Annotated in this window: 41 protein-coding genes, 1 pseudogene and 1 riboswitch (1 of these 43 running past the window's edge); of the genes and pseudogenes, 17 read left to right on the plus strand and 25 right to left on the minus strand. The window is 69.9% G+C overall.

The features are described 5' to 3' along the window. The first annotated feature begins 68 nt into the window (after positions 1-68). The gene (locus tag FL344_RS14100) at positions 69-794 is read left to right on the plus strand and encodes a 1-acyl-sn-glycerol-3-phosphate acyltransferase (protein ID WP_141618895.1); all 726 of its coding nucleotides are present in this window, start codon (positions 69-71) and stop codon (positions 792-794) included. A 150-nt stretch (positions 795-944) separates the two neighbouring features. Then, positions 945-3644, plus strand: a complete 2700-nt coding sequence (locus FL344_RS14105; protein WP_141618896.1) for a PQQ-dependent sugar dehydrogenase — start codon at positions 945-947, stop codon at positions 3642-3644. Positions 3645-3879: 235 nt separating this feature from the next. On the opposite strand, the gene FL344_RS14110 is transcribed toward FL344_RS14105, so the two are convergent. Further along, positions 3880-4557, minus strand: coding sequence for a hypothetical protein (locus FL344_RS14110; protein WP_228565038.1), 678 nt, complete (start codon positions 4555-4557; stop codon positions 3880-3882). Positions 4558-4791: 234 nt separating this feature from the next. On the opposite strand from FL344_RS14110, the gene FL344_RS14115 reads away from it, so the two are divergent. Next, positions 4792-6036 (plus strand): exonuclease SbcCD subunit D C-terminal domain-containing protein, encoded by a 1245-nt coding sequence (locus FL344_RS14115; protein WP_141618898.1) that lies wholly within the window; start codon positions 4792-4794, stop codon positions 6034-6036. Then, positions 6033-9941: an AAA family ATPase gene (locus tag FL344_RS14120; protein WP_141618899.1), complete on the plus strand. Its 3909-nt coding sequence runs from the start codon at positions 6033-6035 to the stop codon at positions 9939-9941. The genes FL344_RS14115 and FL344_RS14120 overlap by 4 nt, the downstream gene beginning before the upstream one ends. A gap of 15 nt (positions 9942-9956) precedes the next feature. Here FL344_RS14120 and FL344_RS14125 read toward each other — a convergent pair whose 3' ends face one another. Then, positions 9957-10880, minus strand: coding sequence for a serine/threonine-protein kinase (locus tag FL344_RS14125; protein WP_141588341.1), 924 nt, complete (start codon positions 10878-10880; stop codon positions 9957-9959). Positions 10881-10885: 5 nt separating this feature from the next. After that, positions 10886-11713 (minus strand): TIGR02266 family protein, encoded by an 828-nt coding sequence (locus FL344_RS14130; protein WP_141618900.1) that lies wholly within the window; start codon positions 11711-11713, stop codon positions 10886-10888. A 216-nt stretch (positions 11714-11929) separates the two neighbouring features. Here FL344_RS14130 and cglD point away from each other — a divergent pair, with 216 nt between their 5' ends. Then, complete coding sequence (gene cglD / locus FL344_RS14135; RefSeq protein WP_141618901.1) at positions 11930-15322, plus strand: adventurous gliding motility lipoprotein CglD; 3393 nt, start codon at positions 11930-11932, stop codon at positions 15320-15322. 120 nt (positions 15323-15442) lie between these two features. Here cglD and FL344_RS14140 read toward each other — a convergent pair whose 3' ends face one another. From FL344_RS14140 to thrA, 8 genes are all read right to left on the minus strand, one after another. Next, positions 15443-17218: a M14 family metallopeptidase gene (locus FL344_RS14140; protein ID WP_141618902.1), complete on the minus strand. Its 1776-nt coding sequence runs from the start codon at positions 17216-17218 to the stop codon at positions 15443-15445. Between the two features lie 31 nt (positions 17219-17249). Beyond that, positions 17250-18185 (minus strand): MBL fold metallo-hydrolase, encoded by a 936-nt coding sequence (locus FL344_RS14145; RefSeq protein WP_011551086.1) that lies wholly within the window; start codon positions 18183-18185, stop codon positions 17250-17252. 98 nt (positions 18186-18283) lie between these two features. Then, positions 18284-19117 (minus strand): MetQ/NlpA family ABC transporter substrate-binding protein, encoded by an 834-nt coding sequence (locus FL344_RS14150; protein ID WP_141618903.1) that lies wholly within the window; start codon positions 19115-19117, stop codon positions 18284-18286. 39 nt (positions 19118-19156) lie between these two features. Continuing rightward, positions 19157-19828, minus strand: coding sequence for a methionine ABC transporter permease (locus tag FL344_RS14155; RefSeq protein WP_141588278.1), 672 nt, complete (start codon positions 19826-19828; stop codon positions 19157-19159). Then, positions 19821-20813, minus strand: a complete 993-nt coding sequence (locus tag FL344_RS14160) for a methionine ABC transporter ATP-binding protein (RefSeq protein ID WP_141618904.1) — start codon at positions 20811-20813, stop codon at positions 19821-19823. Before FL344_RS14160 ends, FL344_RS14155 begins: the two co-directional genes overlap by 8 nt. A gap of 335 nt (positions 20814-21148) precedes the next feature. Next, on the minus strand, positions 21149-22279 hold the full coding sequence (locus FL344_RS14165) for a PLP-dependent aspartate aminotransferase family protein (protein ID WP_141618905.1): 1131 nt from the start codon (positions 22277-22279) through the stop codon (positions 21149-21151). Further along, positions 22218-23318, minus strand: a complete 1101-nt coding sequence (locus FL344_RS14170) for an aminotransferase class I/II-fold pyridoxal phosphate-dependent enzyme (protein ID WP_141588275.1) — start codon at positions 23316-23318, stop codon at positions 22218-22220. Before FL344_RS14170 ends, FL344_RS14165 begins: the two co-directional genes overlap by 62 nt. Positions 23319-23342: 24 nt before the next feature. After that, positions 23343-25838, minus strand: coding sequence for a bifunctional aspartate kinase/homoserine dehydrogenase I (gene thrA / locus FL344_RS14175; RefSeq protein ID WP_141618906.1), 2496 nt, complete (start codon positions 25836-25838; stop codon positions 23343-23345). A gap of 300 nt (positions 25839-26138) precedes the next feature. Next, positions 26139-26261: riboswitch (SAM-I-IV-variant riboswitch) on the minus strand. Between the two features lie 181 nt (positions 26262-26442). Between thrA and FL344_RS14180 the strand changes: the two genes are divergently transcribed. The 4 genes from FL344_RS14180 (at position 26443) to FL344_RS14195 (ending at position 30254) form a co-directional block, all read left to right on the plus strand. Beyond that, complete coding sequence (locus FL344_RS14180; RefSeq protein ID WP_141618907.1) at positions 26443-27039, plus strand: RNA polymerase sigma factor; 597 nt, start codon at positions 26443-26445, stop codon at positions 27037-27039. Positions 27040-27206: 167 nt separating this feature from the next. Further along, positions 27207-28130: a GIY-YIG nuclease family protein gene (locus FL344_RS14185; protein ID WP_194863105.1), complete on the plus strand. Its 924-nt coding sequence runs from the start codon at positions 27207-27209 to the stop codon at positions 28128-28130. Between the two features lie 114 nt (positions 28131-28244). After that, entirely contained in the window at positions 28245-29102 is an 858-nt protein-coding gene (locus FL344_RS14190; protein WP_368667429.1) for an MbnP family copper-binding protein, read from the plus strand. A 12-nt stretch (positions 29103-29114) separates the two neighbouring features. Further along, positions 29115-30254, plus strand: a complete 1140-nt coding sequence (locus tag FL344_RS14195; RefSeq protein ID WP_141618910.1) for an MbnH family di-heme enzyme — start codon at positions 29115-29117, stop codon at positions 30252-30254. 12 nt (positions 30255-30266) lie between these two features. Here FL344_RS14195 and FL344_RS39050 read toward each other — a convergent pair whose 3' ends face one another. The 3 genes and pseudogenes from FL344_RS39050 to FL344_RS14205 all read right to left on the minus strand — a co-directional run bounded on the left by FL344_RS39050 (position 30267) and on the right by FL344_RS14205 (position 32109). Then, positions 30267-30614, minus strand: coding sequence for a cytochrome-c peroxidase (locus FL344_RS39050; protein ID WP_228565042.1), 348 nt, complete (start codon positions 30612-30614; stop codon positions 30267-30269). A gap of 146 nt (positions 30615-30760) precedes the next feature. Then, positions 30761-31084 (minus strand): annotated as a pseudogene (locus FL344_RS39055) (cytochrome c peroxidase); the annotation flags it as partial. Beyond that, the gene (locus tag FL344_RS14205; protein ID WP_228565039.1) at positions 31081-32109 is read right to left on the minus strand and encodes an MbnP family protein; all 1029 of its coding nucleotides are present in this window, start codon (positions 32107-32109) and stop codon (positions 31081-31083) included. The pseudogene FL344_RS39055 and the gene FL344_RS14205, both read right to left, overlap by 4 nt. 536 nt (positions 32110-32645) lie before the next feature. Between FL344_RS14205 and FL344_RS14210 the strand changes: the two genes are divergently transcribed. Continuing rightward, positions 32646-33320 carry a hypothetical protein gene (locus FL344_RS14210; protein ID WP_141618912.1) on the plus strand — a complete coding sequence of 225 codons (675 nt, stop codon included), beginning with the start codon at positions 32646-32648 and terminating at the stop codon, positions 33318-33320. Between the two features lie 50 nt (positions 33321-33370). Here FL344_RS14210 and FL344_RS14215 read toward each other — a convergent pair whose 3' ends face one another. Next, positions 33371-34768 (minus strand): chloride channel protein, encoded by a 1398-nt coding sequence (locus tag FL344_RS14215; protein ID WP_141618913.1) that lies wholly within the window; start codon positions 34766-34768, stop codon positions 33371-33373. Positions 34769-34900: 132 nt separating this feature from the next. On the opposite strand from FL344_RS14215, the gene FL344_RS14220 reads away from it, so the two are divergent. The 4 genes from FL344_RS14220 to FL344_RS14235 all read left to right on the plus strand — a co-directional run bounded on the left by FL344_RS14220 (position 34901) and on the right by FL344_RS14235 (position 40144). Continuing rightward, positions 34901-37378 (plus strand): heavy metal translocating P-type ATPase, encoded by a 2478-nt coding sequence (locus FL344_RS14220; RefSeq protein ID WP_141618914.1) that lies wholly within the window; start codon positions 34901-34903, stop codon positions 37376-37378. Between the two features lie 140 nt (positions 37379-37518). Next, complete coding sequence (locus FL344_RS14225) at positions 37519-37932, plus strand: four-helix bundle copper-binding protein (RefSeq protein ID WP_141588267.1); 414 nt, start codon at positions 37519-37521, stop codon at positions 37930-37932. A gap of 87 nt (positions 37933-38019) precedes the next feature. Beyond that, positions 38020-39111, plus strand: a complete 1092-nt coding sequence (locus FL344_RS14230) for an aromatic ring-hydroxylating dioxygenase subunit alpha (protein ID WP_141618915.1) — start codon at positions 38020-38022, stop codon at positions 39109-39111. A 151-nt stretch (positions 39112-39262) separates the two neighbouring features. Further along, entirely contained in the window at positions 39263-40144 is an 882-nt protein-coding gene (locus FL344_RS14235; RefSeq protein ID WP_194863106.1) for a hypothetical protein, read from the plus strand. A 60-nt stretch (positions 40145-40204) separates the two neighbouring features. Here FL344_RS14235 and FL344_RS14240 read toward each other — a convergent pair whose 3' ends face one another. The 10 genes from FL344_RS14240 to FL344_RS14285 form a co-directional block, all read right to left on the minus strand. Continuing rightward, a complete protein-coding gene (locus FL344_RS14240) occupies positions 40205-43354 on the minus strand; it encodes an efflux RND transporter permease subunit (protein ID WP_194863107.1) in 3150 nt (1049 codons plus the stop codon). Further along, on the minus strand, positions 43344-44543 hold the full coding sequence (locus FL344_RS14245; RefSeq protein ID WP_141618918.1) for an efflux RND transporter periplasmic adaptor subunit: 1200 nt from the start codon (positions 44541-44543) through the stop codon (positions 43344-43346). The genes FL344_RS14240 and FL344_RS14245 overlap by 11 nt, the downstream gene beginning before the upstream one ends. After that, positions 44540-45802, minus strand: a complete 1263-nt coding sequence (locus FL344_RS14250; protein ID WP_141618919.1) for a TolC family protein — start codon at positions 45800-45802, stop codon at positions 44540-44542. The genes FL344_RS14245 and FL344_RS14250 overlap by 4 nt, the downstream gene beginning before the upstream one ends. A gap of 109 nt (positions 45803-45911) precedes the next feature. Further along, positions 45912-46226, minus strand: a complete 315-nt coding sequence (locus FL344_RS14255; RefSeq protein WP_141588261.1) for a hypothetical protein — start codon at positions 46224-46226, stop codon at positions 45912-45914. Between the two features lie 89 nt (positions 46227-46315). Continuing rightward, positions 46316-47161, minus strand: coding sequence for an N-acetylmuramoyl-L-alanine amidase (locus tag FL344_RS14260; protein ID WP_141588260.1), 846 nt, complete (start codon positions 47159-47161; stop codon positions 46316-46318). 120 nt (positions 47162-47281) lie between these two features. Continuing rightward, positions 47282-50482: an efflux RND transporter permease subunit gene (locus FL344_RS14265; protein WP_141618920.1), complete on the minus strand. Its 3201-nt coding sequence runs from the start codon at positions 50480-50482 to the stop codon at positions 47282-47284. Beyond that, positions 50469-52205 carry an efflux RND transporter periplasmic adaptor subunit gene (locus tag FL344_RS14270; RefSeq protein WP_194863108.1) on the minus strand — a complete coding sequence of 579 codons (1737 nt, stop codon included), beginning with the start codon at positions 52203-52205 and terminating at the stop codon, positions 50469-50471. The genes FL344_RS14265 and FL344_RS14270 overlap by 14 nt, the downstream gene beginning before the upstream one ends. After that, positions 52202-53572, minus strand: a complete 1371-nt coding sequence (locus FL344_RS14275) for a TolC family protein (RefSeq protein ID WP_141618921.1) — start codon at positions 53570-53572, stop codon at positions 52202-52204. Before FL344_RS14275 ends, FL344_RS14270 begins: the two co-directional genes overlap by 4 nt. Positions 53573-53699: 127 nt before the next feature. After that, positions 53700-54107: a hypothetical protein gene (locus FL344_RS14280; RefSeq protein ID WP_141588257.1), complete on the minus strand. Its 408-nt coding sequence runs from the start codon at positions 54105-54107 to the stop codon at positions 53700-53702. Between the two features lie 78 nt (positions 54108-54185). After that, positions 54186-55151 carry a PLP-dependent cysteine synthase family protein gene (locus FL344_RS14285; protein ID WP_011551113.1) on the minus strand — a complete coding sequence of 322 codons (966 nt, stop codon included), beginning with the start codon at positions 55149-55151 and terminating at the stop codon, positions 54186-54188. A 171-nt stretch (positions 55152-55322) separates the two neighbouring features. Here FL344_RS14285 and FL344_RS14290 point away from each other — a divergent pair, with 171 nt between their 5' ends. From FL344_RS14290 to FL344_RS14300, 3 genes are all read left to right on the plus strand, one after another. Then, on the plus strand, positions 55323-56783 hold the full coding sequence (locus tag FL344_RS14290) for an ATP-binding protein (RefSeq protein WP_141618922.1): 1461 nt from the start codon (positions 55323-55325) through the stop codon (positions 56781-56783). A gap of 66 nt (positions 56784-56849) precedes the next feature. After that, complete coding sequence (locus FL344_RS14295) at positions 56850-57443, plus strand: DUF2378 family protein (RefSeq protein WP_141618923.1); 594 nt, start codon at positions 56850-56852, stop codon at positions 57441-57443. A 175-nt stretch (positions 57444-57618) separates the two neighbouring features. Continuing rightward, positions 57619-57671: the 5' end (the start) of an ABC transporter ATP-binding protein gene (locus FL344_RS14300; protein ID WP_141618924.1), read on the plus strand. It continues 1003 nt past the right edge of the window; the window shows 53 of its 1056 coding nt (coding positions 1-53); its start codon is at positions 57619-57621; the stop codon falls past the right edge of the window.

The raw sequence follows: 57671 nt of genomic DNA on the forward strand, positions 1-57671 counted from the left end.
GGAATGGGGGGGGCCGTCAGGAGGGGAGCGTGGGATGGGCCCGAAGGTGGTATGCCTGGGGCCTCGCCATGAAGTACGCCGTCACGCTCTGGTTCTGGGTCGTCTTCCTGCTCACCGCCCCGGTGCTGTTCACCCTGGGCGCGCTGCTGCTCGTCGTCACGTACCCGTTCGACCGGGACCGGCGGCTCTTGCACTCACTGGTCTGTCGTTGGTGCTACGGCCTGTGGCTGCACGCATCCCCAGGCTGGCGCACGCGAATCGAAGGCCGTGAGCTCATTCCGCCCGGGCCCTGTGTGATGGTGGTCAACCACCAGTCCGCGGCGGACATCCTCGCCGTCATGGGCCTGTTCCATCCCTACAAGTTCGTGGCGAAGGCGTCGCTGTTCTCGCTGCCTCTGGTGGGGTGGATGATGACGCTGCTGGCCTACGTGCCCATCGTCCGGGGCTCGTCCACTGCCATGAACCAGCTCCTGGACCCGTGCCGGCGCTGGCTTCGTCGTGGCATGCCGGTGCTCATCTTCCCGGAGGGGACGTACTCCAAGGGCGGGCAGTTGCTGCCCTTCAAGCGGGGCGCCTTCCAGCTCGCGCTGGAGGAGCATGTGCCGGTGGTGCCCGTGGTGGTGGAGGGCACGCCAGGGCTGCTGGACGGAGACGGCCCCTGGATGAGTCCCACCGCCTCCATCCGCGTGCGCGTGCTTCCCGCGCTGCCGCCGGAGTCCTTCGGTCCGGACTCACAGGCGTTGGCCACGCAGGTTCGCGCGCTGTTCGAGCAGACGTTGGCGAAGACGGGCTGAGTGGCCCCGCGCACGCGCCTGTCCACGAGCAAGCCCACCCTGGTGCAAACAATGGGGGGCGGAAACACTGACACAATCCAATACAGGATGGGTGCGCCCTCGCGAACGTCTCATGCGTGCTGAGGGGACACTGCGCTATCCTCAACACACATGCGCGCTACTTTGATGTTACTTGGGTTGTTAGGGCTGTCTTCGCCCGCCTGGGCCGCGGTGCCCTCCGGCTTCGTGGAGACGCCCTTCACCTCCAATACCCTCACGCAGGCCACGGGGATGGCATGGGCGCCGGACGGTTCAGGCCGCCTGTTCATCACCCTCAAGACGGGCGAAATCCGGGTGGTGTCGCTGAAGGACGGCCAGCCTGAAACGCAACCAGGGAACAGCACGCTGGTGACGCAGGTGTTCGCGACGGAGGATGCCATCCACACCAGCAGCGAGTGCGGCCTCCTCGGTATCGCGTTCGATCCGAACTACGTGGTCAACCGCTACGTCTATTTCTTCGTCACCGTCTCCGCGTCGGAGCAGCAGATTGTCCGCTACACGGATGCGAACGGGAGGGGCACGGCGCGCACCGTCGTCGTCAGTCGGCTGCCCACGCGGGGCGCGAACAATGACGGCGGCGCCATTGGCTTCGGCCCGGACGGAAAGCTCTACTGGGCCATTGGCGACCTGGGCAACGGCACGGGCGTGAATGCGGACCTGACGTCGATGGCGGCCAAGGTGAGCCGCGCGAACCCGGATGGCACGCCCGCCAGCGACAACCCCTTCAACGACGGCGTGGGGCCCAACAACGAGTACATCTGGGCGCGCGGCCTCCGCAATCCCTTCACCTTCACCTTCCAGCCCACCACGGGCCGGTTGTGGGTGAACAGCGCGGGCACCGACTACGAGCAGGTCTTCGTCGTCACCCGCCGAAGCCATGCCGGCTACAGCGACTACGAGAACGACCAACCCAGCACCAACGACTTCATCACTCCCGTCGTCAAGTACAGGACCAACGGTTCCGACACCCGCGGCCTCGCCGCGGGCGGCGCCGTACGCAGCAGCGGGGTGACCACCTTCACCACCACCGGGAACCATGGCTTCCGCAAGGGTGAGCGGCTCACGCTCAACGGTGTGGAGGATGCGAGCTTCAATGGCCTGTTGCTGGTGGCCAGCGTTCCTTCCCCCACGACCTTCACCGTGTCGCAGCCTTCGCTGCCGGACGCGGCGAGCAGCGGGGGAACGGCCACGACGCAGGAACTCGGTGGCTCCATCACGGGTGGCACCTTCTACGACGCGACCCTGTTCGACGAGGCGTACCAGGACAACTTCTTCTTCGGGGACTTCAACACCGGTCAGCTGACGCGAGTCACCCTGGAAGAGGACAACTCGGTGGCCACGGTGGATGAATGGGCCACCGGCTTCACCTCGCAGGTGGACATGTCGGTGGGGCCGGACGGCGCGGTCTACACCATCGGCGCGTCGGGCGGCGTCCTGCGGCGCATCTCGCCCGAGACGCCGGGACAGAAACTGGTGGTGTCCGGGCTGCAGCCGCGCGTCGAGGAGGGCGGACGCGCTGTCTTCACCGTGCGCCTGGCCGAAGCGCCGGCCTCCGATGTCTCCGTGCAGGTCTCTCGCGCGCTGGGCGGCTCCGAGGACCTGAGCATCGTCAGCGGCGCGGCGCTCACCTTCACCGCGTCCAACTGGAACGTGCCCCGGGTGGTGACGCTCACCGCGGCGGTGGACGAGGACGAGACGCCGGATGTCGCCACCTTCATGGTGGTGGCGGACGGGCTGCGGGAGGTGGCGGTGGTGGCCACCACCATCGACAACGACTCGCCGCGCCTGGTGCTGACCGAGTCGCAGGTGACGGTCGTGGAGGGCGGGACGGCGACCTTCGGCGTGTCGCTCTCACGGCGGCCCACGCGCAACGTCACGGTGACCGTGGCACGCACCCGCGGGGACGAGGACCTCTCCGTCCAGTCCGGGGCGACGCTGACCTTCACCACCTCTGACTGGAACACGCCCAAGGACGTCACCCTGGCCGCCGCGGCGGACGCGGACACCGAGGACGCCACGGCCATCATCACCGTGGCCGCCCCGGGTGTGGACGCGCGTGAGGTGGAGGCCTTCGAGCAGGACACGACCCCCATTCCGCCCTTCATCCTCTCCGAGCCGGTGACCCGAGCGGTGGTGGGTACTCCGTACCGGTATGCGGTGCAGGCGACGGCTCGGCCCGCGCCCACGTATGCGCTGGTGAGCACGGTGCCGGGCATGAGCATCGATGCCGCCACTGGCGTCATCACCTGGGAGCCCACCGAGACGGGCACGGTGGAAGTCTCCGTGCGCGTGAGCAACGGCGCCGCGCCGGACGCCGTGCAGGACTTCACCATCACGGTGAGCCCGGACGCGCCGCCCACCGCCATCCTCACGCGTCCCGAGGACGGTGAGCATGTGTCCGGCGCCACGGCGGAGTTCTACGGCGACTGCCAGGACGACGTGGGCTGCACGCACGCGGAGTTCTACGTGGACGACGTGCTGCGCTACACCGACGAGCGGACCGAAAGCCCCTACTCCTACGGCGGCGAGCCCAGCCGCTGGGACACCACGGGCCTGACGCCGGGCTGGCACCGCGTCCGCTTCGTCGTGGTGGACTCGACGGGGCAGCAGGGCTCCGCTGAGGCGACGGTGTGCGTGGGGGATGTCCCCTGTGAGTCGCCGTCGTCGGATGGGGGGACGGACGCCGGAACCGAGCCTCCGCCTCCCAACGAGCCGGGCGGCTGCAACTGCAACGCGATGCCGCTGGCGCCGTTGGCTTGGGGCTCGCTTGCGTGGCTCGTGCTCCAGCGGCGGCGGTCGCGTCGCAGTTGAGCGCGCCTGGCTGCTCTTGCGCGGGTGGCCCTGCTCGGCCACCTCGTGCAGGGCATCTTTGAGCAGAAGCGCTGGAGTCACCATGGACTCCAGCGCTTCGACGCTGCCGGGCATGCCGAGCTTCACCGCCTGGCGCCGCTCGTCCTCGAGGGTGACGTTCCCGAAGTGGCGGCAAAGCACCCTGCGCGGATGCCGCACGCGCGGGACCCACGGCGTGTCAGCAGGGTCTCCAGCCTCAGGACTGGGTGCCTTCCTGTCCGGTGCCCTCCGACCGCCACTGGGTATGGCCGCGCGTGCCCTGCACGGCGTCGGCCAGCTCACGCACGGGCGTCAGCAAGCCGTACAACTCGACGGAGGTGCATGGGACTTCGTTTATCACCTCCGCCGACAGGACGCCGTTCTCGATGGAGAAGGCCTCGAAGGCGCGGGCCAGGTTCAGCAGGGGGCGCCGCATGCCCGCGCTGAGGAGGATGGCGCGGGCCTGAGGGGTGACGTTCTTCAGGTCCAGCACGGCGTCGAGGCCGGCATCGCCAATTTGCTCGTCCTGTACGCCGAACAGCTTGAGGAACTTGTCGCCCAGCCCCTCGGGCCGGATGACCACCTCGCGCGGAAAGTCGTCGCCGAGCTCGTGCCGGATGATGGTGGCGATGCGGTACGCCTTCTCGTGGTGGCGGTACTCGGTCTCCAGGGTGAGCGGACGCCCGGCGTAGCTGCCCTCCATCTTCAAGGTCCCCGCGGAGTACATGAACCTGCCGGGCGTCGGCATGAAGGACCAGCCACGGGTGGTCGCGAAGTCCTGCCAAACCTGGATTTGATGCTTCCAGCGGCGCCAGCGGAAGTAGCCAACGATGCTCGAGACGCCGACGCCCGCCCCGAGGATGCCGGCGAAGATGCCAATTTGTAGCCCGGTCATTCCCGCGAGCATCTCTGCTCGGAGCGTATTGGCCAACCCCCTCCGTGCGTGAGGGCCTCCGGAGGGGACGTGGCGGGGCGTCTTCTCCAGAACGGCCTGGAATTACAGGAACTTGCGCACATGTCAGGGTGAGGGAGTAAGGGAGCAGGCGCCCGCCGCTTGGAGCGAGCAGCCCTCTGTTGGAGGCTGCCCGCTGGCCAGAGCGCCACGGGAAAGAGGGAGGGTGGACGCCTGATGCGCCTGCTGCACACGTCGGACTGGCACCTGGGACACACGCTGTACGACGTCTCGCGGGATGCGGAGCACGCGGCCTTCCTGGACTGGCTGCTGGAGACCCTGGAAGCGGAGTCCGTGGACGCGCTGCTGGTGGCCGGGGACATCTTCGACACGGCGAACCCCAGCGCGGAGGCGCAGGCGGCCTGGTACCAGTTCGTCGCGAAGGCGCGGCGGCGGATGCCCCGGCTGGACGTGGTGGTGATTGGCGGCAACCACGACTCCGCGGCGCGGCTGGACGCGCCGGACCCGCTGTTCGCGGCGCTGGGCGTGCACGTGGTGGGCGGACTGCCGCGGGCCCGAGGCGCCATGGACCAGGAGCGGCTGCTGGTGCCGCTGCACGACGCGAAGGGACGGGTGGGGGCGTGGGTGGCGGCGGTGCCGTATCTGCGTCCCTCGGACCTGCCGCCCGTGCCCGGGGACATGGGAGACCGGATGGTGGAGGGGGTGCGCGCGGTGTACGCGGAGGTGCTGGCCGCGGCGCGGCGCAGGCGTCAGGCGGGACAGGCGCTGGTGGCCATGGGGCATTGCTACATGACGGGCACGGAGCTGTCCGCGTTGAGCGAGCGGAAGATTCTCGGTGGCAACCAGCACGCGCTGCCCGTGGACCTGTTCCCGGACGACGTGGCCTACGCGGCGCTGGGGCATCTGCACAAGGCCCAGCGGGTGGGCGGACGCGAGGGGGTGCGTTACAGCGGCTCGCCGTTGCCCCTGTCGCTGTCGGAGGCGGGCTACCGGCATCAGGTGCTGCTGGTGGAGCTGGAAGGCGACGCGCTGCGCGAGGTGCAATCCCTGCCCGTGCCCCGGACCACGGACATGGTGCGCGTCCCTTCGCGGGACGCGGCGCCCCTGGACGCGGTGCTGACGCAACTGGAGGGCTTGCCGGCGCACGACGCGGACACGCTGGAGTGGCGGCGGCCCTACCTGGAGGTGTGCGTGTCGTTGCCCCGGCCGGAGCCCGCGCTGCGGCAGAAGGTGGAGAAGGTGCTGGAGGGGAAGGCCGCGCGACTGGTGAAGCTGACGCCCGCCTATACCGGGACGGGAGGCGCGCTGGCGGAGGTGCAGCCGGGCCTCTCCCTGAAGGAACGCACGCCCGAGGATGTCTTCCGCGCGCGTTACGCCCGTGACTTCGAGGAGCCACCCGCACCGGCGCTGCTGGAGGCATTCCATACGTTGCTGACCGACGTGCAGGAGGAGTCGCCGTGAAGGTGCTCGCGATTCGCGGTTCCAACCTGACGAGCTTCGCGGGGGACTTCGCGCTGGAGCTGGACCAGCCGCCGTTGGACCGGCTGGGCCTGTTCGCGATTACCGGCGCCACGGGCGCGGGCAAGAGCACGTTGCTGGACGCCCTGTGTCTGGCGCTGTTCGACCGCACGCCCCGGCTGGGGGGACGAGGCGGCGCGCCGGTGGGCCGCGCGGACGAGGACGAGGACGCGCGGCTGTCCGCCTACGACGTGCGCGGCATGTTGCGCCGGGGCGCGGGCGAGGGCTACGCGGAGGTGGACTTCCTGGGCAAGGACGGGCGGCGCTACCGGGCGCGCTGGTCCGTGTGGCGCGCGCGCAACCGCGCCGAGGGGCGCTTCCGGCCCCAGGAAATGCAGTTGATGGACGTGGTCACCGGGCAGCTCACGGGCCGCACCAAGGGCGAGGTGCTGGCCGCCATCCAGGAGCGGCTGGGGTTGTCGTTCGACCAGTTCCGTCGCTCGGCGCTGCTGGCGCAGGGCGAGTTCGCGGCCTTCCTCAAGGCGGATGCCAGCGAGCGCGCGGAGCTGCTGGAGCGGATGACGGGCACGGAGGTGTACAGCCGCCTGTCCATGGCCGCGCATGAGAAGAACAAGGCGGAGCAGGAGTCGCTGGCGAAGCGGGCGCAGGGATTGGCGGCGATTGCCCTGATGCCAGAGGCGGAGCGCGCGGCGGCGGCGGCGGCGCTCGGTGAGGAGTCCCGGGCGCGTCAGGCGGTGGAGGCGCTGCTCAAGGACGCGGAGGGCGCGGCGGCGTGGCATGTCGCGCGGGCGGGGCTGCGGGAGGCGGAGCTCGCGGCGGAGGCGAAGGCGCAGTCGGCCAGGACGGCCCTGGAGGAGGCGGCGCCGCGCGCGGCACGGCTGGAGGCGGTCCGCGAGGCGGAGGCCTTCCGGGGGCCGGTGGCGGCGGCGGAGGCCGCGGAGCGCCGGTGGGCGGAGGCGGAGGCGGCGCAGGTGGCGCGGGCGTCGGAGGTGGAGGCGGCGCTGTCGGAGGTCTCGGCGCGGCGGGTGGGGCAACTGGAGGCGGAGACCGCGCGCGCCGCGGCGCAGGAGCGGGAGGTGGCGACGCGTCCCGCGCTGGAGGAGGCGGCGCGACTGGATGCGCAGCTGGAAGGTGTTTCCCGGGAGGCGCGTGAGGCGCGGGCGCGGGCGGAGAAGTCCCAGGCGGCACTGTCGGAGGCGAAGGCGGAGCTGGATGCCGTGCTCGTGCGCGAGGCCGAGGCACGGGACAAGGGGGAGGCCGCGAGGCACTGGCTGACGGAGAAGGCGCACTGGGTCGCGCTCACGAGCGAGTGGCCGCGCTGGCATCGCGAGCTGGAGCGCTACGAGGGGGCGCAGGGCGAGCGGCGCAAGGCGGGTGAGGAGTCCGGACGGCTGCTCGGTGAGGTGGAGGGACTGCGCGAGACGGTGGGCCTTCGGCGGGGGGAGCGGGATGCCGCGGTCCGTGCGGAGGAGATGGCCCTGGCCGCGGCGACGCACGCCGAGGCGGCCGTGGGGACGGAGACGGGCGCGCAGCGGCGGGCGCAGCGTGAACGCCTGTTGGCGCGGCAGGAGGCCGTGCGGGGCTTGAAGACTGCTCACGAGGGGCTCGTCGCGGATGAGGCCGAGGCTCGCGAGGCGGGCACGGAGGTGAAGGCGGCGAAGGCGGAGGTCGAGGCCGCGACGGCGGAAGCGCGCGCGGCGGAGACCCGGCGGACGCAGGGGGAAGCCGCGCTCAAGGAGGCGCAGCGCTCGCTGTCGCTGGCGCAGGCGACGCAGGGCTATGCGTCCCACCGTACATTGCTGAAGGACGGTGAGCCGTGCCCGTTGTGTGGCGCGGAAGAGCACCCCTACGCGCGCGAGGTGTCCGCGCTCGATGGGCTGGTCGCGGAAGCAGCTTCGCGCGTGGAGACGCTGGAGAAGGAGCGGACCGCGGCCACCCAGGCGGAGGTGGCGGCGAGCGCTCGGCGCGCGGCGGCGAATGCGCGTGCCGGACAGGCGGAGGCGCGCAGGCAGTCCGCGGAGGCTCGCGCGGAGGCGCACGGCGAGGCCTGGCGGAAGGGGCGTGCCTCGTGGCTGGAGTCCATCCGGGAAGCGGGCGCGGAAGTGTCCTCCCGTACTCCCTCCGTGCCGGCGTCCGATGGCAGCGCTCGAATGTCCAGTGTGGACGGGGGCGCCGAGGCTGCGCGGTCGTCGGCGCGAGCCGGAGGCGCTGACGCGTCGCCACCGGCTGCGGGAGGCTCGCCCGAGGCGGGCGCGTGGCTCGATGCGGCGCGTGCTGAGGTCGCGGAGCAATTGGCGGCGCTGAAGGCCGACGAGCAGGCCGACGAGTCACTGGCCCGCACCGCGCGAGAGGCCCGCGCGGCGCTGGAGACGCAGCGCACGCGGCGCGAGGTGGCGGCGGAGTCGCTGCGCCGGGCGGAGGAGGCGCTGGCGCGCGCGGAGTCGGTGCTCAAGGACGTCCATGCCCGGCTCGAGACCGCGGAGCAGACGTTGCGGCAGGTGCTCGCGGAGGTGTCACCCGTCTTCACCGCGGACGTGGGCTGGGAGCGGAAGTTGGAGGAGGACCCGGCCACCTTCCGCCGCAAGTGTGGAGAGCGGGTGGTGATGTGGAAGGGGAAGGAGGAGGCCCGGCTGAAGGCGGAGGAGCGCGAGGCCGAGGAGCAGCGTCATCGCGCCCGGGCGCAGGGATTGGTGGAGGTGAGCACCCGCCACGCCGAGGAGCATCAGGCCTTCGCCGTGCGCAAGGAGCAGGAGCGCGGCGAGCTGACCCGCGCACGCGCGGCCCTGCTGCACGGCCGTCCCACGGCGGAGGTCCGCGCCGAGCTCCAGGCACGGCTGGAGGCCACGGAGTCAGCCTTCGAGCAGGCACGTGAGCGCGCCGAAGCGGCGCGTCAGGCGGCGCAGGTCGCCACCGCGCGTGCCGAGGATGCCGTGCGCGCCAGGACGGAGGCGCTGGCCCTGCGTGAGTCGGAAGGCGCCGCGCTGACAACGCTGCTCGCCGCGCGTGGGACCACGCTGGAGGCCGTGCGGACGCTGCTGGCATTCGACGCGGCCTGGCGTGAAGCCGAGGCTCGCGCACTGTCGGCCCTGCGTGAGGCGCTCGCCCAGGCGACCGCCGTGCTGGCGGAGCGAAGCGAGCGTCGCGCGCGGCACGAGGACTCCGGTCCTCCGGCGCTCTCCGAACAGTACGCGGGCGCCGAATGTGAGCGGCTGCGCGCGGAGGTCGAGGCCCGTCGTCATGCCGAGGCCGCGCTGCACGCGCGCCTGGAGGCGGACGACACGGCGCGGGCGCGGCACGGCACCGAGGCCGCGGCCTTGGAGGAGGGCCGCCGCGCGGCGGAGGTGTGGAAGGTGCTGGGCGACCTCATCGGCTCGCATGACGGCAAGCGTTTCAAGGTCTTCGCCCAGAGCCTCACGCTGGACGCCTTGCTGCTGCATGCCAACGCGCACTTGCGGGAGCTCGCGCGGCGCTACCGGCTGATGCGCGTGCCCGGACACGACCTGGACCTCCAAATCGTGGACGGGGACATGGGCGACGAGGTCCGCAGCGTGGCCAGCCTGTCCGGCGGTGAGAGCTTCCTGGTGTCCCTGGCGCTCGCGTTGGGGCTGGCGTCCCTTTCGTCGGAGACGACGCAAGTGGAGACGCTCTTCATCGACGAGGGCTTCGGCACGCTGGACCCGGAGACGCTGGAGGTGGCCCTGGCCACGCTGGACGCGCTCCAGGCCACGGGCCGGCAGGTGGGCATCATCTCGCACGTCAGCGGCATGGCGGAGCGCATCGGCGTGCAGGTGCGCGTGGTGAAGCAGGGCGGCGGGCGCAGCCGGCTGGTGGTGGAGGGCGACCCGGGCATGGTGCCTCCTTCCATGGGACAGCAGGAGGTGGCGTAGCGGACCCTGGCGGGCTCAGGTCTCCATCAGCCCGCGCACCACCGCGGCCACGGCCAGGGGCGTGGCCACGCGGTCATCGCTCAGCGGCACCAGGGCCCGGGCGAACTGCTCCGCGGAGCCGAAGCGCTGCGAAGGGACGGGCGCTAGCGCGCGGTCCAGCACCAGCGCCAGCGCGTCGGGGACGCCGGGCACACGCATGCGTACGGGCGTCACCCGGCCGCCGCGGATGGAGGACTCCACCTGCTCCTCCGGGCCGGAAGGGAAGGGCGACTCAAGCGCCAGCAGCTCGTAGAGCAGCACCGCCGTCGCCCACAGGTCCACCGCCACGGACACGTCGCCCGCGAGCAGCTCCGGGGAGCGGTAGTGCTGCTTGCCCAGCCGCCGGATGTCCTGCACCGCGCCCGCGCGGGAGCGCGCCACGCCGAAGTCCGCCAGCTTCACCTCACCGGTGCGGGACAGCAGCACGTTGTGCGGGGACACGTCACAGTGCACCACGCCCAGGGGGCGGCCCGTGGTGCTGACGGCATGGTGCGCGTGCGACAGGGCCTCCAGCACCTGCCGGACGATGAGCACGGAGATGTCGATGGGCAGCTCGATGCGGCGGCGGCGGCACCGCGCCAGCACGCGGCCCAGGTCGGGGCCTTCCACCAACTCCAGCGCCAGGTAGCCACCGTCCGGCAGCTCGCCGTACTCCACGAAGCCGACGATGTACGGGTGACGCAGGCAGCGGGCGAGCTCGGCTTCGTGCAGGAGCTGCTCGTGGGCCTCCGCGTCTCTCATGCGCTCGGGACGCACGCGCTTGAGGGCCACCTGCGCTCCGGCATGTGGGCCCTGCTGCATCCGCGCGAGAAACACCTCCGCCATGCCGCCGCGTCCCAGCCGAGACAGCAGCTGGAAGCGGCCATGGTCGCGAGGCCAGATTTCCCGCACGTTCTCCATCACGTTCAGCCCACGCCACCCGCGAGGCTCGCCAGGTAGTCGTCCAACGTCTGGGAGAAGGTGGCGTCGTCGTTGAGGAACGCCAGGCCCACTCCGCCCGTGTACGGGTCGTCCACCACGTGGACCACCACCGCGTCGCCCTGCAGGCGTTCGCCGTTGGGCAGCTTCACGTCCACGGTGACGACGCTGTCGGGCAGGGGCCGGTGCGCGGTGCGCACGAAGAGGCCGCCGTTGGAGATGTTGAGGGCGTGCTCACGCACGAAGTCCAACTCGGTCCGGAACTCCATCTCCAGCTTCACGGCGAAGCGGCGCCCGCGACGCTGAGGCCCCTCCGGCGGGCGGACGAGCACCTGGTGAGTCTGGTTGCTGGGAGAGGGAGCGGGCGCCTCCACGGGCTTCGGGCTCGTTGGAGGTACGGAGGCCGCGGCGCCACCCACGGTGGGCCCCGCGGGCCGCACGCTGCTGACAGGCAGCGTAGCCAGGTGCTGTTGCAGCACCCGCGCCGCGGCGGAGCATTCGTCTCCCCGGAAGGTGGTGCCGCCTCCGAAGGCCGCCGCGCGAAAGGCATCTCGCTCCGCCTTGGGCAGACGCCACAGCTCCACGAACGTGCCACCGCTGCGCTTCGCGTCCTCCGCGAGCCGCTCCACGGCGGAGCGTGGATAGCCTGGAGCCTCCACCTTCAATTCAATGCCTGCTTCCTCGGGGCGCAGGGCCACCACGAGCTGGAGTGACTGCGCGGAGGTGAGCACCTCGCCAATCCCTTCCACCCAGGCCGCCACGCGCTCCGGGGGAGCCGAGCCATTCCACAATGCCGCAAGACCGAAGACGGGCACGGGTGCGACGATAGCCGAGCCCTCTCAACCCGCGAACCCCGTTTACCAACAGCCTGGGCGCAATCCAGCCACGTCACTGGACTGGGATCATCCAGACCCCGACTCAGAGTTGCCCCAGGGGAACAGGTACTCGGAAACTCCCGCGTTGTTCTCTATTATGGAAGTCTGCTTCGACTCACCCCCCACCTGGAGTCGGAGTCATTGGAGTCAAAGACGATGCGCAACTCCCTGATGAGGTATTTCACCTGCGCGTTGCTGGCAGCGTCGTTGCTGACTGGCTGCGGCGGTGGGAAAGACCCTGACCCCAATCCACAACCGAACACCGATGCTGGCCCCGGCGGCGACGGGGACGGCGGTACGGATGCCGGCCCGCTTGAAGAAGACGCGGGCGTGATTCCGGATCCGGACCCAGACCCGGGTGAGGTGCCCACGGATATCGATGACCCTGACAACTCGACGAAGGACTCCGACTGTGACGGCCTGACGGACGCGGAGGAGTTCGCGACCATCTATCCCGGCGGCGCGAAGACGAACCCCGGCCTGCGTGACACGGATGGCGACGGCATCCGCGACGGCGTGGAGGTGGGCCGCACCTCGAGCCCCGACCCCCGCTGCAACTTCCCCGGTGACCAGGACACGACCACGCGCACCTCGCCGGTGCTGGCGGACACGGACGGTGACGGCATCCCGGACGGCCTGGAGGACCTCAACCGCAACGGCCGGAGGGACCCGGGCGAGACGGACCCGAACGCCATCGACTCGGATGGTGACGGCCTGTCGGACGGTGCGGAGGACGCCAACCGCAACGGCGTGGTGAGCCCCGGTGAGACGGACCCGCGCAAGCGCGACACGGATGGCGACGGCCTGGATGACGGCCTGGAGTCGCGCACCGGCACCAACCCGCTCGCCCCGGATTCGGACGGCGACACCTGCAGCGACGGTGACGAGGACATCAACCGCAACGGCATCGTGGACGGCAACGAGACGGACCCGCGCGTGGCGGACTGCGCCGCGTCGATTCCGGACGCCGACTTCGACGGCATCCCGGACTCGGTGGAGGTTGCGACGGGCACGGACCCGAACAACGCCGACACGGACGGTGACGGCATCCAGGACGGTGTCGAGGACAAGAACCGCAACGGCCGCGTGGACGCCGGTGAGACGGACCCCCGCCTGGCGGACACCGACTGCGACGGTCTCCAGGACGGCCCGGGCCGCAATGGCTTCCGCGGTGAGGACACCAACGGTAACGGCCGCGTGGATCCGGGCGAGACGGACCCGACCAACCCCGACACGGACGGTGACGGCCTGCTGGACGGCCTGGAGCTGGGTGTGACGACGGCGCAGGCGCCGCGTCAGAACTGTGGCTACGTGGGCGACGCGGACCCGACCACCACCACGTCCCCGACGAACCCCGACAGCGACGGTGACGGCATCCAGGACGGCGCGGAGGACGCCAACCAGAACGGGCGCGTGGACGCGGGCGAGCTGAACCCGAACGACTCCTCCGACGGCGCGGCCACCACGCCGGCGGGCCAGGCCTGCCGCACGTCCAACCTGCGCACCGTCACCTTCAAGGAAGAGAACGGCGCGGACCTGCGGCTGGCGCTGCCCTCCACCTTCACGGACGCCAACCTGCGCACCATCCGCGATGGCAACAACGCGGTGGGCATCATCGGCTGGGACGCGACCAAGCAGGTGACGCTGATTGCGTACAAGCGCGGCCGCGTGGGCACGTCGTCCAACCCCACGAACGACGAGGCGGGCATCCGCTCCGCGTCGTTCAACTCCGCCACGCGTGACTTCCAGCAGACCTTCACCACCTGGGACGGCTACGCCGCGCTGTCGGCGCGCTACGGCCTGTCGGGTAGCGCGGACCTGAAGACGTTCACCAACACCCTGACCCGCTCACTGGTGCCCGGAAGCACGGGAGAGCTGACGGGAACGGCCGGCATCACCGGGCCCTTCACCATGCAGGCGCAGTACGTCCACCGCTCCGACCAGAGCGTGGTGGTGGTGATGGCCATCACCCCGACGTCTCGTTACAACGAGGCGGGCAGCCTCTTCACGACGGCGGACACGGCGGGCGGCTCGGCGCTGGCGCAGTTCGGTGACGCGGACGCGGTGCAGTGCGAGAAGTTCACCGTGCGGCAGGCGGTGGTGGACTTCCTCTTCGTGGTGGACGACAGCGGCTCCATGGCCTCGTCGCAGCAGTCGCTGGCCAACGCGGCCTCGGCCGTGGCGGCCAAGCTGGCCAACGCGACGCTGGATTATCGCCTGGCGATGGTGAGCACCACCTATACCTATGGCAGTGGTTCGAACTCGGGGCTGCTGCGTGGCTTCACGCAGAACATCAACCAGTTCCGGGCGTGGCTGACGCAGAACAGCACCTGCGGCAACAACGGCCAGTGCACCACCGTCACCATCCCCACGGGGACCCAGCCCACCACCTGCTCGTCCAACTCGCAGTGCTGGGTGGGGCAGAGCGGAAACGGTACGGAGCGTCCGCTGGATGCGGCTCGCGCCGTCATCAACCTGCTGGGCTCGTCCGGTGGCACGGCGGAGACGCGCTTCCGCACGGGCGCCAAGGTCGTGGTCGTCATCCTGACGGACACGCGGGACCAGTCCACCGACAGCATCGACACCTACGCCCAGTACTTCCTGGGCACGGGCAACACCTCGGGGACGAACCGCAACCCGCTGAACCAGCCCATCGACGTGCACGGCATCCTCTGCCCGCACGAGAATGCCACCAACGACACCAGCACCTGGTGCCAGACCCAGGAAGACCCCCGGAACCCGCGGCACCTGGACATCATCCAGGCCACCGGCGGCGTGTACGGCAGCATCCGGGACTCGAACGCCATCACCACCACCATCAACGCCATCATCGATAGCGTCATCGCGTCGGTGGGTTACCGGACGCAGAAGCCGCCCATCGGCGCCTCGCTGAAGGTGGCCATGGACGCGGTGGCGAACGCGTCGCAGTGCCCCACGCCGGGAGACCTGCCGCGCAGCCGCACGCACGGCTTCGACGTGGACGGCATCAGCCGCGCGGTGTCCTTCTACGGCGGGTGCCGCCCGCAGAACGCGGGGACCACCCAGGCGGCGCTGTCCTACCGCTACTGGACGGACCGCACGACGAACCCGAACGGCATCCCCGCGCCGTGCGCGGCGGACCCGTACCACGACCCGAACGACCCGGACTTCTGCGAAGGCAAGCTGACGTGCAACCGCACCACGGACCAGTGCGAGTGCCCGGCGGACTGCGGCGGCGGCGGTGACCCGGGCCAGGTGTGCAACACGGACCCCGCGGTGTGCGCCTTCACCTGCGCGCCGGACTGCGGCGGCACGTGCGGCACCTACGAGACGTGCAACACGGACACCTGCTCGTGCACGTGTGCCCAGACGGCCACCTGCGCGCCGGGCTTCACGTTCAGCCAGGACGCGTGCGGCTGCGTGTGTGACACGGCCGCGCTGAACTGCGGTGACCGGTACCAGGCGGACCCCAACACGTGCGCCTGTGCCTGTAAGTCGGACTGCGGCGGCTGCGGTCCGAACGCGGTCTGCAACCAGAGCTACTGCGCCTGCGAAGGCATCATCGGCTGATGATGCGGAAGCGCTCCGGCCTTCGTTGAAGAAGGAGGCCGGAGTCAGTCAGCAGGGCTGAATGAAAAACGCCCCGGGGCCTGCTGGCTCCGGGGCGTCTTCATTTCATGGCCAGGCTTCCTACGGCTTCGCGGGCTTCACCGTCGCCAGCCCCTGGGGCGCGGCCTGGATGCGCAGCACGGGGTAGACGCGGAGCTGGACGTCGCGGGCCGGGTGGCGCTCATAGAAGAAGCGCAGGCGGGCGCGCGCGTCCTTGGCGAAGGCCGGGTCCTTCAACTTCGCTTCCCACTCCGCCTTCACCGAAGCGTCCTTCGCGAGCAGCTCCCGCGCGAAGGGCTCCAGCACGTAGTCCTCCACGTACTCCTTCTGCTCGAAGTGGGCGTTGAAGAAGCCCCAGGACAGCAGCGAGTCCGGCCCCGTGGGCTCAAACAGGTGCGCCACCAGCTCCACGCCCTCCTGCGCCACCGGCACGTACAGCGTGCCCGCGGGGAGCGCCTGTGACTGCGGCTCCCACGCGCCCTTCACGTTGAGCGTCTGCCGGTTCTCCACGGACTGGCTGCTCCACTTCGCTTCGGTGGCGCGGAAGCTTTCCACCGCCGCGCTGGCCACGGGCTTGGAGAGGCGCTGCGAGCGCAGGCCATGCGCGGCCAGCTTCGCTTCCACCCAGGCGGCGTGCGCGGGCGGAACCAGGTAGCCACCCGCGGGCAGCGAGGCGGTGAGCGCGGGCTGAATCTCCTCGAAGTAGGGCACCTTCCAGACCTGGGGCTTCGTGTCGTCGTAGCGAATCCACGTCTGGCCGGACACGTCGGAGGCGCCCCGCTCATAGGCGTAGCCCCGGAAGTCGATGGTCCGCTTCTGCTCCGTGTTCTTCCACGCGAGCACCACCTCGCGCGTCTTGCCGGCCGCGTCCGCCGCGTCCGCTGCCTTCACCGCCGCGCGCAGGGCGGCGCCGTCACGAGCCACCAGCCGCAGCAGGCTGGCCACGACATGCCGCGTGGCCCTCACGCGCTCCGCATAGGGCTTCCACGAGTGCGTCTCCACCAGCACACCGAAGCGGCGGTGCGCGGCCCAGTAGGCATGGCTGAAGCGCGGCGGCGGCACGCCGTAGGCGAAGCCGGAGCTGGGGTCATCGTCCTCGATGAAGGACGGGTAGAAGGGCACGGGCAGGTGCCGCTGGGACTCCAGCTCGGTGAAGAGCTCCTCGCGCAGCTTCACGCCCAGCTCGCGCAGCGCGGCCGGTCCGGACTTCTGCGGCTCGATGCTCACGGACACGTCATGTTCGAACTTGGCGCCGTTGGTGGCGTGCAGGTCGGCGTAGACGAGCGGGTCCCACGCGTGGAGGTACTTCAGCAGGGCCACCATCTCCGGGGCCTCCGCCTTGGCGTAGTCGCGGTTGAGGTTGAGGTTCTGCGCGGTGGCGCGCCAGCCCATCTCCTCGGGGCCGTTCTGGTTGGGGCGGTGGTTGGGGCCGAAGCGCTCATGTCCGTCCACATTGAAGACGGGGACGAAGACGGCGGTGACGCGCTTGAGGACGCCGGGCTGCTCCTTCCCGGCGAGCAGGTCGCGCAGCAGCCAGAAGCCAGCGTCCTTGCCGTCAATCTCACCGGAGTGGATGCCGCCCTGGAAGAAGACGACGGGGCGCTGCTTGCGCGCCGCGGCGGCGGGCGTGAGGGTGCCATCCGCGCTGGCGACGAGCGCGAGCAGCGGCCGGCCTTCCGGCGTGGTGCCAATCGTGTCGCAGCGGACCTTGCCGGGGAACGCCTTGGGGAAGGCGCGGCAGAGGGACTCCACTTCCGGGTAGCGGCCCGTGCGCGTCCAGCCGCTCTGTTCGGAGACGGTGGTGAGGGACGACGGTGCCTGATGCAGCGTCATGGCGAGGAGGGTGGGCAGGAGCATGCCCTTCCCACAACATAGCCCCTGGTGGGTTTCAACCGTGGCGCACGGTGAGTGTTCCACCTACCGGCAGCACTTCGACGCGCTCACGCGCCAGTCCTCGCCGGGTCCACTCCGCGTCCAGGCGGCGGGGCGGCTCGTCGAGCGGCTCGTCGGTGAGCTTGAAGGTGCCCCAGTGCATGGCCAGGAAGCGCGCGGCGCCCAGGTCCTCGAAGGCCTGCACGGCTTCCTCGGGGTTCATGTGCTGACGGCGCATGAACCAGGCCGGGTCATACGCGCCAATGGGCAGCATCGCGGCGTCGATGCCCGGGTAGCGCAGGCCAATCTCCTTGAAGCCCTCGAAGTAGGCGGTGTCGCCGGAGTGGAAGACGCGGGCGCTGGAGCCTTCGATGACGAAGCCGCCCCACAGCATCTCGTTGACGTCGTTGAGGCCGCGGCGGCTCCAGTGCTGCGAGGGGACGAAGTGCACCGTGACAGCGCCCACCTGCGTGGAGCGCCACCAGTCCAGCTCCGTGACGCCCAGGCCCGAGCCCCGGAACACCGGCGCATGGCCCAGGCCGGTGACGATGGGCGCGCCCACCTTCTCCAGCGTGGGCAGGTCCAGGTGGTCGTAGTGGTTGTGGGAGACGAGGCTGGCGGTGATGGGCGGCAGCTTCTCCAGGGGGACGCCGGGCGGGACGTTGCGCCGGATGACGCCGCTGATGGCGTCGCGCAGCACCGGGTCGATGAGCAGCGACAGTCCGTCCAACTGCACGAGCCAGCTCGCATGTCCCAGCCACGTCAGCCGCGCGCCTTCTCCCGTCGCGGGCGGCGTGGCGAGCAGCGCGAGGTCGGGCTCCACGCGGGGGACCTCGGCGCGGGCCGGGGCCTTGCGGCGGCGGCCGGCGAGCTTGTCGGCCACGGCCCACTTGAAGATGCTGCTGAACGGCTGCGGTCCGCTGCCATCGAGGTTCTTGAACCGCAAGGCCATGTGCTCGCTCCCTCGTCTGGCGGGGCTGGGAGGGCCCCGCGCGCGTGCCCCTGTCATGCTCGGGCCGGGCACGGCGCGCAAGGAAGACGTGGCATCCGTCAGAAGGCGGGCACCACCGCGCCGCCGTAGGTGGACTCGATGTAGCGGCGCACGTCGTCGGACTGGAGCGCCTTCACCAGCGTGCGCACCTCGGGGCGTTGCTCGTCACCCTGGCGCACGGCGAGCACGTTGGCGTAGGGGTTCTCCCGCGCCGCCTCGCGGGCCAGCACCTTCGCGTCCAGCTTCAGGTGCTTCTGGGCCTCCAGGAAGTAGTTGCCGTTGATGACGGCGGCGGCCACGTCCTCCAGCGTGCGGGGCTGCTGCTCCGCATCAATCTCCCGCAGGTCGAGCTTGCGCGGGTTGCCCACCACGTCCCGCACCGTCGCCGTGGCGCCCGCGTCCTCGCGCAGGCGCAGCAGGCCCTGGGCTTCGAGCAGGCGCAGCGCCCGCGCCAGGTTGCTGGGGTCTGCGGGCAACGTCACTTGCGCGCCCTCCGGCAGCTCCGCGAGCTGACGGAACTTCGTGGAGTAGAGCGCCAGGGGCTCCAGGTGCACCGGGCCGGCGCTCGTCAACGCGAGCTTCCTGTCTCCGGCGAAGCGCTCCAGGTAGGGCACGTGCTGGAAGTAGTTGGCGTCGAGCTGTTTGTCAGACAGCGCGATGTTCGGCTGGACGTAGTCGGTGAACTCCACCACGTCCACGCGCACGCCCTCGCGCAGGGCCACGGCGGCGGCGGCGCGGAGAATCTCTCCGTGGGGCACCGGGTTGACGCCGACCTTCAACGTGCGGATGCCGGAAGACTCGCCCGAGGACGCCTCCTGCTTCTGGCAGGCCGTGAGCAGCAGCGTCACGGAGAGCAGCAGCGGGGTGAGCAGGGAACGAGAGGGGGACTTCATGTCGGAAGACTCCAGTGACAACGGGAAGGAGAGGGCGCGTCAGCGCGACGAGCGCGCGCCGGTGTGGTCGAAGCGGGAGGCCAGCGCGTCACCCAGCCATTGGACGAGCTGCACCAGCACCAGCAACACCACCAGGCAGCCCAACATGACGTCGGTGCGGAAGCGCATGTAGCCGTACTTCACCGCGAGGTCGCCCAGGCCGCCGCCGCCCACCGCGCCCGCCATGGCGCTGTAACCCAGCAGGCTGATGATGACGAGCGCGGTGCCGCGCACGAGCGACGGCAGCGCCTCCGGAATGAGGACGTGGAAGACGATGCGGCGGTGGGTGGAGCCCATGGCGATGGCGGCCTCCACCAGCCCGGCGTCCACTTCGCGGAGGCTCTGCTCGACGACGCGGCCCATGAAGGGAATGGCCGCCACGACCAGGGGAACGATGGCGGCGGTGGTGCCGATGGTGGTGCCCACCAGCAGGCGGGTGAGCGGGACGATGGCCACCATGAGGATGATGAACGGCACGGAGCGGCCCACGTTGACGAGCGTGCCCAGCACCCGGTTCAGCGCCGGACGTTCCCACAGGCCACCCCGGTCCGTGACGACCAGCAGCACGCCCAGGGGCAGTCCCGCGAGGAGGACGAGCGCCGCGGCCACGGACGTCATGTAGAGCGTCTCACCGGTGGCCACGCCCAGCAGGCGCGGAAGCTGGCTATCCATGTGCGGCCTCCTCGAGCGTCAGTCCCTGCTCACGCAGGTAGGCGAGTGCCTGGCTCACGGCATCGGCGGAACCCTGGAGGTCGACGAGGAGCCTCCCCACGCGGGTGTTGCCCACGCGCTCCATGGCGCCTTCCACCAGCAGGGCGTCCACGTCGAACTGGCGCGCCAGGGTGCCCAGGAGGGGCCGCCGGGCGTGCTCGCCCGCGAGCGTCAGCGCCACGCGGCGGCCCGAGGGGGCGTCCGTCGGCGGTGCGAAGGCCGGAAAGCACAGTTGATGCAACCGGGTGCTGGGATGGGCGAGCAGCTCCGTCACCTTGCCCTGCTCCACGAGCCGCCCCCGCTCCAGCACCGACGCCGAGTCGCAGATGGCCTTCACCACGTCCATCTGGTGGGTGATGAGGAGCAGCGTCACGCCGAGCTTCTGGTTGATGTCACGCAGCAGCCCCAGCACCGAGCGCGTCGTCTCCGGGTCCAGCGCGGAGGTGGCCTCGTCGGAAAGCAGGACGCGAGGCCGGGGCGCCAGCGCCCGCGCGATGCCCACCCGCTGCTTCTGTCCGCCGGAGAGCTGCGAAGGGTAGGCCTGCGCCTTGTCGGACAGTCCCACGAGCGACAGCAGCTCCTCCACGCGCTCGCGGATGGCCCCGCGTGGGGCGCCCGCCACTTCCAGCGGGTACGCGACATTCGCCGCCACCGTCTTCGAGCCGAAGAGGTTGAAGTGCTGGAAGATCATCCCGATGCCCTGGCGAGCCTTGCGCAGTGCCTCGGGACTGAGGGCCAGCAAGTCCTGTCCGTCGACGGAGACGGAGCCCTCGGTGGGGCGCTCCAGGAGGTTGGCGCAGCGGATGAGCGTGGATTTGCCGGCGCCGCTCTGTCCCAGCACGCCGTGGATTTCACCGGCCTCCACCCGGAGCGACACGTTCCTCAGCGCCGCGACCTCCCGCCCGCCCGCCGTGTAGACCTTGCTGACTCCGCGAAACGCAATCACGGCGTGGCGCTCCGGCTGGGCGTGGCTCGCGCGGGCCCAGGGGGCCGCTGCTCATTCGTGTCCGGGGTGCCGCGCATGGACTGCTCCTGGGGACTGCGAAGGTGGGACGGGGGCTCGCACGAGGTGCGCGAAGGACGGCCCGTGCCTGAACGCAGCAGGCAACGGGCCGGGAGGAACGTCGGTTCGTTTCGTGAGGGAGGCTCAGCGCGCGCGAACGGACGGACCCGTGGGGGCATGACAACACATGCCTCCGCGACAGAATCCGAACATGGCGCAACCAGCGAGCATCGGCACAGACAGGTAATGGAGCCGACGCGCCATGTCAACCTGACGGCTTATGCCGCCGCGCGGTCTGCCTGCGTGAATGCCCGCACGAAGTCCTCTTGCAGGTCCTCCAGGTCCTCCAGTCCCACCGAGAAGCGGATGAGTCCGTCGGTGATGCCTCGGCGCTCCCGCTCGGCGACGGGGACGGAGGCGTGGGAGTGCCGCGCAGGGACGGTGACGATGCTCTCCACCGCGCCCAGCGACACGCCCAGCAGGGGAAGCTGGAGCGATTCCACGAAGGGCGCCGCCAGGGTGTCCTGGGCCAGCCGGAACGACACCACCGCGCCCGTGCCCGGATAGAAGACCCGCCGCACCTCCGGCCGCTCGGTGAGCCACTTCGCCAGGGCCCCCGCCGTGCGCACCTGTCGCTCCAGGCGGACCTGCAGCGTCTTGATGCCCCGCTGGAGGAGGAAGCAGTCCTGGGGGCCCAGCACCGCGCCCACCGCGTTCTGGAGGAAGCCGAGCTCCTGCGCGAGCGCGGGCGTCTTCACCACCACCGCCCCGGCGACGACGTCACTGTGGCCGCCGAGGTACTTGGTGGCGGAGTGGATGACGATGTCCGCGCCCTCGGTCAGCGGACGCGAGAGGGCCGGGGACAGGAACGTGTTGTCCACGATGAGCAGCGCCCCATGCGCCTGGGCCACCCGCGCCATCGCGGGGATGTCGGTGCGCTTGAGGAAGGGATTGCTCACGCTCTCCACCAGCAGCGCCCGCGTGTTGGGGCGGAGGGCTGCGTGCACGGCGTCCGGGTCGCTGGTGTCCACGAAGGTGGCTTGCAGGCCGAAGCGGCTGAAGACGCGCGTGAGCACCCGGTAGGTGCCGCCGTAACAGTCGTCCGTCACCACGACGTGGTCCCCCGCGCTGAAGAGCATCAGCACGCTGGACACGGCGGCCATGCCAGAGCCGAAGGCAAAGGCCGCGTGGCCTTCATCCAGCGCAGCGAGCACGCCCTCCAGGGCCTTGCGCGTGGGATTGCCGGAGCGCGCGTAGTCGAACTCGCCGGGCGTCTCCAGGCCCGGCTGGTCGAACATGGACACCTGGTAGATGGGGACAGCGGCGGCGCCCGTGACGGGGTCCTGCTCATGCCCCGTGTGCAGCAGACGGGTCGCGAAGCGCGTGGGCCAGGTCGGCGATGATGTCATGGGAGTCCTCGATTCCTACGGAGAGCCGGAGCAGCCGGTCGGAGATGCCCAGCGCCTCCCGGCGCTCGGCGGGGATGTCAGCGTGGGTCTGCGTGGTGGGGTAGGTGATGAGCGTCTCCACGCCGCCGAGCGACTCGGCGAAGAGACACAACTGCACGGACGCGAGCACCTGGGGCACCAGGGCCACATGGGCGACGGTGAAGGACAGCATCCCACCCACGCCGGGATAGAAGACGCGCTCCACGCCCGGGTGGGCGCGCAGCCACGCGGCCACTTCCCGCGCGTTGGCCTGGTGCCGCTCCATGCGCAGGGCCAGCGTCTTCAGGCCGCGAATCACCAGGTACGCGTCCTGCGGACCAAGAATCGCGCCGATGCCGTTCTGGAGGTACGCCAGCCGCTCGCCCAGCGCGGCGTCCTTGACGACCAGCGCGCCCGCGACGACGTCGTTGTGTCCGGCCAGGTACTTCGTCGCGCTGTGCACGACGATGTCCGCGCCCAGCTCCAGCGGGCGCTGGAGCCACGGCGTGAGGAAGGTGTTGTCGACGATGAGCAGCACTCCGGCCTTGCGGGCAATGGCCGCCAGTTCGGAGAGGTCTGCGGTGCGCATCATGGGATTGGTGGGCGTCTCCACGACGATGGCGCGGGTGTTGGGGCGCAGCGCGTCCCGCACGGCGCTGGGCCGGGAGGTGTCCACGAAGGTGCAGGGGACGTGGAGGATGCGGTCCACCAGCCGGTAGGTGCCGCCGTAGAGGTCCTCGGTGAGGAGGACGTGGTCCTCCGGGCCGAAGAGCTGGAGGGCACAGTGCAGCGCCGCCATGCCGGAGCTGAAGGCCAGGCCCCGGCTGCCACCCTCCAGCTGCGCCAGCGCATCTTCCAGCGCGGAGCGGGTGGGGTTTCGCGTGCGCGAGTAGTCGTAGCCGGTGGACTGCCCGAGCGCGGGGTGCTGGAAGGTGGCGGATTGGTAGATGGGGACGGCGACCGCGCCGGTGGAGGGGTCGCGGCGCACGCCTGCGTGGACGAGAGCGGTGGCGAGTTTCATGAGAGGACCCTTTCGGTGGCGCGCTCAGCGACCGCGCAGCGTCTGGGAGATGCGGAGGATGTCCGCCAGCACGCCGGACGCGGTGACGGCGCCGCCCGCGCCCGCGCCCCGGACGGTGAGCGGAAAGTCGCTGTGGCGGGTGGTGGTGAAGGAGACGAAGGACTCGGAGCCGCGGAGGTCCGCTGCGGGGTGGCCCGCTTCGACGCCGACGGGGCCCACGCGGATGACGGGACTGCCCGTGCCCGCCTTCGATGGGTCGATGCGTGCCAGGTAGCGCAGCACGGTGCCGGCGTGGCGGCAGCGGGCCACACGCTCCGCGTAGGCCGCGTCCTGCGTGGCGAGCACCTGGAAGAACGAGTCCACGCTGGCGCACTCGGCCGTGGCGACGAAGGGCTCCAGCGCCACGTCCGACAGGGAGAGCGGCAGGCCCAGCTCCCGAGCGAGGATGAGCGCCTTGCGCGCGACGTCCGTGCCGCTCAAGTCCTCGCGAGGGTCCGGCTCCGTGAAGCCGCGCTCCCGAGCAGTGCGGACGGCCCGGGACAGGGGCACGCCGGCCGTCAGTTCGTTGCAGATGAAGCCCAGGCTGCCGGACAGGGACGCGGTGATGAGGCGAACGGTGTCACCGGTGCGCACCAGGTTCGCCAGCGTGTCGATGACGGGCAGGCTGGACGCCACTGTCGTCTCGTAGTGGTACGCGACGTGGTTGCGGCGCGCCGTGTCCACCAGCGCTTCGCGGGCCTCCCACGGCAGCGCCAGCGGCTTCTTGTTGGCCGCCACCACGTGGATGCCGCGCTGGAAGGCCTCCGTATAGAGCGCCTCCAGCCCGCCCGCGGCGGTGCAGTCGACCAGGATGGGGACGGGCAGCCGCCGGAGCGCGTCCAACAAGGGGACCAGGGTGCGAGTCTGGGGCGCTTCGGGCGTCACGCCTTCGAGCCGCGCCTCCACACCGTCGAGCGTGAGCCCCGCCGCGTCGAAGAGCGCTCGCTTGCTGTCCGCCAGTCCCACGACGCGCAACGCGATGCCGTGCCTGTCCCGGAGCAGCGCCTGCTGGGCGCGAAGCTGGGCCAGCAGTTGTCCGCCCACCGTGCCTCGGCCGAGGACGAAGAGGCTCACCTGCTGATGGGCCAGGTTGAAGGCCGCGTGCGTGGTGCGCGCGGCGACGGCGGTGTCCGCCGCGTCGACGACACACGAAAGGGAGCGGGAGCTGGCACCCTGGGCGCTGGCGCGCACGTTGACGCCCACCGCGCCCAGCGCGCTGAAGAAGCGCCCGGCCACGTTGACGCCGTGACCCATGGTCTCCGCCACCAGCGTCAGCAGCGTCACCGGCTGGCGGACCTCCAGCGGTTCCACTTCGCGGCGTGACAGCTCCTGCGCCAGCTCGGCGGCGAGCACGGACCGCGCGTGCTCCGCGTCGGGGCGAGGCACGACGACGGCCAGTGACTGGCCATTGGCGGACTGTGCGGTCATCCACACCGTGACGCGCGCTTCTCGCAGCGCGGCCAGCACGCGCTCTCCCAGTTGGAACTGGTCGGACAGCTTGCGCACCTCGATGCCGAGCAGCGCCAGGTCCTCGCGCGTCGCGATGCAGGCGGGACGCTGGCCGTCGCGCGAACCGATGGCGTCGATGAGCGTGCCCGGATGCTCCGGCTCCATGGTGTTGCGGATGCGCAGGGAGATTCCGGACTCGATGAGCGGAATCATCGTGCGCGGGTGCAGCATGCGGGCGCCCACCGCCGCCAGCTCCAGGCCCTCGCCATGGGTGAGGTGCGCCACGGGGTAGGCGTCCGTGACCAGCTCCGGGTCGGCGGTGTGCAGGCCGAGCACGTCCGTCCACACCGTGACTTCCGACGCGCCCAGGCCCTGGGCCACCAGCGCCGCGGTGTAGTCGGAGCCGTTGCGGCCCAGCGTGGTGGTGCGTCCATCCGGCGTGGCGGCGATGAAGCCGGGGAGCACGGGCACCTCAGCGCCCCACGTCTCCCGGGCGGCTTGGAGTCGCTCCCGCGTCCGAACCAGGTCCACCCGCGCCGCGCCGAAGCGGTCATCCGTCACCAGGAGCTGCCGCGCGTCACGGAAGGTGGCGGACGTGCGATGGGCCGTGAGCAGCTCCGCCAGCAGCGTGGCGGACACCAGCTCACCGAACGACAGCACCCGGTCTCTCGTGGGGGCGGAGCACTCTCGCGTGAGTGAGACGCCATGGAGCAACTGGCGCAGCGGCGCGACGAGCCCGTCGACACGCTCGGCCAGCGCGGTGGCTTGTCCGGGCGCCAGCGCCGTGGCGTTGGTCTTCGCGAGGTCGGCGATGCGCGTGGCCACCGCGAGCGCGCCTTCCAGGTCACCCTCGGTGGCGAGGCGGGCCGCGTCCAGCAGCCAGTCCGTGGTGTCGCCCATCGCGGAGACGACCACTGCCAGCGGGCCTTGCCGCGCGTGCTTGCCAATCAGCTCCACCACCTGGCGGAGCCGCGTGGGCGAGCCCACGGACGTGCCACCGAACTTCATCACCTGCAGGGACGTGCTGCTCATTGAAGAACCTCGAGGGGGCCGGCGGGCCCTGATTCGAAAGGGAAGGGCAGACGCGGCGCCCTGTGCCGGACACACGCCGGCCAGACGCGGCGCGCGAGCGCCCACGGAGGGAAGAATGAAGGGGTTGGAGTGGGAGCCCTGGCGGACTAGTGCGTGCCGCCGGGCCAGCGCATTCGATGCGTGACGCGCGCGCGGCGAAGCACGGACAACACGGGCGCGGCGGTCAACGGTGCGGGTGCGGAGCAGGTGGATGGAACCACGGAGGTCCTCTCTCACCGAAGCGGGAGGGAGCCCTCCGGCTTCGGACGCTTGGATTGCTCGGGGAGCCCCTGCTCCTCGAACCGCATCGTTTGGACACCTTGGAGGTCCGACTCCAGGTTGTCGGGCCACCGCGCGAGGCGGCGGCCGCTCTTGATGCTGCGCACGAAATAAGCGTGGACCCGGGTGTCTGTCAATGCCTCGTGTGGTTTCGCTTCCGTCACGGCAGCTTCCATTCACGTCAGGGTTTGGCGGGAATGCCCGGTGCCCGGGGCGGGTGCCGGCGCCAAGGCGTTGAAAACATGGGGCCGGAATGTGCAGATGACGGGAGGGAAAGGAGCGCGGCGTGACGGAGACCGGACAGCTGGGTGACGAGGTGGTGCGTGCGCTGGTGGACAACCACCGCCAGTTCCTCGCCTTCCTGGAGCGGCGTGTGGGCAGCCGCGCCATCGCGGAGGAAATCCTCCAGGCCGCGTTCGTGAGGACGCTGGAGAAGGGCGGCGCGCTGAAGGAGGGCGAGGGCGCGGTGGCGTGGTTCTACCGGCTGCTGCGCAACGCGCTGGTGGACCACTACCGGCGCCAGGCGGCGGAGGGGCGCGCGCTGGAGCGCGAGGCGCAGGAGGCGGAGGGGGCCATGGTGGACACGGAGCTGAAGCAAGCCGTCTGCGCGTGCGTGGGTGAGCTGGTGCCCACGCTCAAGCCGGAGTACGCCGACATCCTGCGGAAGGTGGACCTGGCGGAGCGCGGTGTCCCGGACGTGGCGCGCGAGGCGGGCATCACCGCGAACAACGCGGGCGTGCGGCTCCACCGGGCCCGCCAGGCGTTGAAGAAGCAACTGGAGCGAAGCTGCGGCAGCTGCGCCGCGCACGGATGCCTGGACTGCTCTTGCAAGCCATCCCACCGGGCAGGCGAGGCCTTGGCGTCTGGCTCGGCGGACGTCTGAAAGCGCTTGCACCGGGACGGTCCGCTTCGTTAACTCCCACCCAGGTGCCGAGGGGCGCCTGCCCGAAAAGACGACGTCACCCTCGCTTCTCTCCGCCGTTCGACAGTTCCAGATGAGTTCCTTTCACGGCCCACGAACGGGTGAGGGCCGACGCCAAGGGACTTTTCATGCGAACCGTCGTCACCCTCCACGAATGCAAGGTCCGTGCGTCGCTCCTGCTCAAGGAGCTGGCCTCGGCGGATGCGTCGCGCGCGGCCCGGGCCGCGGAGCGGCTGCGCGTCCTGCCCGGCTTCGCGGGACTGCCCTTGGGCGAGGTGCTCGCGCGCAAGGAGACGGTGCAGCGCAAGCATGCGCTGACCGTCATCGCGCGTGAGCAGGGGCACGCCACCTGGGGCGAGCTGAAGCAGGTGCGTGAGCTCGACTTCGAGCACCTGCTCGCCCCCGTGGGCGGCTCCCACCTCAATCGCTGGTTCTCTTCCTATGCGGAGGCCGCTGACTCCCTGCGGACGCAGGGCGGCTTCCTCTTTCCGTTCCGTGAGCAGTTCTTCGTCTGCGAGGCCAGCCTCGTCGAGGCGCTCGGCGTCGACCCCGCGGACGCGGACTGGTCGCTCATGGGCCGCGACTGGATGGCGCCGAAGGATGGGGCCGCGCAGGCCCGGCTCGCCCAGCGGTTCGCCCGGCATTCGCCTTCCCACGCTTCAATTTCCCCAGACACGAGGTCTCCCATGTCCGCTGGCTCCCGCCGCTCCGAACTGAAACGTGCCTACCGGGAAGCACCGCCTCCCATGGGCGTGTACGCCGTGCGCTGCCTCGCCAACGGCAAGGTGTTGGTGGGCGCGAGCGCCAACGTCCAGGGCATGCTCAATCGCATCCGCTTCGAGCTGTCCACGGGCATGGACCGCCTGCCCACGCTGCTGGAGGACTGGAAGCGCTACGGGGCAGAGCAGTTCACCTTCGAGGTGCTCGACGTGCTGAAGCCTTCCGACGAGCCCGTGGTGGCGCCGGAGGAGGAGCTGAAGGTGCTGGAAGCGCTCTGGTTGGACCGGCTCAAGCCTTACGGCGACGCGGGCTACAACGTGCAAGCCGGCTGAGGTTGGCCGCCTGTTTCCTTCCGTGGGGCAAGTACAGCGGCCTGTGGCAACTTGCCACGTTCTCCCCCCGTCGGGATTGCGTTACGCGGAGACTCCATTTCAAGGGAGTCCGCCATGGTGTCCGCTCATCGTCGTGCCGTCCGTCTGTTTCCCTTCGCGCTCCTGGGCGTCCTGGGCTGTGGCGATGGTATGGAAGTCGCCATCCCCTTCGAGGCCCGGGTGGGCAGCGAGCCCTTCGCATGTGGCCGCAGCTACACCGGGGTGGGAACAACGGGGACGACGTACGAGCCCATGGACCTGCGCGTGTACCTGCACGACGTCCGCCTCGTCACGGCCGAGGGCTCTGAGGTGCCACTGAAGCTCGAGCAGGACGGGCGGTGGCAGACACAAGGCACGGCGCTGCTCGACTTCGCGGACAAGACGGGCCTGTGCACCAACGGCACGGAGGCGACGAACCTGCGCATCACCGGCACGGCGCCCGAGGGTGTCTACACCGGCCTGCGCTTCAAGCTGGGCGTGCCGGAGACGCAGAACCACCTCGACGTGTCCACGGCGCCCTCGCCGCTGAACGACACGAGCCTCTACTGGAGCTGGCGCTCGGGCTATCTCTTCACGCGCATCGAGGGCCGGACGACGGGACTTCCCGAAGGGCACGTCATGCACCTGGGGAGCACGGACTGTGCACCGCCGCCGGAGGGCCGGACGAACGGCACCGCGGGATGTACGTTCGGCAACCGTCCGGAGGTGGCCCTGGACTCGTTCGACCTGGCGTCTGGCAAGGTGGTGCTGGATTTGGGGGCGCTCTTCTCAGGCTCGAACCTGGACGAGAACGCGGAGGTTCCCAACACCTCCGTGGGGTGTATGTCGCAGCAGGCGGACCCGGACTGTGCGCCCATGTTCGGCCGGATGGGGCTGACGCACCGGAGCCAGGAGATGGCACCGGGGCCTCAGTCATTCATCAAGGCGGAGTAGGAGGGGGACGTCATGGTGTGGCGTGTGGGAAGACGAGCAGGGGTGCTGGTGGTGCTGGCCTGGCTGAGCGCGGGCTGTGGCAGCAAGGACAGTGAGGCGGAGCGCTACGTGTGGAAGCTGCCCACGGGGTTTCCCACGCCGCGAGTGCCCGCGGACAATCCGATGACGGAGGAGAAGGTGCAGCTGGGCCGGAGGCTCTTCTTCGACGTGCGCCTGTCACGGAACGAGACACAGTCCTGCGCGTCCTGCCATGACCCGGCGCGAGCCTTCACCGAGCCCCTGGTGACGTCGCAGGGCAGCACGGGCGAGACGCACCGCCGCAACTCCCAGGGGCTGGCCAACGTCGCCTATGCCACGAGTCTCACCTGGGCGAATCCCTCGATCACGACGCTGGAGGCGCAGGCGTTGGCGCCCTTGTTCGGCAAGGAACCGGTGGAATTGGGCTTCGGCGACAGGGAAGAGGAGTTGCTCGGCCGGCTGCGCGCGGTCCCGGGGCTGGAGGCCGAGTTCCAGCGCGCGTTTCCGGAGGCCGTGGAGCCCGTGTCCGTGGCCACGCTGACGCGGGCGCTGGCGTCGTTCCAGCGCACCCTCATCTCCGGTAACTCCGCGTATGACCGCTATGTGTATGGCAATGAAGTGGAGGCCATGACGCGGCAGCAGAAGCGGGGCATGGAGTTGTTCTTCTCGGAGCGGCTGGAGTGTGACCACTGCCACTCCGGCTTCAATTTCCAGGACGCCACGGTGCACGAGGCGACGGTCGAGCCCATCCTGCCCTTCCACAACACGGGTCTCTACAACGAGGACGGCCAGGGCGCGTACCCTGCCGAGGATCCGGGCCTCATCGAGCTGACGGGCCGTCCCGAGGACATGGGCCGCTTCCGCGCGCCGTCCCTGCGCAACGTGGCCGTCACCGGGCCGTACATGCACGACGGCAGTCTGGCCACGTTGTCGGACGTGCTGGACCACTACGCCGCGGGAGGGCACGCGCGGCGGGTGCGCGGCGGCGAGGCCAGTCCGCTGCAGAGTGGCTTCGTGCGAGGCTTCACGCTGACCGAGCAGGAGAAGGAAGACGTCTTGGCATTCCTCGAGTCGCTCACCGACACGGAGTTCCTGACGGACCCGCGCTTCTCGGACCCGTCCACCGTGCCGTGAGGGCCGCTGTGCTCACTGCGGGGGCGCCAGCTCGCTCGCGGTGAGGAACGGTTCATCTGTCAGGGCGTGGAGGAAGGCGAGGATGGCGTCTTTCTCCGAGTCATCCAGCGACAGCCCGGGAGATGGGCCTTCGCGCTGGAAGACGGCGTCGAGCGTGGTGGAGGCCACCATGCCGCCGCGGTAGTGCTCCAGGACGTCTTCCAGGGTCGCGAGCCGTCCGTCATGCATGTATGGCGCGGTGACAGCGACATTGCGCAGGGTGGGCGTCTTGAATCGCCCCGCGTCCTCGGCGCGCTGCGTGACGCGCCCCCTGCCTCGCGACTCCGCCTCGTCTTCGCCAAAGGCCGCGTCCGAGTCCAATCCGTTGTTGTGGTAGGCGTTGTCGGTGAAGAGCTCCGTGGCGTGGCACGTGGCACGTGGCGCAGTGCCGCTGGACCAGCGCCAGCCCGTGCTCCGCCGTCCCAGAAGAGTCCTTCCATCCAGGCGAGGTTGATGAGGGCAGGGGCGTGTCGCACCAGGGGGCGTCCGCTGACGCCACGTCGGGTGAGGGCCGCGTCGTCCGCGAAGGCTCGCGCCTGCTCATGGCAAGTGGCGCAGGACACCTGGCCATTGGAGGACAGCCGAGGTGAGTGGAACAGCCGGCGTCCCAGGGCGATGCCCTCAGGCGTGAGTGGATTGTCCGGAGGCGAGGGAATGGACGTCTTGCCCACGGGGAGATGCCGTGGGAATGGGCCCTCCGCGTCTGGTGAGGAGGGCCCTTCTCCACACGCGCCCATCAGGAGCAAGCCCAGGGACGCGGCGGCCATGCCCCGAGGCGCGGCGGGGCTCATCGGTCGGCGTTCTCCACCGACACCAGGGTGAACATGTTGGCGAAGCCGTCCGACAGCGTGGCGCTCTCGGAGCTCTGCGTGGCGCCGATGCTGGGCGTGGTGCTCGGGTTGAGCGACGCGAACAGGGCCGCCACGTTGGCCTGGAGGTTCACCGCCAGGCGCTTCTGGGAGTTGACGGTGACGGTGGTGGGGAACGCCAACTCCACCGTGCGGTAGTTGGCGTTGGTGCCGGTGTCCCAGGTGAAGTCGCCCTGCGTGCCCTGGGCCGTCACGTAGGTGCCGTGCGTCTTGGTGAAGATGTAGCTGGTGAACCACATCCAGCTTACGGACGCCATGTTCTGGAGGACGTGCAGCTCACCCGCCTGGCGGCTCAGGTCGTCGTTGTAGGTGGGGTCCACGCCGATGCTGAACCGGATGCCCGAGTAGGTGCCCGCGGGAACCGCGCGGGCCTGGACGCGCTCGCGGCGGTTGGCGGGAAGCGTCACGGAGTTCGAGGTGCCGTCCAACTCCTGCGCGTTGATGACCTCCATGAGGTGGTAGCTGTCGGTGAGCGCCCTCGTGGTGCCGTCCTGCTTGAGCAGCGTCACGTTGGAGAGCCAGTACCGGACCTGGGAGATGGTGACGGTGTCTCCGCCCGCGGTGGCGTACGTCTGGCCCAGGACGAATGGCGCGGTGCCGAAGACGAAGGCCGCGCTCAGCTCCAGGCTGCCGTCCATGGCGGCCATCTGGGTTCGCAGCGCCGCGAGTTCCGCGCGCACCTGGGTGAGCTGTTGATAGACGCCCTCCCAGTCCTGTGATGCCAACAGCTCCCGTGCCTCTTCGAGCTGCTGGGTGATGTCGGCCAGCTCCGCCTGAGCTGTTTCCGCGTCCTGCTGCTGCCGCACGACCTGGGCTTCGAGCCGGGTGACCTCTGCCTCGAGCTCCGAGACCTGCTGCTCGAGCTGGCGGCGTTGATCCTCCGATGCCTGGAGTTGCTCGTTGGTCGCGCCGTCATCACCACAGGCGGGCAGCGCCAGGAGTGCCATGGCGGCCAGGGCCAGCATCCGGCACAAAGCGGGGAGTGAAGAGAGGGAAGTGTGCTTTTTCATGGCACCGCACTGTGCCGAGTGCACGGCCGAGCGGAGCTGTGGCGTCTTGTCGCGCGGCAACATGCCGCCAAGCGGCGCGCTCACCGGCATGGAGTTCCTGTAGGACCGAGGTTGCGAAGCCCTGGCCACCCGCACCGCTTTCCGGAACATGGGCATGGCGGGAATTTGAAAGGAGGGAACGCGCAGCGGCCTCGTTGGTTTCGATTGAATTGCGTGGATGTCTTGTCTGTGCGGTGGCGCGTGGGACGGACGCGCGCATCAATGTTGTCCTTGCTCCCGTGTTTGGGTGGCGGGTGACTCTCATGGCCATGTGATGCCAGTTGAGGGGCATTGGGTCGTGTATGACTCTTGTGCCGTCCTCAATGTGTGGGGTTCGATTGATTAGGAATGGTTGAAAACTCCATGGGAAAGTGCTGAACTGCATGCGTCTTCTCAGGTGAATGCGCGGACGAAGTGCTCGCCCCGGGGGGGGAATGAACAGAAAAATCGTGTTGTGTGCCGTCGTGTTTGCGCTGGCTGGTTGCGGGCATCGTGGGTTCTACGCCCATGTCCCCATTGCGAGTGCTGCGCTCGTCCACGCGTGCGCTGTTGCGGAGACGGACTTCCATTTCCAGAAAGCAGGAGGAAGCCTGACTCGAAAGCTTGAGATGGAAATGGCGGCTGGTGGCGAGGCCACTTCGACAGTGGAGATTGAGGTTTCAAAGGCGACGCCTGGATTTGAATCGACCGCTTCGTCCGCCAAGACGCTCAAGTTCGAAGTGGCCACCATTCCTTCATTGGATGCCTGCCTCGTGTGGGGGTATCTGCCTCAACTCGGTCTTAATGGTTGCCTTCCGAATGGCGGGAAATCCGCCCCTTGTACCTCGGCGAATGCACGCGATTTGCTTGCATCGATCCAGAATGAAAAGGCGATTCAGCAGAGGGCGAGCGTTGACCTGGTATGTCCAGCAGGTCCCGTCTTGGTGAGTTTGATGGGGTTTTCACCCAAGCAGGGTGTCTACAAGGCTGAGGGATGTGGGAAAGCCGCGCGTTACGTCGTCACTAATGCAGCGGAAGGGCCCCAATCTCAGCAGGGAGCAGACAGCCCCATGAGAGAGATTCGGAGGGAAATCGAGCCAGGGACGGGAGTATCCCAGGACAGTCTCTAGAGAGGCTCGTCCTCGGCGTCGAAATGTGAGGCGGGACCTGAACGCGTTGATCACGCATTCGCGACAGGTTCCACCGCCACCGCCTCCTCGCGGCGCTGCTCGTTGTAGACGGACAGCCGCAGCGTCAGCACGTAGGTGACGCAGCAGGCGAGGACGGCGGGCGGGCCATACGCGGAGCCGAACACCTCCAGCACCAGGGCAATGGCCGCCAGTGGCACGCCGACCACCGCGACCAGCGCGGAGGCAATGCCCACCACCACGAACACCGTCACGTCCGCTGGCCCCGTGCCCGTCACCGATGCGAGCATCTGGGCCGTGGCCGCGCCCGACACGCCGCCCAGCACCATGCTGGGGATGAGCATGCCCGCCGAGCCGCCCGACTGCACCGTGAAGCCCGTGGTGAGCAGCTTCCCACCCACGATGAGCAGCAGGTACCACCACAGCGACAGCGGCCCCGGCGCATTCGCCAACAGCTGGGCGATGGTGTACTCGCCCATGCCCAGCACGTGCCGGAAGTCCATGCCCGCGCCGTAGTAGAGCCCTCCGGCCACCAGGATGGTGCACAGCGCCCCCATGGCGCCGCGCAGCACTGGGCTGACGCGCTCCACCACCTGGCGCGTGTGCTTCATGGTCAGGCCGAACAGCAGCGCGACGGGCGCGGACACCGCCACGGCCACCAGCGCGGTGAGGCCGTACTCCCCCAGCGTGTACGTGTGCGGGTGCGGCGGCGCCACGAAGATGGGCTTGAAGCCGAGGAAGCGGTTGTTGAGCGCGTACGCGATGATTCCCGCCAGCAGGCAGTACGCCAGCTTCCGGTAGACAATGCGGTTGCCGTAGACGACCTCGAGCGCGAAGAGCGCGGCGGCGAACGGCGCGTTGAGCAGCGTTCCCACCGCCGCGGCGATACCCGCCAGTTGGCAGGTGCGCAGCGTGTGCTCGGAGCGGGCACGGGTGATGCGGGCCACGCCCGCGCCCAGGGACTCGCCCACCAGAACCACCGGACCCTCCAGCCCGCCCGACGCGCCGGTGCCCAGCGTGAGCAACGTGGCCACCGCTTTGCGCAGGGCGAGCCGGATGGCGGGCCGTGAGTAGCGAGGGCGCGGGTCGTCCGCCGGGTCCTCGTAGGTGATGTGGTAGTTGAAGAGCGCGACGTTCACCCCATCCGAGGCCACGTCGCTCCAGCCGGGCCGGCGGTTGAGCAGCCCTCGCAGCAGTCCGCCCAGCAGCAGCACGCCCGCGAGCACCAGCGGCGCCCACCAGAGGCTCCGCCCCGACGCGAACGCCAGCAGCGTGTCACTGGTGGCATGGACGCCATACCGCAGCGCCGAGCACACCCCCCAGATGAGCACCGTGCCCAGGACGACCCGGCCCACCGTGCGCAGCACCGTGTCCCACGAGTCGTGAAGGGCACTCTGCTCCTCGTCCAGGGGCTCTCGACGGCCAGCCATGGAGCGAGAGGGGATGTGCTTGGAGGTCAAGATGAATGTCCGTGGCCGGAGGAGCGATTACCTCTAGAGAAACACCCAGTAGGAGCCGGCCGGGTGCTTCGTTGGCCTGGGCGAAAGGAGCCTCGAAGCGCCATGCCCCAACACCCTTCGCACGCGCCGCATTCCCGCACGCCCCCTCCCTCTCCGGCCGGGGATGCGCCCGCCATCGACCCCGTCTGCGGCATGAAGGTCGACCCGAACGCCCCGAAGGGCGGTCACCTGGAACACGCCGGGCTGACCTACGCCTTCTGCAATCCCCGGTGCAGGGAGCGGTTTCGCGCGGACCCGGAGCGCTACCTCTCGCCCGCGGAGACCGCGCCGGAACCGGCGCCGGCGCCGGGGACCCTCTACGTCTGCCCCATGGACCCGGAGGTCCGCCAGTCGCATCCCGGCGCCTGCCCCAAGTGCGGCATGGCACTGGAGCCAGAGACGCTTCCCGTCCAGGAGTCCCGCGTCGAGTACGTGTGTCCCATGCACCCGGAGGTGGTGAAGGACGGCCCGGGGACCTGCCCCAAGTGTGGCATGGCGCTGGAGCCGCGCACGGTGCTGGCGGAGGAGCCGCCGGACCCGGAGCTGCAATCCATGCGACTGCGCTTCCGCGTGGGCCTGGTGCTCACGGTGCCGCTGCTCGTGCTGGCCATGTCGGACATGCTTCCCGGGCAGCCCGTGCAACACGCGGTGTCCGCGGGCGTGCTGGCCTGGGCACAGCTCGTGCTGGCCACGCCCGTGGTGCTCTGGGTGGGCTGGCCCTTCTTCCAGCGTGGCTGGGCATCGGTGCGCAACCGGCACCTCAACATGTTCACCCTCATCGCGTTGGGGACGGGTGCGGCGTATCTGTTCAGCGTCTTCGCCACGCTGCTGCCGCGGGCCCTACCACAGGGACTGCGCACGGGGCACGGCGGCTCCGCGCCCCTCTATTTCGAAGCCGCCGCGGTCATCGTCACCCTGGTCGCGCTGGGACAGGTGTTGGAGCTGCGCGCCCGGCACGCGACTTCCGGTGCGCTGCGGGCGCTGCTGAGCCTCGCGCCGCCGGTGGCGCGGCGAATGGGAGAGGACGGTCACGAGGAGGATGTGCCGCTCGCGAGCGTCCAGTCCGGGGACACGCTGCGCGTGCGCCCCGGAGAGAAGGTGCCCGTGGACGGCGTGGTGCTCCAGGGGACCAGCGCGGTGGATGAGTCCATGGTGACGGGCGAGTCGCTGCCCGTGGAGAAGGCCCCGGGTGCGCAGGTGACGGGCGGAACGGTGAATGGCACGGGCTCACTGGTGATGCGCGCCGAGCGCGTGGGCCAGGACACGTTGCTCTCCCGCATCGTCCAGCGCGTGAGTGAAGCGCAACGCACCCGCGCGCCGATTCAGCGGCTCGCCGACAAGGTGGCGGCCGTCTTCGTGCCGGTGGTCATCGCGGTGGCGGTGGTGACGGCGGGCATATGGGCCATCTGGGGACCCGAGCCCCGGTTGGTGCACGCGGTGGTCAACGCGGTGGCGGTGCTCATCATCGCCTGCCCCTGCGCGCTGGGGCTGGCCACGCCCATGTCCGTCATGGTGGGCACCGGGCGCGGCGCCCAGGCGGGCGTCCTCATCCGCGACGCGGCGGCGCTGGAGCGGCTGGAGGCGGTGGACACGCTGGTGGTGGACAAGACGGGCACGCTCACCGAGGGCAAGCCGCGCCTCGTGACGGTGGTGCCCGCGCCGGGCTTCGAGGAGGCGCGGCTGCTGCGGCTGGCCGCGAGCCTGGAGCGTGGCAGTGAGCACCCGTTGGCCGCGGCCATCGTCGCGGGCGCGAAGGCGCGTGGCGTGACGCTGGCGCCCGTGGAGGACTTCCGCTCGCTCACGGGCAAGGGCGTCGTGGGCAAGGTGGAGGGCGCCGACGTGGCCCTGGGCAACGCGGCCCTGACGGAATCGCTCCAGGTGCATGGAGGGGAATTGACCTCCCGGGCCGAGGCGCTGCGGGCAGAGGGCCAGACGGTCGTGCTGGTGGCGGTGGAGGGGAAGGCTGCGGGGTTGCTCGGTGTCGAGGACCCGGTGAAGTCCTCCACGCCGGAGGCCCTCGCGTTGCTGCGCGAGGAAGGGCTTCGGGTGGTGATGCTCACGGGCGACAGCCAGACGACGGCGGACGCGGTGGCGCGGCGGCTGGGCATCACCGAGGTCATCGCCGGGGTGTTGCCGGAGGCGAAGGGCGACGCCGTCCGGAAGCTCCAGCAGGAGGGGCGGGTGGTGGCCATGGCGGGAGACGGCGTCAACGACGCGCCCGCGCTGGCGCAGGCGGACGTGGGCATCGCCATGGGCACCGGGACGGACATCGCGATGGAGAGCGCGGCGGTGACACTGGTGAAGGGGGACCTTCGGGCCATCGCTCGGGCACGCCGCCTGAGCCAGGGCACGCTGCGCAACATCCGGCAGAACCTCTTCTTCGCCTTCATCTACAACGCCGTGGGTGTGCCGGTGGCGGCGGGCGTGCTGTACCCCGTCTTCGGTCTGCTCCTCAGTCCCATCTTCGCCAGTGCCGCGATGAGCCTCTCGTCGGTGTCCGTCATCGGCAATGCGCTCCGGCTGCGGAAGCTGAAGCTGTAGGCCCGGTTGTGTGGGAGGCCGCCTGTACCGGGCTCCCTCCCTCGAGCCGGGGGCGGACGGCCCGCCGAGGCCCACCCGCGCGGCGCTGGGATGCCCACCCTTGAGCTCGAACGCACCGCACCCTGGGAGAGGTGGACACCATGGCTCTAGCCGAAGAGATGAACGCCGACAGCGACATGCGCCAGTGCATCGAGGACTGCCTGGCCTGTCACCGCATCTGCATGGAGACGCTGACGTATTGTCTGGGAATGGGCGGCAAGTATGCGGAGGCCAGACACCTGCGCTTGCTGATGGACTGTGCGGAAATCTGCCAGACGAGCGCGAACTTCATGCTGCGGGGCTCGGAGCTGCATAGCCGCACCTGCTTCGCCTGCTCGGAAGTCTGCGGGCGCTGCGCGGAGTCCTGCGCGCAAATGGGCGAGGACGTGGTGATGAATGCCTGCGCGGACATGTGTACCCGGTGCTCGGATTCGTGCTGGAGGATGGGCGGCGGTGTCATGCCGCGGACGCCCAACCCGGAGGCCGCCCAGCGCGCCGCCGACCTTCCCGCGTGAGGGGGCGCCCGGAAGAGTCCAGGCAAGCCGGAACGGCCCTGTCGCGGAGCCCTTCACGCGCCGTCGAGGCCGATTAGAGTGCGCTCCATGAGCTCTCGCGAGGAGGGGCGCACCTCCGGTACGCCCGCTGGACATATCTCCGTCGTCCACCTGCCCAACGCCTGGTTCATCCTCTGTGCTTCGAGTGAGCTGGGAGACAAGCCCCTGGCGCGCACGCTCCAGGGCTCGCCCCTGGTGCTCTTCCGAGGCGAGGGCGGCAAGCCCGCGGCCCTGGTGGACCGCTGCCCGCACCGCAACGTGCCGCTGTCGCTGGGCCGGGTGAAGGAAGGCCAGCTCCAGTGCGGCTACCACGGCTGGCGTTTCGACGGCGCGGGGCAGTGCCGCGCCATCCCTGGCTTCCTGGGCGAGCCCGGCGCGCGTGCTCGCTGTGCCACGGCGCATGCCACGCGTGAGCAGGATGGCTTTGTCTGGGTCTACTCCACGCCGGGCGTCGAGCCCACCACGGAGCCCTACCGCTTCCCGCTTCTGGAGGCGCGCGAATACACCACCGTGCGCCGCACGCTTCGGGCCCCCGGCTCGCTGCACTCCACGCTGGAGAACACGCTGGACGTGCCCCACACCGCGTACCTCCATGGCGGGCTGTTCCGGACCGAGGAGAAGCGGAACGAAATCGACGTGGTGGTGCGCCGGAGCGCGGACAAGGTGGAGGCCGAGTACATCGGCGAGCCGCGTCCCAGCGGGCTCGTGGGCCGGCTGCTCGCGCCGGGTGGCGGGGTGGTGCAGCACTTCGATCGCTTCCTGATGCCCTCCATCGCCCAGGTGGAGTACCGCATCGGTGACACCAGCCACATCATGGTGACCTCCGCGATGACGCCCGTGTCGGACTGGGACACGCTGGTGTACGCGGTGGTGACGTTTCGTCTGCCATTGCCCCGCTGGGTGGTGCGCGCGGCGCTCCCGCTTCTCATGCCCGTGGCGCTCCACATCTTCGGGCAGGACGCGCGCATCCTCCGGCAGCAGACGGAGACCATCCGCCGCTTCGGCACGGAGGCCTATGCCTCCACGGAAATCGACGTGCTCGGTCCCGGCATCCTCCGCCTGCTGCGCGCCGCCGAGCGTGAGAAGCCTGGCGCCGTGGGGGACGCGGTGCATGAAACACGACTGAAGATGCGGACCTGAGAGCCATTGCGACGCGGCGTGTCGTGAGACACGGTGGAGACACTGGGTCTCACGATACCTGGGGCCGCTCCATGTATCTGAATGGAGCCCTGGGCTGAAACACTTGCGCGCTGTTAGCGTGGCGCCCCCTCGCAATTCCCCCGGAGTCCCCATGCGGTTTCCCGTTCGCGCGGCGCTGGCAGGCGCGGCGCTGCTGTTCGCGCCCCAGGCATTGGCCACCAACTACACCCTGTGGATTCACGGGAAGAACTCCGGAGGCACGAAGCAGGGCAACTACGCCGACTTCTCCGCCTGGGGGCCTGCGTCCACGGCGGCCGGGGTGAACAAGAAGGCCGTCAACTGGGACGGGCGGCAGCGGATTGGCGGGCAGAATGTGTACATCCGGGATGCGCTCGACTGCTACTGCACCGGAGACAACTGGTGCTACATCGCGGTGCACAGCGCGGGGAACCTCCAGATTGGTTACGCGCTGGCGCTGTATGGCGGCTCGGCGCGCTACAAGAAGAACGCGAAACCGAATGCCAGCGGTGTGTGTGGCAACACCGATGGGAAGACGCAGACGGGCTGGAACATCAAGTGGGTGAACGTGGCGTCGGGTGCCGCTGGAGGCAGCGAGCTGGCGGACATGGGCGAGTGGGCCGTGAGTGACCCCATCGTCAGTGACCTCGTGACGACCACCGCGCGCGCCATGTACAACCACAACACCACGCGCGGCATCCGCTTCAACATGTTCGCGGGCGCCAAGGGCAAGGTGTACTCGGGGCTCCTCCCGGGGCAGGACGACGACGCGGTGTCGTACCACTCCACGGGCGGCGTGTCGGGCAGCGCGGGTGGGGCCTACTGCAACCCGTCCGACTGGTTCTGCAACGACTTGACACTGGGCTCCAACGCCTGTGAGGGCGGCCGGACCAAGTGGACCAACCACTTCGTGAAGTTCCGCGACGACGGCGAATCCCACGGCCACGGTGCCAACGGGAAGTGGGAAGGCATTGTCGGCAAGGTGCGCGCCGACATGGTCACCAACGCGAAGTAGTCGCAGGTTCGCCGCCGCCCTGCGAGGACAGGGCGGCGGCTCCCCTGGCGGTGCGTCGTCTCAGGGCGCCACTGACGTCTGTGCCCGAGCAGCCTTCCGGGCGGCCAGCCGCTGTGTCACCCGCTCCTGCCACCCGTGCACGAAGGCATAGAAGGTGGGCAGCACCAGCAGGGTGAACAGCGTGGAGGTGACGAGCCCGCCCACCATGACGACGGCCAGGGGGCGCTCCACTTCCGTGCCGTGCAGTGGCAGCACCAGCAGCGGCAGCAGGCCCAGGATGGCGGTGCCAGCTGTCATCAGCTTGGGGCGGACGCGGCCGATGCTCGCCTCTCGAATGGCCTCATCGAAGGGCTTTCCGTGCTGCATGAGCAGCTTCGTCTGCGCCACCAGCACCAGGCCATTCTGGACGGCAATGCCAAACAGGCCGATGAGGCCCACCAGGCTGGACACGTTCCACGTCTCCCCGGCGATGAGCAGCGCGAGGATGCCGCCGACGAAGGCGTCCGGCAGGGTGGCGATGATGACCAGCGACTCCGCCAGCGAGCCCAGCGCCAGGTACAGCAGGATGAACACCGCGAGCAGGGCCACCGCGATGGCGACCGTCATCGCCTGCGCGGCGCGCTGCTGGCTCTCCACCCGGCCGCCCACGTCCAGGAAGTAGCCGGTGGGCAGCTTCAGCTCCGCCGCCAGCCGCTCGCGCACCTCGGCCGCCGTACTGCCCAAATCCCGGCCTGCGACGCTGGCTTCCACGGCGATGCGCCGGCTGCCCGCTTCGCGGCGGATGCTGCCCGCGCCGAACGTCTCCTCGATGGTGGCCAGTTGGCTCAACGGAATGCGCGTGCCGTCATGCCCGTCCACCAGCAGGCCCCGGATGGCGGTGGCGTCGCCCCGGCGGTGGTCCGCCAGCCGCAGCAGCAAGTCATAGCGGCGCTGGCCCTTCCACACCTGGGCGAACTCCTGGCCCACCATTCCCACCTTCACGGCGTGGATGACGTCTCCGGGTGTCAGGCCCACGCGCGCCACCGCGGCGCGGTTCACGGTGATGCGGAGCTGGGGAAGGCCGGTCAGCTTCTCCGCCCGCAGGTCCTCCACGCCTTCCACCTTCGTCATGATGGCCTGCGCCCGCTCGGCCAGTCCGGCCAGCGTCTCCAGCTCCGGCCCGAAGATGCGCACGGAGATGTCCGCGGGGCTGCCGCCCAGCCCTTCATCGATGCGCATGCCCAGGGGCGTGGTGAACAGCGTCGACACGCCAGGGACCTGTCCCACCGCCTCGCGCATCGCGGCTTCCAACTCCTCCATCGAACGTCCCCGCTCCGGCTTGAGGATGACGAGCACGTCCGACAGCGTGTGCGGCATCGGGTCCTCCGTGCGTTCGGCGCGGCCCGTGCGGCGCACCACGTCGTCCACCTCCGGGAACTTCAGCAGTGCGTCCTCCACCAGGTGGTTGAGCCGGTCCACCTCCTCCAGCGAGGCCTCCGGCGGCAGCACTGTCTGGAGCAGCAGCGCGCCTTCATCCAGCTTCGGCATGAAGTCGCTGCCCACCACGAAGGCCAGTGACAGGGCGGGCACGGTGACGGCCAGGGCCACCAGCCGCACGAGGCCCGCGTGGCGCATGCACGCCTCCAACATGGGCGCGTAGACGTGCTTGATTTTGCGGATGAGCCACACGTCCTCGGGCTGTCCTTCGCGGGGCGCGCGCAGGAAGAGTCCGGACGCCACCGGCACCAGCGTCAGCGCCAGTCCCAACGACGCCGTCAGGCAGGCCACCACGGCCGCGGCGAGCGGTTGGTACATGCGCCCCTCGATGCCCGTCATGGCGAACAGGGGGATGAACACGGAGACGACGATGAGCGTGGCGAAGGCGATGGGCCGGGCCATCTCCATGGATGCCGCCAGCGCCACGTCGCGCCGCGAAGCCTTGCCCTTCGCTTCACGCAAGCGGTGGACGATGTTCTCCGTGACGATGATGGCCGCGTCCACCAGCAGGCCCACGGCGATGGCCAGTCCTCCCAGCGTCATCGTGTTGATGCCGATGCCGGCGAACTTCAACAGCACGCCCGCCAGCGCCAGAGACAGGGGCAGGGTGAGCGTGACGATGAGCGCCGCGCGCCAGTCTCCCAGGAGCAGGAAGAGCACGAGCACCACCAGCACCGCGCCCAGCAGGATGGCCCGGCTGACGCCGCCCAGCGCGGAGTCCACCAGCACCGACTGGTCATACACGATGCGGAGTTGCACACCGGGAGGCAGGCCCTGTTTCAACTCCTGGATGGCGACGCGGATGCCCGCCGTTACCTGCTGTGTGTCCGCGCCGAACTGCTTGATGACCCGGCAGCTCACCACCTCGCCCTTCAGCCGGTGGGCGATGCCTCGGCGCACGGCGGGGGCCTCGCGGATGTCGGCCACGTCACCCAGCAGCACGGGCGTGCTGTCGCGCACGGCGACCACGGTGTCGCGCAGGTCCTCCACGGACTCCGCGCGCCCCACCGCGCGCACCGTCCACTCCATGGGGCCCTGCACCACGAAGCCGCCCGAGGCGTTCAGGTTCGCGCCCTCCAGCGCGTGCTCCACCTGGTTCAGGGTGATGCCGCGCGCCACCATCTGGTCCGGGTCGAGCTGCACCTGGAACTGGCGCAGGTAGCCACCCAGGCGCTCCACGCCGGCGACGCCGGGCACGGCGAGCAGCCGGTTCTTCACCTCGAACTCGGCCAAATCCCGCAGCGTCATCAGCTCCGCCGCGCCGGGCTCCGCTTCCAGGGTGAACTCGAACACCTCGTTGAGCCGCCCGGTGAGGCTGGAGACCAGCGGCGCGTCCGTGCCCGGTGGGAGCTCGCTCTGCGCCTGGGCCACGCGCTCGACGACGTACTGCCGGCTGCGGAAGTAGTCGGCGTCTGGCTCGAACTCCACCGTGAGCTGGGTGACGCCCAGCTGCGAGGTGGAGCGGATGCGGCGCACCTCGGGCAGGCCCGCGAGCGCCACCTCCATGGGGATGGCCACGGCCGTCTCCAGCTCCTGCGCGCCCATCGCCGGGTTCTGCACGATGACGTTGAAGATGGGCGCGGACAGGTCCGGGAACACGTCGCGCGTCAGCCCCTTGAGCGCCACCGCGCCGAAGGCGGAGAGCGCCAGGGCCAGCACCACGGTGAGACCAGGCCGGGCGAAGGAGGACCGTAGGATGCGGTTCATCAAGGAGTTGGGGGCCTCAGTGGGCATGGCCGTCACTCCCTCCGCCGCTCAACTTCTCTGCCTCTGCCTTGAGCAGGAACGCGCCTTCCACCACCACCTGCTCGCCAGGCTTCAGTCCGGTGAGGACCTCCACGTCGCCGCCCAGCGTGCGGCCCCGGCCCACCTCGCGTCGCTCGAAGACGCCGCGCGCGTCCGTGGGCAGGAAGGCCACCCAGCCACCTTCCAGCCGCTGGAGCGCCGCCGCGGGCACGGCGGTGATGGGCGCTCCCGGGTCCCCCAACGGGATGTAGGCCGACGCGGACATGCCGGGCCGAAGCTGGCCGTCGGCGTTGTCCAGCTCCAGCCTCACGGGGATGGTGCGTGAAGTCGCATCCACGCGCTGCCCCACGTGGCCCACCTTCGCCATGAACTCCTGGCCCGGAAAGGCCGCGAAGGTGATGCGGGCCTGCGTGCCACGCTGGATGCGCACGGCGTCACGCTCGAAGGCGTGCACCACCAGCCACAGCGAGGACACGTCACCAATGCAGAACAGCGGCAGGTTGGGGTCCGCCATCTGCCCCATCCGCGCGGTGCGTTCGACGACGGTGCCGGACAGGGGGGCGCGCAGGACGAAGCCCGGGGGGACGTTGCCACCGCGCAGCTCTTCTTCGCTCACGCCCAGGGCCACCAGCTCCGCGCGCGCGGCGGCGACCGAGGCCTCGGCGGCGGCGGCCTCTGCTTCGGCGGCTTGCACGTCCTTGCTCGCGATGATGCGCTCGTCCGCGAGCGTGCGCTTGCGCTCGGCGGCCTGACGCGCGGCCTGGGCCTGGGCCTGGGCCGCTTGCAGCGCCGCGCGCGCCTTGCCCAGCTCGGGGCTGCGCAGGTCCGCGAGCTTTTCGCCCTGCTTCACCGCCTGACCGGTGGTGGCGAAGACGGCGCTCACGCGGGCGGCGATGGGGGAGGCCACCTCCGCGTAGGCGTCCTCGCTGAAGGTGAGCTCTCCCAGGACGGTGACATTCTCACCGCCCGGTCGCACGCCCACGGGCGCGGTGGTGATGCGCAGGTCTCTCAACATCTCCGACGCGATGCGGACGTGGGGCTCGCCATGCTCGTCGTGGTGGGCACCTGCCTGGGCGGCGGGCTCGTCATGTCCATGTTCTTGCTCGTCGTGCGGCGTCTCGCGCTTGCAGGCGGTGAGCAGGAGGAGGGCGGCCACTGCGGCGTGGAGGGGCTTCATGGAAGGGCTCCGGTCTCCGCGGCCAGTTGGACGCGGGCGAGGGCCGCCTGGAGGAGGCTGTCGAGGTAGGCGGCACGCGCTTCCAGCGTGTCGCGGCGAACGAGGAGGAATTCGGCGAGGCCCATCTCTCCGGCTTCGTAGGAGCGGCGAGCGAGACTTTCGTTGTCACTGAGCAGCGGCAGGGCGTCGGCTTCCAGCAGCGTCACGGCTTCCAGCCGCTTGCGGTGCTGCACGCGCGCGGCCTCCACCTGGACGTCCACTTCCAACCGCGCCGCGGCCAGCAGGGATTGGAGCCGGCGCACGCGGGCCTCGCCCGTCACCCGGGCGTTGTCTCCCCGGTCGAAGATCGGCAGCGGCACGCTCAGGGCGCCGAGGTAGGCGATTTCATCAATCTCCCGCTGGTACAGAAACCCCGCGGTGATGTCCGGCCAGACGCTCGCCCGGCCCATGCGGCGGTCGGCATCCGCCTGGGCGAGTTCCGCTTCCAACGCGGCGATATCGGGCCGCGCCGCCACGGTGTCTGTCTTCGCCTCCGTGACAGGCTGGAGCGCGAGCACGCGCAGCTCACCGCGGATGGCCAACGGATGCGTGAGCGGAAGGCCCAACATCGCGCGCAACTGGTGGAGATGGACGGCCTCGTCCCCCTCCGCGGTGGCCACCTCCGCGCGCATGCGGGCCAGGGACACGCGCGCCACGTTGACGTCCACCACGGGCACATCACCGGCCTCGAAACGCCGCTGGGCGGAGTTCGCGGTCTCCCGGGCGGCGGCCTCGGCTTCTCGCGCGAGGCTCAGCCGCTCCCGCGCATGCAGCGCCTGGAGGAAGCGCGCGGCGACGTCGCCCAACACCCGGCGCTCGGCGTCGCGCTGGTGGGCCGTCGCCATCTCCAGACCGGCGCGCGCGGAGTCCCGGCGGGCGCCGCCCTTTCCACCCAGCTCGAAGGATTGGCTGATGCCCACGCTCAAGTCCGCCCCACGCACGGCGGGGTTTCCAGGCGAACCAGGGGCACTGCGCGGGCCCGCCTGGAGCTCGAAGGTGGGGTTGTCGTTCAGCAGCGATGCGGCGGCCGCCACGGGGCCCTGGGCCTCGGCGGCGCGGCCCGCGGCATCCAGCAGCGCGGGTGCGCGCTGGCGGGCCAGGGCCAGGGTTTCTTCAAGGGACAGCGCTGCGTCGGCGGAGCCCGGCTGGGCCGCGGCGACACGCGGAAATACGAGTGCGGCGGCGAGCCCGAAGGCTGCCACCGTGAGTGGATGGGGCACGGCGATGACCTCGCGAAAGGGAGGCGTGCGTCAGGTGGAGCGTGCCCCGCGATGACACACGGGCACACCTGTCCTGGCGGACGCGAGCGAACGAGACGGCGGACGCGACCTACGCGAGGGGGACTATGGGGACGTGGAGGATGTCGCGCCCGTCGGCCGACAACGGTTCGGCCTTCTCGTAGGCGACGCGCAAGGGTCGCGACACGAGCAGCACGAAGGAAAGCGGCGGGGCATGCGCGGCCACGGTGCGCACGTGGGCACAGCAGGTGCAGTCGGTGCAGTCCGGGGCGCACTGCCCCTGGTCATCATCGTCCGGGCAGGTCTGCGTGCAGACCTCGCCCACCGCGCCGGTGAGGGTGGGCATCAAGCCCCCCAGGCCCGGGGCGAACAGGAACAGGCAGACGATGAGCCAGATTCGGAGCACGCTGGCGACCTTCTACCACGTTTCCAAACGCAATGCGTGCGAGGGACTCACACCTGGTGAGCCTCCTCGCACGCAGGGGAAGACGACTGTCAGGAGATGCCCTTGCGCAGCCGGTTCCAATCGAAGTTGGGCGCCGGGTCGTTCTTGCGGCCCTTGGGAACCGCCACGTCGGCGTGGCCCACGATGTTCTTCATCGGAATGTTGTGCTGCTGCTTCAGGTAACCGGTGAGCTGGGTGAGCGACTTGTACTGCGCCTCGGTGAAGGGCGTCTTGCCGCTGCCGTCGTTCACGATTTCGATGCCGATGGAGCGGTTGTTGATGTCCGAGGGCACGCCGTGCAGCTCGCCCTTGCCCGCGTGCCAGGCGCGCTTGTCGTCACCGACCAGCTGATAGATCTTCCCGTCGCGGTCCACCATGTAGTGCGCGGACACCTTGCTCTGCGGATTGCGCATCCACGCCAGGTCGCCCGAGCCGTTGTTGGTCGCGGTGTGGTGCATGACGATGGTGTCGATCTTCGTCCCGCCGCGCGAGTTCTGGTTCGGCGAGGGCGCGTTGATGACCGCGGGCTTGGTGAACTTGCCGCCCGGGGTGGTGGGTGTGGTGGGGCCGCTGGTGCCCAGCGCCTTCTTCAGCGCCGCGTGCGTGAGGTCACCGTAGAAGCCGGTGGTGGGCAGCTTGTTGTCCGCCTGGAACTTCTTCACCGCCGTTTCCGTCTGCGGACCGAAGGTGCCGGGGCCCGTGGTCACCTGGGCCTTCGTCATGTAGCCCACCTTCACGAGCGCATCCTGCAACTGCTTCACCTTGGGCCCGGAGTCGCCCTTGCGCAGGCCCGCAGGCGGCGCGGAGACCGTGGAGGCCGCGGCGGCGGCGGTACGAGGGGCCTGCGCCTGAGGGGCGCGGAACACGGAGGAGAGCGAGGGCAGGCGAAGGCTCATGAGGGCTTCCAGGGGGTAGAGGCTGCGTGAATCTGCCCGGATTATCGGCGCCCAGGCCCCGGGAGTTGCGTAACTCCCGGGGCGAACTTGGGTGTCCAGGTTCAGCCAGATTGCAACTTTTCAGGCTGTCTGAGTTTCGGCGGGCAGGGGTGGCTCTCCTGTGCCTTCCTCTGGCTGCTCCTGGGGAAGGTGGCGCCGCTTCCAGAGGGCGAAGATGGCCGGATACACGGTCAGCTCGAGTAGAAACGACGTCACGAGTCCGCCCACCAGCGGCGCAGCGATGCGCTTCATCACGTCCGCGCCCGTGCCGGTGCTCCACAGCACGGGGAGCAGGCCAATCATGTCCGTCATCACCGTCATCAACTTGGGACGGATACGACGCGCCGCGCCATCAACGATGGTCTCCGTCAGGTCGGCCATGGAGCGCAGCCGGCCCTCCTGGTCCGCCTTCCTATGGGCCAGGGTGAGGTAGAGCAGCATCACCACGCCCGTCTCCGCGTCGAGCCCGGCCAGCGCGATGAGCCCCACCCACACGGCGATGCTCATGTTGTAGTCGAGCAGGTACAGCAGCCACACCGCGCCAATCAGGCTGAAGGGCACCGCCAGCAGGACGATGCCCATCTCCACCACGGACTTCGTGCTGAAGTACAGCAGCAGGCACACCAGCAGCAGGGTGACGGGAATCACCACCTTGAGCTTCTCCGTGGCGCGCTCGAAGTACTTGAACTGACCGCTCCACTCCACGCGCACGCCGGTGGGCGTCTTCACCTCGCGCGCCACCGCCGCCTTCGCGTCCTTCACGTAGTCCGCGATGGGCCGCGCGGTGTCCACGAAGACGTAGGTGACGAGCTTGCCGCCCTCGCTGCGAATCATCGGCGGGCCCTGCACGAAGCGCACGTCCGCCACCTGGGCCAACGGCACCTGCGCGCCGGCCGGAGTGGGGACCAGCACCTCCTTCAACAGTTCGGGGCTGTCGCGGTACTCACGCGCGTAGCGCACGTTGATGGGGTAGCGCTCGCGGCCCTCCACCGTCTGGGAGACGTTCTCTCCGCCGATGGCGCCCATCACCACCTCGTTGATGTCCTTCACGCCCAGGCCCAGGCGCGCGGCCTCTTCCCGCTTCACCTCGATGTCCACGTAGAAGCCGCCGGTGGAGCGGTCCGCGAACGCGCTGCGCGTGCCGGGCACCTGGGCCACGGCCTTTTCAATGGCCACCGCTGCCTGCTCCAGCGTGTCCAGGTTGTCGCCAAACACCTGGATGCCCAGCGGACTTCGGATGCCGGTGGCCAGCATCTCCGTGCGCGTCTGGATGGGCATCCAGAAGATGTTGGGCATGCCCGGGTACTGGAGCGTCTCGTCCATCTCCGTCAGCAGGGCTTCCCAGGTGAGGCCCTTGCGCCACTCGGACTTCGGCTTGAGCACCACCGTCGTCTCGAACATGGACAGGGGCGCCGGGTCCGTGGCCGTCTCCGCGCGGCCCGCCTTGCCGAAGACGCTGACCACCTCTGGAATGCGCTTCAGCTCCGCGTCCATGGACTGGAGGATGCGCGTGGCCTCGGTGATGGACATGCCCGGCGGCGAGGTGGGCATGTAGAGGATGGCGCCTTCGTTGAGCGGCGGCATGAACTCATGGCCCAGCCGCATGAAGGCCGGCACCGTCATCGCCATGGCCACCACGGACAGCGCCACCACCACCTTGGCGTGCCGCACCACGAAGCGCACCACCGGCATGTAGAGGGCCACCAGCCAGCGGTTGAGGGGGTTCTCGTCCTCCCGGCGGATGCGTCCGCGGATGAAGAGCACCGCCAGCGCGGGCGTCAGCGTCACCGCCAGCACCGCGGCGAAGCCCATGGAGTATGTCTTCGTGTACGCCAGCGGCTTGAAGAGCCGGCCTTCGGTGGCCTCCAGCGTGAAGACGGGGAGGAAGGCGACGGTGAGCACCAGCAGCGTGCCGAAGATGGAGGGCCCCACCTCCTGCATCGCGGAGATGATGACCTCGCGCCGCTCACCGGGGCGGCCTTCCGCCTCCCACGCCTCCAGCTTCTTGTGGATGTTCTCCACGATGATGATGGAGGCATCCACCATGGCGCCAATGGCGACGATGATGCCGCCCAGGCTCATGATGTTGGCGGTGAGCCCCTGGTAGTACATGGGGATGAAGGCGAGCAGCACCGCCAGGGGCAGCGTGAAGATGGTGACCAGCGCGCTGCGCGCGTGCATCAGGAAGAGGAAGATGATGAGGCTGACCACCAGCATCTCCTCCACCAGCGCCCGGCTGAGCGTGCTGATGGACTCCTCGATGAGCCCCGAGCGGTCATAGGTGACGACCAGCTCCACGCCCTCCGGCAGGCCCGCGCGCACCTCCTCCAGGCGCTCCTTCACCGCGTCGATGACGGTGAGCGCGTTCTCCCCGTAGCGCATGACGACGATGCCGCCGGCCACCTCGCCCTTGCCGTCCAGCTCCGCGACACCCCGGCGGATGTCCGGCCCCAGGCTCACCGTGGCCACGTTGCGCACCAGCACGGGCGTGCCGTCCCCGCTCACCTTCAGCGGGATGTTCTCGATGTCCTGCGTGGAGCGGATGTAGCCACGCCCTCGGATGATGTGCTCGTGGCCCGCGATTTCCATCACCCGGCCGCCCACGTCCTCGTTGGACTCGCGGACCGCGCGTGTCACCTCGCCCAGCGTCACGCCGTAGGCGCGCAGTTGGTTGGGGTCCACCTGCACCTGGTACTGCTTGACGATGCCGCCCACGCTGGCGACTTCCGCTACGCCGGGCACGCTGGACAGCGCGTAGCGCACGTTCCAGTCCTGGAGGCTGCGCAGGTCCGCCAGGGAGTGCTTGCCGCTCTCGTCCACGAGCGCGTACTGGAACACCCAGCCCACGCCGGTGGCGTCCGGACCCAGCATGGGCGTCACACCCGCGGGCAGGCGTCCGCGCGCCGTCTCCATGTATTCGAGCACGCGGCTGCGCGCCCAGTACATGTCCGTGCCGTCCTCGAAGATGACGTAGATGAAGGACATGCCGAACATGGACTGGCCACGGACGGCCTTCACCTTCGGCGCCGACAGCAGGGAGGAGGAGATGGGGTAGGTGATCTGGTCCTCGACCAGATCCGGCCCACGTCCCATCCATTCGGTGAAGACGATGACCTGCGTGTCGGACAGGTCGGGGATGGCGTCCAGCTTGGTGTTGCGAACCGCGTGGACGGCCCACGCCGCCAGGCCGCCCACCAGCAGGATGGTGAGGAACGGGTTGCGCGCGCACGCACCGATGATGCGGCCGATGAAGCTCTGTCCGCCATTCTCAGTGGGCTGCATGGCTGCCTCCGAAGTCATCCGTGGCGGAGCGGATGCGGCTCTCCGCCGCGATGAGGAAGTTGCCGCTGGTGACGACGACGTCGCCGGGGGACAGCCCCTCCAGCACCTCGTAGGTGCCGTTGCCCTTGATGCCGAGCTTCACTTCCTGGGGGCGCAGCCGGCCCTCGCCCAGGTCCACGAACACCAGCCGCCGCGGGCCGGTGTAGATGACGGCCGAGTCGGGAATCTGGAGTCGCGGCGCGCCGCCCTGCAGGATGAAGCGGACGTCCGCGTACATGTCCGGCTTCAGCTCCAGCTCCGGGTTGGGCAGCTCGATGCGGATGCGCCCGGTGCGCGTGGCGCCTTGCAGGGACGGGTACACGTAGCCGACGCTGCCCGCGTATTTCTTCCCAGGCAGGTAGGGCAGGGTGACTTCCACCGGATGGCCCGGCTTCACGCGCGCCAGGTCCTGCTCGTACACGTCCGCCTCCACCCACACCTTCGCCAGCGGGGCGATGCGGAACAGGCGCTCACCGGCCTTCACCGCCGCGCCCTCCACCACGTTCTTCTCCAGCACATAGCCGCTGGCAGGCGCCAGGAAGGGCATGTTCTCCACCGGCTGGCCTCGCTGGGCGACGCGCTCGATTTGCGCCGCGGACAGGCCCCACAGCTCCAGCCGCTTGCGCGCCGCGCCCACGAGCGACGCGTTGGCCGCGCTCTGGCTCTGACGCGCCAGCAGGTACTCCTGCTGCGCGGCGTAGAGCTCCGGGCTGTAGAGGGTGAAGAGGACGTCGCCCTTCTTCACCGGCTCGCCCGTGGCGTTGACGCGCAGCTCGTGGATGTAGCCGTCCAGCTTGAGGGTGACGTCCACCAGCGACTTCTCGTCGAAGGTGACGCGGCCGAGCGCGCGCAGGGACAGGTCCATGGAGGCCTGCTCCACCTTCGCCGTCTTCACGCCGATGCGCTGCCTCCGCAGGTCGTCCACCCGGATGATGCCGCTCGCCAGCTCGGCGCGGCTGACGGGCGTCAGGTCCATGCCGCAGATGGGGCACGCGCCCGGGCCGTGCTGCTTCACCGACGGGTGCATGGGGCAGGTGTAGTGTGCGATTTCCCCCTCGCCGTGAGCTCCCGCGGGAGCGGCCGAGCGCCACTCGCTGGTGGTGCCACACGCCAGCATGCGCCGGCCCATGTACGGGTTCTCCAGCTTGGGCTCGCGCTGGAGCCACTGATTCACCCCCTCCACCATGGGGCATTCGAAGATGTGCCAGCCTTCCTGGAGCCGCGGGTCGGCGGACGCCAGGGCGATGAGCGCTTCACTCACGCGCGCGAAGTGCTGGCGCGCTGCCTCGGCGTCCTTCGCCGAAGCGAGTTGCGAGGCGCCGTCCGCGCCCTGCTGGAGCCAGCCCTTCAGCGGCGTGCCATCCCCCGGTGTGGCCTCGGCGGCCTGCTGGAGCGCGGCCTTCAGCGCTCCCGCCCTGGCCTCGAATCCTTCCAGGGTGTCCTGCGCGAGCAAGGCCCGTGCGGCTTCGTAGGACTCGAAGGCCGCGCGCGTGTACTCCAGGGCGGCGCCGGGCAGCGGCGTGCCCGCGCCGCCGTGCGCCTCATGCGTCGCGGGCGCGGTGCCGGTGTGGGACGTGGAGCCGAAGAACCAGCCCGCGAGGGGCTTCCAGGCCACGGCGACGAGTACGGCGAGGGCAACCACTCCCAGCCAGGGGGCGATGCGGCGGCGGTTCGGGGGGCTCATCGCGTCTCTCCGTTCCGGGGCAGTCCCGGGGTGTGGCCCATGGCCTTGTCCAACTCCGCCCGGCGGCGCTGCACGTCCGCCAGGGCTGTCTGTTCACGCAGCTCCACGCGGCGCAGGCCGCGCTCCGCCTCGATGAGGACCTGGAAGCTGTTCTTGCCGCTCTCGAAGCCCGCGCGGGCGGCGGACACCTGGTCCTTCGCCGCGGGGATGAGCCGCTCCTGAAAGAGCGCCACCACGCGCCGCGCCTCCTCGGCACGCGAGCGCGCCTGCTCCACCTCGACGCGGATGTCGGAGATGAGCTGCTCCTCCTCCCGGCGCAGGCGCTTCAGGCCGGATTCGGCCTCCCGCACAGCGGCCTTCCGCTTGCCGAAGTCGAGCGGGATGTTGAGGGTGACGCCCGCCATGAACTGGTGGGGCGTGTCCATCCACATGGAGTTGTACTCACCCATCACCATGACATCCGGGTAGTAGTCGCGCTTCGCGAGCCGAACGGCGGCCTCGCCTCCACCGAGCCGGGCCCGCAGGCCCTCCAGCTCCGGGCGCAGGCGCAGCGCTTCGTCTTGCAGCCGTTCGGCGGGAACGGACTCCGCGGCATGCGCGGGCATGGCTTCCGGCAGCGGCGGCAGCGGTGCCTGGGGGGCGCGGTGCAGCAGGCCGTTGAGCTGGGCGCGAAGCCGCTCGCGCTCGGCTTCGAACATCACCTGTTCGCGCAGCACCTCGCTCAGCTCCACCTCCGCCTGGAGCGGATCCTGCTGCGAGGCACGGCCGGTGACGTATTGGGCCTCCGCGCTCTTCTTGAGCTGCCCGAGCAGCCGCAGGTGCTCCGCCGTGACGGCGAGCGAGCGCTCCACGACGAACAAGTCATCGAAGAGCGTGGAGGCCGTGAGGGCCAGGCGCAGGCGCAGGGCCTCGCGGTCCTCGCGCATCGCCTGCGCTTCCGCCAGCGCCATCTCCCCTCGCAGGCCGCGCTTGCCGGGGAAGGGGAGCTGTTGGCTCAGCCCCACGACCTGTCCGAACGGCACGCTGCCAGTGATGCTCAGCGGCGCGACCTCATAGGTCAGCATCGGGTCTTCGAGCGCCGTCTCACGCGGGTAGCGTTCGAGACTGGCTCGCCACGCCTCACGCGCTGCTTCCAGCGAGGGGTTGCGCGCGAGCACCTGCCGCACCAGCTCCGCGCGCTCCAGCACGGGGGCGCTCGTGAAGGGCTCTGGTGCCTGTGCCTCTGGTGCCTGCCGGGCAACGGCTTCGAGTTGGGATTGATACCGCTGGTCATTGGCTCCGGCCGCGCCGGGGCCCAGCCACACGGCGACGCCGGTGGCGAGCACGGCCCGCGTAGCGGACCGCCTCCAGGTTCCATGGGGTGACATGACTTCCTGCTCCAGATGACGGGATACGAGCCTGTCGCCGGGAGAAGGACGTCACCGGCGGCGGGCGGAATCCGGCCGGTGGACACACGTCCACCCGCCAGGCCTCAGCGCATGCGGGCCGGACGTCTCAAATGAGGTAGGAGCAGTGCTGCAGGTACAGCGGTGGCGCGGTGGCGTGATGCACGCCCCGGATGCGCACCCACGACGTGGGCAGGGACTCGGGCGCTGGCGGCACCTCTGGGACAGCCTGGGGAAGCACCGCCAGAGGTGTCAGCGCCCACGCATGGCGTGAGCTCGCGGTGACGGGCTCCGGCGCCGGGAGCTGCACGGCGAGTTCGCCGCAGCAGTCGTGGTGGTTGCCTCGGATGCCCGCTTCCTGAGCGTCGGGCGCGGCCTTCGTCCGCTTCGACTGGGGGCAGACACACGTCAGGTCCAGCTTCACCGTACCCTGGCAGAGATGGAACAGCCCCTCGGCCGCCCCCGCGATGGGAGGCAGCCCCAGGACCACCAGCAATGTCAGGACTCGGACGAGCATGAGCGTGGGCTTGCCCAGCAGATAGCGCGGCGTGACGGCGCGTGCAACTCCGCACGCGCCGCGCCATTCCCATTCAACTCATGCCGCGCCGCGTGCTGGCACGGGCTTGGGCTGGATGAGCTCGGTGGAGAAGTAGCGCTCCATGCGGTCGGGGAACACCGTCACCACCTGCGCCCCCGGGCCCAGTCGCTTCGCGGCTTCCACCGCGGCGACGTAGTTGAGGCCGGACGACGGTCCCACCGGGAAGCCGCGGCGGATGAGCGCCCTGGCGGTGCTCATGGCGACGTCGTCCGACACGTCGATTTCAACGCGGCCCGGCATGTCCGCCTCGCGGTACAGCCGGGACATGCCATCCACCACGCCCGGGACGCGGGGGCTGAAGCTGCAACATTCGATGTCGCAGCCCAGGCCGGCGATGGGGCGCGCCACGAAGGCCGTCACCGGACAGCCTGCTTCCGCGAAGGCCTGGTACAGGCCCACCACGGTGCCGCCTGTGCCTACGCCGCTGACCACGCCGTGCACCAGCCCGCCCGGGATTTGCGACAGAATCTCCTGGCCCGTCCACACCCGGTGGGCCTCGGCGTTGTCCAGGTTCTCGAACTGACGCGGCGCGAAGGCCTTGCGCTCACGCGCCAACTCCTCCGCCTTCACGATGGCGCCGTGCACGCCGGCTTCGCGCGGCACCAGCACCACGTCACCACCATAGGCGCGGATGGTGAGGATGCGCTCCCCGGTGACGCCCTCCGGCATCACCGCCGTGAAGCGCAGGCCCATCTGGGCGCAAGCCAGCGCCAGGGCGATGCTCGTGGAGCCGCTGGACGCCTCGATGACCTCGCCGCCGGGGACGAGCTCCCCCTGACGCCACGCCTTCTCCAGCATGTAGCGGGCGATGCGGTCCTTGGTGGAGCCGCTGGGGTTGAGGAACTCCAGCTTGCACCAGATGGTGGGGCCCTCCTCGTGGAGACGAACGGGGACGAGCGGAGTGGGACCCACGGCCTGGAGGAAGCGGCCGTCCGCGGGAAGAGGGCGACAGGGAGGGCGCATGCGGCCTTCCCTATCGCGAAACGGCTCGTTCGGCACTGGCCATGAACTTTTTGCTGGGTTCCTGGACAGTCGCTTGTCTGCCTGCCCCGACAGCGCGCCTGTTGGTGCCCGTAACATCTGGCCTTCAGGCGGAGGCGGGGCTACGAAAGAGCCTGGTCCGCACACCTCCGTATGCCTCCCACTTCCGCGCTCATCCTCAACGTCAACGACGACGCGGCCAGCCGCTATGTCACCTCCCGCGTGCTGGGGCTCGCGGGCTTCCGCGTCGTGGACGCCGCTTCCGGGATGGAGGCGCTGGCCCTGGTGACCGAGGACACGGACCTCGTCATCCTGGACGTGCGGCTGCCGGACATCAGCGGCCTGGAGGTGTGCCGGAGGTTGAAGGAGACGCCTCGCACACAGGGTGTCCTGGTGCTCCACCTGTCCGCACAGGCCGTGGGGCCGGGCGATCGGGCGCAGGGCCTGGAGCACGGCGCGGACGGCTACCTGGTGGCGCCGGTGGACCCGGAGGAACTGGTGGCCCAGGTCCACGCGCTGCTCCGGCTGCGCCGGGCCGAGCGCGAGGTGAAGGAGCTGTCCCGCGAGGTGGTGCACCAGCGCCAGCTCCTGGAGTTGGCCATCTCCTGCGCGGCGGACCCCATCGCGCTCTACGACGAGACCGGGCGCGTCCTGTCGGCCAATCAGTCCCTGTATGCCTCACGCGGCAGCCACGCCGTGCATGCACCGGGCAGGACACTGGATGAGATGCAGGCCGCGGATGGGGCGCTGACGCCGTACCTCGAACAGGTGCGGGTGGCCCTTCGCACGGGGCAGGTGCAGCGAGGCACCATGGTCCTGGGTTCGGACCGGGGCCCGCGGTACTTCGACTACGTCTTGTCGCCCGCGCTGGGGGCCGGCGGCGAGGTCCTGGCGGTGATGTCCTCCATGCGGGACGTCACGGAGTCGCGCAGCGCGGAGGAGTTCCGCGAGCAGTTCATTGGCATGTTGGGGCATGACCTGCGCAACCCGCTCAACGCGCTGTCCATGTCCGCGCAGCAGCTGCGGCGCAAGGGTGGGCTGGACGAGCGCCAGGGCATGCTCACCGAGCGCATCCTCACCAGCGCCGAGCGCATGGACCGGATGATTCGCCAGCTGCTGGACTTCGCGCGCTCGCGGCTGGGCGGCGGCATTCCGGTGGTGCGCTCGCCGTGCGATGTATTCGAGGTGGTGCGCCGCACCGTGGACGAACTGCGCGCCAGCCATCCTGGCCGGGTGGTGGAACTGGAGTCCAAGGGCGATGGCCTGGGGAAGTGGGACTCCGACCGCCTGGAGCAGGCCGTGGGCAACCTGGTGGCCAACGCGCTGAAGTACAGCCCGGCGGAGAGCACCGTGTGGGTGTGGGCCGAGGGCTCCGAGCATGAGGTGGTGCTGCGCATCCACAACCGTGGCACGCCCATCCCCGCGGAGGACCTGCCCCACGTCTTCGGCGCCTGGCGCCGGGGCCGGCGCACCGCCAGTGACGCGGGCGCGCCCAGCGGCCTAGGGCTGGGCCTCTACATCACCCGGCAGATTGTCCGGGCGCATGACGGGGACGCGCAGGTGGCCTCCAGTGCGACGGAGGGCACGACCTTCCTCATTCGCCTGCCACGATGATGAATAGCTGACGGTTGGGGCGCCTCGCGACTCCCCGTTTGGGGTTGCCGCTACCACCTTCCGTGCATGGCGTCAGAGAAGCTCATTTTCGCTCAGTCCGTGGAAGCGCTCTTCGTGCGGGCGCTCGGGCCGTATCTCACCCGGGATGGACGCCAGCGCTTGAAGGCGGTGGGGCTCGACCTGTCGGAGCCGCTGCGTCCCCAGTACACATTGGAGCAGTGGCGCGCCTTCCTTCGCGTGGCGGCGCAGGATGTCTTCCCGGCCCTGCCTCCGCACGAGGCCAGCTTCGCGCTGGGCGCGCGTTTCCTCCAGGGCTTCCGGCAGACCTCGGTGGGCCGGGCCAGCCTGTCGCTCGTCACCCAGCTGGGGCCGCGGCGCACGCTGGAGCGGGTGCCGTACAACGTCCGGGCCGGCAACAACTTCAATGAGGTCCGCGTGGAGGAGTCCACGCAGGACGGCGCCACGCTGTGGATGAAGGACGTCACGGCGGACACGCCGGACTTCGCGGCGGGCTTCCTGGCGGAGACGCTGCGGTCGTCGGGCGCGGGGCATGTGGAGGTGAAGCCCATCGCCTTCGACGGCACGGCGGCCACCTTCCGCGTCACCTGGTCGAAGGCCGCCAGCCGGGCGCCTGTGGCCGGTCCCCGTCGCGTCTACTGAGGCGGGAGCGCCGCCACGACGCACCCTTCCGCTGGACTGGCTCCGCCTTCGAGTGTCTCGGTTGCCGGTGGAGGCGCTGGAGCACCCGTTGAGGGTGCGCTGGCGCTGGCCCCCTTCCGCGAGCTGTCGCACGATGCCGGCCGGACGCGCTCCCTGTCCGGAAGGAAGTCACCGCATGGCCCGGTTGTTCGTCGAGGACCTCCACGTCCGGCTCGGCGCGATTGACAT

The sequence above is a fragment of the Myxococcus sp. AB036A genome, from assembly GCF_006547355.1.
Taxonomy (GTDB): Bacteria; Myxococcota; Myxococcia; order Myxococcales; family Myxococcaceae; genus Myxococcus; species Myxococcus virescens.

Excerpts from the sequence above, each read along its gene's own strand:
- FL344_RS14100 (WP_141618895.1), top strand. The coding sequence starts at position 69 with ATGAAGTACGCCGTCACGCTCTGGTTCTGGGTCGTCTTCCTGCTCACC.
- FL344_RS14105 (WP_141618896.1), top strand. The coding sequence starts at position 945 with ATGCGCGCTACTTTGATGTTACTTGGGTTGTTAGGGCTGTCTTCGCCC.
- FL344_RS14110 (WP_228565038.1), bottom strand. The coding sequence starts at position 4,557 with ATGACCGGGCTACAAATTGGCATCTTCGCCGGCATCCTCGGGGCGGGC.
- FL344_RS14115 (WP_141618898.1), top strand. The coding sequence starts at position 4,792 with ATGCGCCTGCTGCACACGTCGGACTGGCACCTGGGACACACGCTGTAC.
- FL344_RS14125 (WP_141588341.1), bottom strand. The coding sequence starts at position 10,880 with ATGGAGAACGTGCGGGAAATCTGGCCTCGCGACCATGGCCGCTTCCAG.
- cglD (WP_141618901.1), top strand. The coding sequence starts at position 11,930 with ATGCGCAACTCCCTGATGAGGTATTTCACCTGCGCGTTGCTGGCAGCG.
- FL344_RS14140 (WP_141618902.1), bottom strand. The coding sequence starts at position 17,218 with ATGCTCCTGCCCACCCTCCTCGCCATGACGCTGCATCAGGCACCGTCG.
- FL344_RS14145 (WP_011551086.1), bottom strand. The coding sequence starts at position 18,185 with ATGGCCTTGCGGTTCAAGAACCTCGATGGCAGCGGACCGCAGCCGTTC.
- FL344_RS14150 (WP_141618903.1), bottom strand. The coding sequence starts at position 19,117 with ATGAAGTCCCCCTCTCGTTCCCTGCTCACCCCGCTGCTGCTCTCCGTG.
- FL344_RS14155 (WP_141588278.1), bottom strand. The coding sequence starts at position 19,828 with ATGGATAGCCAGCTTCCGCGCCTGCTGGGCGTGGCCACCGGTGAGACG.
- FL344_RS14165 (WP_141618905.1), bottom strand. The coding sequence starts at position 22,279 with ATGACATCATCGCCGACCTGGCCCACGCGCTTCGCGACCCGTCTGCTG.
- FL344_RS14170 (WP_141588275.1), bottom strand. The coding sequence starts at position 23,318 with ATGAAACTCGCCACCGCTCTCGTCCACGCAGGCGTGCGCCGCGACCCC.
- thrA (WP_141618906.1), bottom strand. The coding sequence starts at position 25,838 with ATGAGCAGCACGTCCCTGCAGGTGATGAAGTTCGGTGGCACGTCCGTG.
- FL344_RS14185 (WP_194863105.1), top strand. The coding sequence starts at position 27,207 with ATGCGAACCGTCGTCACCCTCCACGAATGCAAGGTCCGTGCGTCGCTC.
- FL344_RS14190 (WP_368667429.1), top strand. The coding sequence starts at position 28,245 with ATGGTGTCCGCTCATCGTCGTGCCGTCCGTCTGTTTCCCTTCGCGCTC.
- FL344_RS14195 (WP_141618910.1), top strand. The coding sequence starts at position 29,115 with ATGGTGTGGCGTGTGGGAAGACGAGCAGGGGTGCTGGTGGTGCTGGCC.
- FL344_RS14205 (WP_228565039.1), bottom strand. The coding sequence starts at position 32,109 with ATGGCACTCCTGGCGCTGCCCGCCTGTGGTGATGACGGCGCGACCAAC.
- FL344_RS14210 (WP_141618912.1), top strand. The coding sequence starts at position 32,646 with ATGAACAGAAAAATCGTGTTGTGTGCCGTCGTGTTTGCGCTGGCTGGT.
- FL344_RS14215 (WP_141618913.1), bottom strand. The coding sequence starts at position 34,768 with ATGGCTGGCCGTCGAGAGCCCCTGGACGAGGAGCAGAGTGCCCTTCAC.
- FL344_RS14220 (WP_141618914.1), top strand. The coding sequence starts at position 34,901 with ATGCCCCAACACCCTTCGCACGCGCCGCATTCCCGCACGCCCCCTCCC.
- FL344_RS14225 (WP_141588267.1), top strand. The coding sequence starts at position 37,519 with ATGGCTCTAGCCGAAGAGATGAACGCCGACAGCGACATGCGCCAGTGC.
- FL344_RS14230 (WP_141618915.1), top strand. The coding sequence starts at position 38,020 with ATGAGCTCTCGCGAGGAGGGGCGCACCTCCGGTACGCCCGCTGGACAT.
- FL344_RS14235 (WP_194863106.1), top strand. The coding sequence starts at position 39,263 with ATGCGGTTTCCCGTTCGCGCGGCGCTGGCAGGCGCGGCGCTGCTGTTC.
- FL344_RS14240 (WP_194863107.1), bottom strand. The coding sequence starts at position 43,354 with ATGCCCACTGAGGCCCCCAACTCCTTGATGAACCGCATCCTACGGTCC.
- FL344_RS14245 (WP_141618918.1), bottom strand. The coding sequence starts at position 44,543 with ATGAAGCCCCTCCACGCCGCAGTGGCCGCCCTCCTCCTGCTCACCGCC.
- FL344_RS14260 (WP_141588260.1), bottom strand. The coding sequence starts at position 47,161 with ATGAGCCTTCGCCTGCCCTCGCTCTCCTCCGTGTTCCGCGCCCCTCAG.
- FL344_RS14265 (WP_141618920.1), bottom strand. The coding sequence starts at position 50,482 with ATGCAGCCCACTGAGAATGGCGGACAGAGCTTCATCGGCCGCATCATC.
- FL344_RS14270 (WP_194863108.1), bottom strand. The coding sequence starts at position 52,205 with ATGAGCCCCCCGAACCGCCGCCGCATCGCCCCCTGGCTGGGAGTGGTT.
- FL344_RS14275 (WP_141618921.1), bottom strand. The coding sequence starts at position 53,572 with ATGTCACCCCATGGAACCTGGAGGCGGTCCGCTACGCGGGCCGTGCTC.
- FL344_RS14280 (WP_141588257.1), bottom strand. The coding sequence starts at position 54,107 with ATGCTCGTCCGAGTCCTGACATTGCTGGTGGTCCTGGGGCTGCCTCCC.
- FL344_RS14285 (WP_011551113.1), bottom strand. The coding sequence starts at position 55,151 with ATGCGCCCTCCCTGTCGCCCTCTTCCCGCGGACGGCCGCTTCCTCCAG.
- FL344_RS14290 (WP_141618922.1), top strand. The coding sequence starts at position 55,323 with ATGCCTCCCACTTCCGCGCTCATCCTCAACGTCAACGACGACGCGGCC.
- FL344_RS14295 (WP_141618923.1), top strand. The coding sequence starts at position 56,850 with ATGGCGTCAGAGAAGCTCATTTTCGCTCAGTCCGTGGAAGCGCTCTTC.